Source organism: Rhodohalobacter sulfatireducens (assembly GCF_022012475.1).
GTDB classification, from domain to species: Bacteria; Bacteroidota; Rhodothermia; order Balneolales; family Balneolaceae; genus Rhodohalobacter; species Rhodohalobacter sulfatireducens.
The window spans coordinates 1-57,671 of sequence record NZ_JAKLWS010000001.1 but is presented as its reverse complement, the minus strand read 5'-3'; the positions used below and the strand labels follow the sequence as shown (position 1 = coordinate 57,671).

Here is a 57,671-nt window from a genome sequence, read left to right as displayed (position 1 = left end):
CATATCATAAATACCGGGACCTGTAAAAACATTACCCTCATTGTTAAAAGGCATTTTTTCCAGTGTACCCTCCGGCCAAACCGTATCAATATGTCCAAGCAGTAATTGATATACACTTCCATGATCAGCATCAGGCCGTGAAAGAATTTGTCCTCCGCTTTTCTTACTTGGATAGTGATTTGTTGTATAATCCAGGGATTCAAGTTCCTTCTGAATTCGATCAAAGAGCTTTTCATGTGATGATATATCTCCCGGTGGAGTTTCAATATTTACCAGCTCTTCGAGAAGCGTCAGGAACTCCTGTTCACGTGAGAGGCATTCATTTAGTATGGTTTCGGTTTCTGCTTTCGGAATCATGGGTCATTTCTTAAAGTCTTTCGGAAACGGAAATGCCTGTGTCTCGTCAATGACGGCATAACGGCCGGGGGCGATATAGGCCAGCTGCGGGTGGTTGTAAATTGTTTCATTATCAGAATGCGATGGATTTTTAATCACATCACTCCAGGCCCTGGCTGCAACAATTTCGGCAAGTATCAGGCTGTTTTCACCAAAGCCATCTACAAATTTCTTTAATTTGCATTCCAGGAAAACATACCCGTCTTCAATAAAATGGCCATCAATTTCAGAGGCCGGAAATGTTTTGATGGGTTTCAAATCGGGCTTGGTTCCGTCATCACAACGCGGGGATGCTGTTAAACTGGTGATGACAACCTGGTCGGGCTTTGGGTAGGTTACAGTAAACACCCCGGTTTCTTTGATGTTTTGATAGGTTTGATGTTTTGGGGTACAAACAAATCCAAAATAGTTTTTCCAGCCCAGCGGAAACGCCATATGTTTGGGGGCAAAATTCTGAGATGAATCCCTTCCAACCGTTCCAACGATGACCAAAGGATGAACCGTAAAGATCTGTTCCCAAACCGGGAAATCAAGGTTAAGTGAGGTTAAAATCGATTTGTTTTCTTCCATAGAATGCGGGGGTTAAGGTTCTACTATCTCGTCGAGTTCCCAAATTCTGTGAAGGCCAAGCGTTTGCAGAAGCTCAAAAAAGATTTTTGGAGGATTCTTCAAACGAACAACTACCCGGGGATTTCCTTGCATAAGTTTATGAAGAAAAATGATCGCCTTGCTATTCACGAATCTGGCATTTTTCAAATTGATGAAAAGTTCACTTCCATCACCGAGCAGGTCAGATATTTTTCTCACAGCTTTGAGATTAAAATCACCAGTCAGTTCTACTTCAAGCTTCTGACTGGTTTTTTTGTAGTTCATTGTATTCATCTTGAATCACTTTTTTTAGTTTCCCTGCTACTTCAGAATAAGTTTGAATCTCGTTGAAGTTTACATCTTTAAAAAAACGCTGCATCCGAAGGTAATCCTCCTCCTGGTGGAAAAAGGGTACAAGACCGGCGAGAATAAACCCATGATCTTTGAGCCAGGTAATCGCAGAATCTATATATGGATCATCCAAAGGAAGGTCTATATAGAGAGATGTCAGCGTTAATTCTTCTGTACTTTTCAGCATTCTCATACAGCTTCCCACGAAAGTGGAGCCATAAGTTTTAACTGTAATCAGTGCCGATTGACTTTCGTAATTAATTGACAAGTTCATATCTGTCTTCTCAGACTTACTGCCGGCGGGTTTTTGTTTCACAGAGCTTTCATCCTGTTCTTCAAACTGATTATATATTTCAGAGAAAAGTTCGGCGTAGTCTTTCGGCAAACAGGGAGGGCGCTGCCATTGCTTTGTCAGAGGCAAAAAGTCCAGGATTACACTTACCATGTCCAGATGACTCTTTTCCATTCCCTTTAAGGTCCTCTTGCCGGTTTTCGAGATGATCAGTGCTGTGCTCTTAAAACCGTACCTGCTGTTTACCTTTTGGCTAAATAGATGGTTGGTCATTGCCATGCCAAAGAGCCCCGACAAACCCCCCGAACGGCTCATTTCTATCAAATGAAGCATCATTTTTTTCATCAATCCGCGGTTACGATGTCGTGGTGAAACCACTGCCTCGGTTACTTCCCCGATCATTGAGTCGGTACTCTTTACGACGGCAAAATATCCGACAGGTCTTCCAGATTGAGTACGCACAATCGTACCATATTTGTACTCATTGTAAATGGCTGTTTCAAGGCGACGTGGAAAATAAAGATCTTCTTTTGGGTAGCTGTAGCTATATGACCGATAAATCAGTTTTGCAATATCTTCGGCATCCTCACTTGTAATCGGAGTGACTAGATAGTTGTGTTCAGACTCGGGATCTTCATCTTTTTCAAAATCATATTCGTTCGGAACAAGGTCTAGAATGTGTGGAAAACTATACTTTTGAACGAGCCTGTATTCTTTACCGTCTTTTCCACGGTTTAAGAAAAGAAAGTGATCTGTCATTTTTTGAACCGTTTCAAGGGATGCCCCCTTAAAGTCGCCTTCGATCAACGCTTTTTCTCTGTTGTAAGTATGTCTTTCCGGATCAAACGGCTCCCCTTTTTCCTGGATGATAATCTCTATTTCAGATGGTGTATATTGGTACCAGATTTCTACATACCCTTTTTCATCTTTAAATGCGTAGAGTACAATATCTGTCAGAATCTCATCCACAGATAGAGCCATTCTTGCAGCGCTGTGCTCATCAAATCCCATATTTACACACCATTTGTATGTAAAATCAGTTACTGTACCAATCATCTCCAATTTAGATTCCAGCAAGAGGTGTGCTTCCATCGTTAGAATCCCATTAATTCTTAAAATGGAATATTATACGTTTTCGGAAGAAAGAGCTATAGGAAAGAACCTGCGGCAGAAGTGGAGTTTATTCCTACAAGACAGAGCTTTGCAATGAATCAATTCTAAAGATTTGAGAAATTTTGCTTCCTATAATAAAGTTCAATTATCCAAATTTCTTATTGACTCGGTCGGGAATGGGAATTTTAATGATAATCTTTGTGCCTTCATTTAATTTTGAGTCAATCCACATTTTGCCATCCAGTTCTTTAACAAAAAAGTAGGCTTTTGTAAGTCCGAATCCGCCACCCATGGTACGCACATTATCTTTTACGTTACTTCCACGAACCCCAAATTCAACAACATTTGAAATTTCATCCTCCGGGATTCCATAACCATTATCTTCAACTACAAACTTAAAGGCCTGGTTTTTTTGCGAGATGCCGATGTTTATTTCACCGCCGGGAGGTGTGTATTTCCTGGCATTGGCAATCAGGTCTCGAATCACGTCTTTCAATATGAGCGGCAGATAGATCCTGTTATCTTTAGCGTCGCTGTTGACAGCAAAATGGACCAGATAGTCTGTCTCTTTTTGCTCAGCAATATTGTAGGTTATTTTATATCTGCCCTTACTGTTTTTCTCCATCGCGTAGAAAAACTTCTTAAAATCGCCGACAAAACTTTTTGAGTTAAAGGAATCCCAGGTCCCGGGACTCTCCCACCTGTGCAAAAGTTCCATCATTCTTACATCAAACACGTTAAAAATGTTGGTCAGGTTCTCTTTGTGTTCAGAAAAGGAGGGTCTACTATTATGTGGATAGTTTCGACTCTCCAACTCATCCAAAGCCGAAAATACTGCTTTTCTAAACTCCCTGAGTGATTCGAGTGTTAAACCCCGCTTGTCTTTTGATGAGCAAGAATCAGCAAGAGTATTACTCATATCAATTACAGGTTCAATCAAGTCCTGATTTTCTGTTTCCATCTGGATGAGTCGCAACTGCCCCGAAATTACGGATAGAATATTGATGACGGAGTGCATCTCGAGGCTGGCAATTTGCTCGGATGTAACTGATAGCTCGCTGGTAATTTCCAAAACGCCAATGGTAGTATGAAGGTTCTGATATTCTTAAAAATTAAGATTCGCCCACTCTAATTCCTAATTCAAATACGTTGGAATAGTCTATGTAAGTTGATTTATTCTGTCCAATAAACCTATACAGTTCACAGATAGAAGTTAGGTTAAAACTATTCACTAAATCTTATTTACTCTTCTTCAAGAATCGTGCATTAACCTCCACAAAAACTGTATTAAGTACTATTTGAATGGTACGGTTAAAGAACAAATTCCGGGTAATTATCCCTTGAAATAATTTCAAACTCGGCATTTTCGTACGTGTCTATGAATCCCCCAATTATTTTGAATTGAAGGATTTGTATTTCCTTAATTTGTACTAATTAGGGGAGTGAGGGTCTCTTGATTTACTTCTCCATCTTCAAAAACCGAGCATTTACTGCGACAATTACCGTACTTAACGACATCAACACGGCTCCCACGGCCGGACTCAAAATGATTCCCCAGCTATATAAAACACCGGCTGCAAGCGGAATCGTAATGACGTTATAACCGGTCGCCCAGGCCAGGTTTTGAATCATTTTGTTGTAGGTAGCTCCCGACAGTTTGATGAGGTTGACAACATCTTCAGGGTTGTCTTTAACCAATACTATATCTCCGGTTTCAACGGCTACATCTGAACCGGCACCTATGGCGATTCCAACATCAGCCTGAGCAAGGGCGGGGGCGTCATTCACACCGTCGCCCGTCATGGCAACACGTTTTCCCTGACCTTGAACTTCTTTTACTTTATCCGCTTTTTCATCGGGCAGGACTTCCGCGAACACCTGGTCGATATTCAGTTCTTTGGCAACATAATCGGCAGTTTGTTGGTTATCGCCGGTTAACATAACGCATTCAAGTCCCATTTCATGCAAGGTTTTGATCGCATTACGGGATGATTCCCGAATTTTATCTCCCAATGCCACAGCCCCGCAAAGTTTATCTTCAATAATCACAAATACTACTGTTTTGCCTTGTGACGATATTTCCTCAACTTTCTTTTTCGGATAGTCCATTTCAGCTTCGCGAATGTAACCCGGACTCACCACCTTCACATTTTTTCCATCTACAACGCCTTCAATCCCTTTTCCGGTGATGGAATTAAATTCATCCACATCCAACGTGTTTTCAGCTCTTTCTAAAATACCTTTGGCGATGGGATGCTCCGAATTGGTTTCGAGGGATGCGGCGTAGGTTAAGATCTCGTCATCAGAAAATTGATCGTTGAAATTGAGAACATCCGTAACTGAAAACGTGCCCTCGGTAAGCGTTCCGGTTTTATCAAAGATGACGGCCTGCAGATTTCGCGACTGTTCGAATGCGGCACGGTTCCGGATCAGGAATCCATTGGTTGCGGCCAAACTTGTGGAGACAGAAACGACCAGCGGAATAGCCAATCCAAGTGCGTGCGGACATGTAATCACCATCACCGTAACGGTTCGGTTCATGATAAAACTGATATCCTGTCCGGTAAAAAATGCCCATCCTGCAAAGGTTAATGCTCCGGCAGAAATCGCAATAATCGTCAGCCAGAAAGCGGCCTGATTCGCAAGATCCTGAGTTTTGGATTTACTTTCCTGGGCTTGCCTCACAAGATCAACCACCTGAGAGAGAAATGATTCATCACCGGTTTTCTTAATCTCAATCGTAAGCGAACCTTTACCATTGACCGACCCGCCGATTACTTCATCATCTTTAGATTTATTGACCGGTTTGGATTCACCCGTAAGCATCGCCTCATTCACGCTGGATTCACCTTTAACAACAGTTCCATCCGCAGGAATTTTTTCTCCCGGTTTAATGAGTACTTTGTCACCTTTTTTCAATTGTTCCAGGGGTACATCTTCGGTGGATCCATCCTCTTTCACACGATGTGCTTCCCCGGGCAAAAGTTCTGCCAACTCCTCAAGAGCAGCAGAAGCACTCAATACAGATCGCATCTCCACCCAATGTCCCAGCAGCATGATTCCAACCAGGGTAGACAGCTCCCAATAGAGCAGATGGCCATCAAACCCAAAGACCACAGCTGTACTATATACATAGGCTACCGTGATCGCCAGGCCGATGAGCGTCATCATACCGGGTTGTTTTTCCTTAAGCTCGTCAACAAGGCCTGTTAAGAACGGCCAGCCACCAAAGAAAAAGACTACAGTTGAAAGTGCGGCAAGAATCCAGGAATCATTGGTAAACCGCCAGTCAACTCCCATAAATTCCTGGATCATTGGGGAGAGGGCGAGAATGGGAATAGTTAGCGCCAGAACCCACCAAAACCGGAATTTAAAATCCTCCACCATCATTTTATGATGCTCACGATGTGAATGGCCTTCCTGGCCCCCGTGATTGTGGTTATGAGAACCGTCTGACCGCTTGGAGTGGTTTGACGGCTTACCATTGTTTTGGCTATGGTTGTGATGTTCATTATGATCTTGGTTCATGAGACTCCCCTTATTAAAGTTTTAGGATTTTTGTATTCCTTTCTCATTCGTTTTGAATACTCTTAGTATTAGGATGGTGAGCAATATGTGAAACAGCTTATTTAAAGTGAGTTTTTCGACTTCTCCGACGGTTTGGGCAGGCAGTTCAGACCAAAAGTGGTCGAAGATGCGCCTGTCTACCGACAAGTCAGGCTCGAACTGACGTAAGTTTACAACTCACGCTATTTAACTCCTTTAAACTCATAACCGGCTTTTTCAATCGCCTGTTTAAAATCATCATCTGAAACCGAATCCGAATCATAGGTTATTGAGGCCGTTTCATTTTCGAGATCGACTGCCGCTTTTGTAACACCTTCTTGATTTTCAAGAGCTTTTTGAACGGCGTTTGAACAACCGGAACATGCCATTCCGCCAATTTGTACGACTGTTTGTTTTGTTGATGATTGTTGTGTGCTCATAGTTTTATTTATTTGGTTCATAGTAATTTCAGAAAAAATCTAAGTGATTCAATCAAACTTTTTGTTACAGGATTTTTGGAGATTGTTATAAAGTTTTGGCATAGGGATTGAGTTAAAAGATTTACAGATCATCCAGCGGGTGTCGGTGCGCGTTTCTCAGGTTTTTGAACTGTGTGGGTGTTGAACCGGTCACACTTTTAAACTGATTGCTGAGGTGGGCGGTACTTGAATAGTTGAGTTGGAAGGCAATTTCACTCAATGTAAGTTCATTATAGAATAACAACTCCTTAACCCTTTCGATTTTTTGGAGGATGTAGTATTTCTCGATATTAATGCCTTCGACTTCAGAAAAAAGATTGCTCAGATGGCTGTAGTCTTTGTGGAGTTCGTTCACAAGGTAGTCGGATAAATTCATTTCAAGAGCATTGTTCTTATTATGAACCAGATCCGTAATCAGATTCTTCACTCTTTCAATTGTTTGAGTTCGTTTATCGTCGAGCAAATCAAAGCCTTGGCTTTGTAGTTTTTTTACAAGAGTGTCTTTCAAGGAAGAAATATCCTCTTCCTGCAACTTCACCTCGCCCAGCTCTACCTGAACAGGTTGAAGTCCCACTTCCTCAAGTGTTGTTCTAACAGCCTGTTTGCAACGGCCACATACCATATTTTTGATGTAAATTCGCATGGGTCATAATAGGTTTAAGTAATCACTGTTTTGTTATTATTATTATTACCTACCCTTAAGTAATTTCTAAATTTGCCATCATACCTGCATCTTCATGTTCTAAATTATGGCAGTGAAATACATACAATCCGCTCTGAGCATTGAATGTCATAATCACTCGAACTCGTTCTCCCGGCATAACCAGAACGGTATCCTTCCATCCGGATTCGGTTGGAATTAGGTCTCGATAACCGCTTCGGTTTAACACTTTAAATTGTACAGCATGTATATGCATAGGATGGGGAACAGCGGAGTTGTTTATGAATTCCCAAATTTCTGTATCTCCCTGGCTTATTTGTTCATCAACGCGTAGCATTTCAAAGAGCCGCCCGTTAATGGTGTGTCCGGTCATCATCTCCATGTTTAGCTCTATCTCTCGCTCTCGCACGACATCATTCCGGGAAGGAAAATTGATCTCAGAAAGCTGTTGGGGAAGATTGATCGAAGGCGATGAGTCCACATCATTGTTAATGCGGAATTTCATTAATGGAAATTCAATACCTTGTTCAGGCCCTCCCTGTCCCATCATTTGAGGCATGTTTCCCATCATTCCTCCATTTGAAGGCACTGAAAACTCTTTGCTGATTAACTCTGTTGAGTTTCCGGAAAATCCTTCTGAGAAATCAACCAGTAAATCTGCCCGTTCTCCGGGTGCTATCAGAAGTTCCGAAGTTTCAACAGGTTGAGGTAAAAGTCCCCCGTCTGAACCTATCACGGTAAAAGAATGTCCATTGCGAAAAGCAATATTATAGATTCTGGCATTGGAACCATTCAACAATCTCAGGCGGTAAGGTCTGGCCTGAACTTCATGATGTGGGTTGGGGACACCATTAATAAATATATGCTCGCCCAAATAGCCCGTCATCATACGTTCCGGCATGGAAGGGTTGTAGTATAAGTTACCAGAGTCGTCTATTTTTCGATCCTGAATGATCAGTGGTATTTCAAATTCTCCAGAGGGTAGGTTGAGTGCTTCTTCCTCTTCATCTGTAACAATAAAAAAACCTGCTAATCCGCGATACACTTGAGGTCCTGTAATTTGATGAGGATGCGGGTGATACCAATAGGTTCCGGCGCGTTGATTGATTTTGAAATCATACGAATAATTTCCCTCAGAAATTACGTCTTTTGGGTGCCCGTCCATTTCCGGAGGTACGATCATTCCGTGCCAGTGGATAATGCTTTCCTGCCCAATATCATTTTGAAATTGGATTTGAAATCGTTCTCCTCTTCTTTTACGAATTGTGGGACCAGGTAAACTTCCGTTAAACAAGAAAGCGTCTAAAGAATATTCTCCGGCAATAGTAAGGTTGCTGGGAGACGCTTTTAGTTCATCACGATCCAAACTTTCGGGAAACTGGAGTGGATATTGATAGAGTTCCGAACGGCTGGTACCATCAGTAACGCATGATGTTATAATGGAGGGAGCCAACAATAAACCTGCACTGGCTCCTGTATATTTTAAAAAGGTTTTTCGGTCCATATCCTGCTATTTAAGCAATTCCTTTTTTCGTTTGTTGAACTCCTCTTCATCAATTTCACCCTCAGCATATCTGCGTTTGAGTATATCCATGGGTGTCTCTTTTCTCTGTTTGTTTTGACTGGTATTCATGAAGGCCCGAATGAGAATAATTACCAGTGCGATAATTAAAAACCACCAGAAAAACATCATCCAGCCTCCTCCGAAAAATTGAAAATCATGCATAATTTTATTGCTTTATGTAAGATTTAGTGAAATAGTTCTTTACATCGATTATTTAGCGTCTATTCATAATGTTAACTGAAAAGTTCAGTAAATTACTTTTGCTCCCTTTTTACCATCACGAATTCTTACCATCTCCTCAATAGGCATAACAAAAATAATTCCATCGCCTTTCGATTCTGTTGAGGTAGTATTCCGGATAATTTTAATAATTGAGGGTACATCCTCATCCACAGCAGCAATTTCAACTTTTACAACATGTGAATGCATGGCCGGAAAATTTAGCGAACCGTGTGCGTGTTCCGGGTCTGTATACTGTCCTGCACCTTCTCCACGGAACACTGTGATACAACAGTGTCCTTCAGATCGTAGGGTTTTGTACATCTCTTCCAATAATATCGGACGGATGTAAGCTTTAACTAACTTCATAATTCCTCCTGATTAATGTTTGCTAAATCTGCTCTTGCAAAGATCCACAAGTGGACATCATCGAACCATAATATGGATTTTTAATCTCTTCGTTCTCACTGAGCCATCTTGCTCCATCGCCATTGTCAGCCATCGGGCAGAATTGAACATGGAGATTGGTTTTGATATTCTGATTTTTTACGGCTTTGATCAGCTCTGCAGAAATTTCATCGAATGAGTTGCGGAGTTGGTCAATATTTTCAGCATTGGATGCCGATTCAACCGCAGTAATCATAGTGCTGTGATGAGTTTCATGCATCAGACTGTGCTCGGGATGATGTTTCATCTCATTATTTGTAGTTATCTCTTGTGAAAAACTTTGAAGAGCGGATTTAGCCCCTTCAAAATTGTCATTCACCAAGGCACGTTTGATTTCCAGATATTCGGTTAAAAGTGTTTCAAGGTGTTCGCTGTGTTGATGATTTCCACTTTCTTGTGCTAAAATCGTTGAAGTGATTAAGAATACAAGAGCGATTAAAATGAATAACTTTTTCATGATTTTGATCTGTTTATGATTAGAAATATCGTTTTAAAGTGCTTCGATGGTTTCTCCGCAGTTGTGCATTTGATCCCCGTAGTATGGATTTGCAATCTCTTCGTTATCACTGATCCATTGACTTCCGCCTCCATACATTGGGCAAAACTGTTTATATAAAGTTCCTTCGTATCCAAACTCTTCCACGGCGGCAATCAGATCTTCAGACACCTGTTTAAAAGCGGCACGAAGCTCCTCGATATTGGTTGTGCGGATATCTGTGAATGAGCGAAATTGGGTATTCGCTTCAACATAATCGTCATTGGCAAGTGCTGCTCTTGTTGCAAGATAAGCCGGCATGATCGAATGAATATCTTGTTGAGATTTAATATTCAAACCCTGGGGCTCGTTAGGTTCCCTGGCTGACTCTATCTCAATCTGCTGATGTTGGGAGTGATCCTCATCGCCGTCCTGGTTCGTGTCCATTTCCTCGAACGATTCCAAAGGCATGGTATGCCCTTCATGTCCCGATCGGTTTGTACCGGTGCCGGGTTCCCTATTCATCATACTTAGTTTATCAGACAATTGAGCTGCACTGTCGATCTTGAAAGTTCCATTGGTGACAACCTGCTCACCTTCAGAAAGACCTGACTCAATCACGTAAAAACTGCCGGCTCGATTCCCCAGTACGACTTCTCTCGCTTCAAACGTTGGGGTTTCCATATTGGGAAGTTGTACATACACAATTGATCGTTTTCCCGTCCACATAACAGCAGATCGTGGAACCATTAACTGAGCTTCAGCTGAATTACCTGACTGTATTTCGGCTGTTGCAAGCATGCCGGGTTTCAATTGATTTCCACGATTCTCAACCCTCGCCCGTATGGTAGCTGTTCGGGATTGATTGTCCAGGAATGGATCCACATAAACCACGGTAGATTCAAATGTTTGCCCCGGAACAGCTTCAATTGTAAACCGGATATTATCTCCTTCCTCAATTGAGGAGATGTTAGACTCAAAAGCCTGGAAATCAACCCACACCGTTGAGAGATCTACGATGCGGTAGAGCATTTCGCCTTCCATGACATGGTCTTCCCGGGATATGGCCAGTTGGGAAACATATCCGCCGACCGGGGAATAGAAGTCCAGTTCCGTCATAATTTCTCTACTCTGCTCTATCTGGTTGATGGTGCTCTCCGGGAATTCCCAAAGAAGAAGCTTGCGCCTGGATGCTTCGTAGAGTCGGGGATTTTGATTTTTAAACTTTGCCGTTTCAAGTAATTCCTGCTGTGCTGCAATTAATTCAGGGGAATAGATGGACGCCAACCGTTGGCCTTTTCTTACATACGTGCCGGCATAGTCCACATACAAATCACGAATTCGACCGGGAAAATGTGCCGTCACATTCGAGACATTATTTTGATTCTCTGTGACTTTACCCGGCAACCTGAAGGTGCTCACTGCTCGGTCTCTCACAACTGCTGTCGTCTGTATTTCAGCCAGTTTCATCGATGCCGGGGTCATCGTCATTGTATATGGATTATCTGCCGCTTGATTGGATTCATCCTCGGCGGGAATCAGTTCCATCCCGCAAATTGGGCAGTTTCCCGGCTCATTCTGACGAACCTGCGGATGCATGCTGCATGTATATACAACATTTCCCTGTTCATCTGTATGTGCCTCTTCAATGTGCTCATCCATCGGTTGCTCTGAGCCGGATCCTCCAAAAAAGAGGTATCCGATAAACAGTCCAAGTATCAACAATCCGGCATAAAGAAGTATATTTTTTGTATTCATGATTTTTGAGTTTAGTAGTGAGTATCAAGTAGTAAGTATTGAGATGGTTCAGTTTTTCTTAATACTTGCTACTCAATACTGTTTATCTATTTAAATTTCGTTTGGATTGATATTGTTCTGTCCTGTCAAATACTCGACGTATGCGGCTGCCTTATACATATCAGCGAGAGCTTGAATTCGGTTGAGTTGGTAGTCAAGCAACTTCCGTTGCATACGGAGAATCTCTTCAAAATTGGAGCTGTCCGCTGAGTATGCTTGCATCATGATGGTGAGAGCCTGGTTCACTCGCTGGATCTGTGTTTGATCGTACAACTCAAACCGACGGTCTGCATCATAATAGTCTCTTAAAGATTCATCCAAGTCGGTTTCAAGAGAATTTTCTTTGGATGAAATCTGCATTTGCGCTGACTGAATATTTTGTTCTGCTTGTTGAACCTGCGCATTATACTTATTTCTGAACAACGGAATCCTAAAACTTGCACGTGCAATTAAGGCGTCTTTTCCATTGTCAGTCAACCCGGCCATATCTGTACGTTCACCTGTAAAGATGTAATCAGCACCAATCCCAAAAGATGGTTTGCCATCTTTAGCCGCTAACTCCTTCATCTCTTTGGAGGATTCCTCTTGATATCGCAGCCGGGACAGTATTGGATTTTCCTGAATCAATTGATTTCTCAGTGATTGAGAATCATCCAAAAGAAGATCCGCATGCAGAGTATCCGGAACGTGAATCTGAATATTTTCCGGATGGTTAAGCAGTTCACTGATTTTCTGTTCCAGGACAGTCCGGTTATCCCGAAGAAGTGCCAGTTGTGTCTTCAGGTCTTCCTGTTCAATCTGGGCTCGCAATACATCAACTTGTGTGGCTTGATTAGTTTCATATCGGCGAAGGCTGATCTCCACTAACGAGTTCAGGATCTCAAGATTCTCTTTCGCTATTTCGATACTTCGATCTAACTCGTAGAGATCCAGAAAGGCTTTTTCGGTTTGATAGAATACCCGATTTCGTGTTTCCCGAAATGTCTCGAAATGAGCTTTTGTTTGAATGGATGCTATTTCCCGTTTATCACCAAGAGTTCCAAACCAGGGAAACATCTGCGTGAGGGAAATGCGTGCCTGTTGGGGGCCGAGGCGAGTTTCAATCGGACTGATGAAATAAGCAAAGGCAATCTCAGGATCAGGCAAAACACCCATTTGATCCGGTTCTTCCAGGCTCGCAAGATATTGATGAAAAGCAGACCGTACTTCAGGATTATTCTCTGCTGCGATCTTTTGGTAATCTTCGATGGATTGCGCATTCAGCAAAAAGGGCATTGCCATAATGAGAGTAAAAAGAATCAACCGCAGGGTTCGCAGAGCGTTCGCTGAGTAAACTTCAGCATTCGATATTCTTTTGTTCATTATTCGATATTCTGTAGTGTTCATTTCATACTCCGTTTAAGTTGAAATTCTTTCCAGATGAAGTAGAGGACGGGAACCACAAAGAGGGTGATGACCTGCAGTAACATTCCTCCAACACTTGGAATAGCCATTGGAACCATGATGTCCGAACCGCGACCGGTGGATGTCAAGACCGGCAGCAGGGCCAGGATGGTTGTGGCGGTTGTCATCAGAGTCGGCCGGATTCTTTGTGAGCTCGCTTCAACAACTACTTCCCGCAGTTCTTGTAAACTTGAGGGCCGTTTTCGGTCATACAGCTGATCGAGATACGTAGCCATTACGACACCGCCGTCTGCCGCAATTCCAAACAGAGCGATAAACCCAACCCAAACCGCCACACTCAAATTGACAGTTCCCATCTGAAAGACCTCTCTGAGGTTTTGTCCGAAAAGGTCGATGTTTAAAAACCACCCCTGCCCATAGAGCCAAATGAGTAAAAAGCCACCGGCCCAGGCCACAAAAATACTGGTGAAGATCATGCCTGTTGTGGCTACGGACCTGAACTGGAAGTACATGATCAAGAAGATGATGACCAGGGCAATTGGCAGGATGATGCTGAGTCGTTTCTCAGCACGTACCTGGTTTTCGTAATTTCCGGCAAATTCAAAGTTGATACCGGCCGGGACAATTAACTCTCCTGAATCGATTCGATCCTGGATAACGGTTCTGGCATTCTCCACAAATTCTACTTCGGCGAAGGAGTCCCGCTTATCAAAAATCACATAGCCAACCAGGAATGTGTCTTCACTTTTGATCGCTTGGGGCCCCTGCCGGTAATTGATCTCGGCAAGTTGTCCCAATGGAATTTGCGTGCCGGTTTTTGTGGGCACCAAAAGTTCAGAAATTGATTCTGGATCACCTCTCAGTTCACGAGCAAAACGGACGCGAATATCATAGCGCTCCCGTCCCTCTACCGAAGTAGATACAGGCATTCCCCCGATTCCGGCCGTTACGAAATGTTGAACATCCTGCATGGAGAGCCCGTAACGTGCCAATTCATTTCGGTTCCAGTCGATCTCTAAATACGGTTTCCCGACGATGCGTTCTGCAAACACCGAGGATGCATTGACTCCCGGAACCTCCCGAAGAACATCCTCAAGTTGAAGTCCGAATGATTCGATCGTTTCAAGATTATCGCCTTTCACTTTAACTCCCATTGGTGCACGCATGCCCGACTGAAGCATCACGAGGCGTGTTTGGATAGGTTGAAGTTTTGGTGCAGAAGTTGTGCCCGGAATTCTGGATGCCTCAACAATTTCATTCCAGATATCATCAGGCGATTGAATTTCATCCCGCCACTGGCGATAGAATTCTCCGTCAGAATCAGGAATCAATGCACCATTTTCATCCCGGACGAATTCATCGTTGTCATCCACGCGATAGCGAATTCGTCGGCCGCTCTCATCCGTTTTGTATTCTGATTTATAAAGAATCACATTCTCAAACATGGAGATAGGGGCGGGATCGAGAGCGGAGTTCGTTCGCCCCATTTTTCCGACGACCGTTTCCACTTCCGGAATGGAGGCGACAGACATATCCAGCTTCTGCATCACGTCCATCGCTTCCTCGACACCCGCGTGTGGCATGGTTGTGGGCATTAATAGAAAGGCGCCTTCATCCAAAGTGGGCATAAACTCTTCGCCTAAACCGGGGAATGTACCTGTTGCAGATGACCAGAGTGAGGTCGTTCGAACGTTTACCCCCACAGCATCAAAACCGGTTGCTATAAATCCAAATACAGAGGCAAATCCCAGCCAGATCATCATCCCCAAAACAACAAACGTTGTAGGAAGGGCTAGAAATGTCTTTTTATAATCCAGGCACCAGGAGATCAACCGGTCATAGTATTTGATGATCAGCCAAAAACTGACCAGGATGACGGCAATCAGTATTACAATAAAAATCAGGTTTCCAAGGAATGAGACGGAGGGGCCGAATGGGAGCCAATATTTTGTGAGCAGCCAGGTGACGACTGCAACCGCCAAAACATTATTGAGCAGCGGAATTCGTTGCTGATAATTTTCATCAAGAAAAAATCCTGCACCGTTGATGAGGCCAAATCCTAAAATCAGGAGTCCGGCCCATCCTGAAACAGTAAATACAATAACGAATCCACTAATAACCAATAAGCCGTTCCATCCCAATTTGAGTTTTCGACTGTTTACTTTAAATCCAAAAAACCAGTGCGCAAACGGTGGAATCAAAGTGATGGCTATGATTATGGATGCTATCAGGGCAAAGGTTTTTGTGTAGGCAAGAGGTTTAAAGAGTTTCCCTTCGGCCGCAATCATCGTAAAGACCGGCAGGAAACTGACAATCGTCGTTGTTACAGCCGTTATCACAGCGGACGCAACTTCAACCGTGGCATTGTAAATTACTTCGAGAAGCGACTCATCTTCATCCATATCCTCCATATGGCGGAGCATGTTTTCAGACAGGATAACGCCCATATCCACAATGGTACCGATGGCAATTGCAATTCCGGACAGCGCCACGATATTAGCATCCACGCCAAAATATTTCATGCCGATAAAGCTCATCAGAACCGCAAGCGGCAGCATGGTTGAGATCAGGATGGAGGTCCGAAGATTAAGAACCATAATCACGATCACGATAATCGTAATCAGTATTTCGAGAGTGAGAGCTTCTTCAAGGGTGTAGAGAGTTTCTCCAATCAGTTCTGAGCGGTCATAAAACGGGATAATGGTTACTTTTGAGACGGTTCCATCGGAAAGAGTCTTGGATGGAAGTCCGGATGAGATCTCCTCAATTTTGGCTTTTACATTGTCAATCACCTGTTGGGGATTGGCATTTTGGCGGGCTACCACCACGCCGCCAACGGCTTCGGCTCCTGCTTTGTCGAGGGCGCCGCGCCGCTGTGCAGGACCCATCGTGACAAACGCCACATCCTGAATTCGAATGGGCGTGTTATCCACCACTTTTACAACGGCAGATTCCAGGTCGTCGATACTTTTGATATAACCAAGTCCGCGAACCAGGTATTCGGCATTGTTCATCTCAAGCGTTCGGGCACCGGTTTCCACATTGCTATTGCGAACCGCCTCAAAGACATCCGAAAGAGTAACATCGTAAACCATCATTTTGTTTGGGTCGACATCCACCTGGTATTCCCGAACAAATCCACCAATGGATGAGACTTCAGCCACACCCTGCGCTCCGGAAAGTCCGTATCCCACATAAAAATCCTGGATCGATCGAAGCTCTTGTGGATCCCAGCCGCCGGTCGGATCTCCGTTTTCGTCGCGCCCTTCAAGCGTGTACCAATACACCTGTCCCAAAGCCGTGGCATCGGGACCGAGTGCCGGTTGAACATTTCCGGGTAGGGTTCCGGCGGGCAACGCATTGAGTTTTTCAAGGATGCGCGAGCGACTCCAGTAGAATTCAATATCCTCTTCAAAAATCACGTAGATACTGGAGAGGCCGGTCATAGAGGTACTTCGAACGGTTCGAACTCCGGGTACCGTTAAAAGTTGGGTCGTGAGCGGATAAGTGATTTGATCTTCCACATCCTGTGGCGACTGACCCGGCCATTCGGTATAAACGATCTGTTGATTCTCACCGAGATTTGGTATGGCATCCACCGGAACCGGGTCGCGCGGGATGGAATCGATATTCCAGTCAAACGGCGCAGTGGCGATACCCCATCCGGTCAGTACCAGTAAAAGCAGTACTGCAACTAATTTATTTTCAAGAAAAAAGCGAATGATTTTGTTAGTCATGCTAAGTGAATTTCGAAGTCTCGACAGTTATGGAAGTCTTTAGTCATGCTGAGTGTTTCAGTCCCGATTTTTCGGGGAGTCGTTAGTTGCCGATGTATAATCGGTTTTTAGGTTTTTAGGTTTTTTTGATGGGTTTGAGTAGGAGAGAATTGAATTATTCCCCTCTCGAGAGGGGACAGATGGGAGAGCGTTTAGCGAACCATCAGGGGTGTGTTGAGCCTTGATCAAGCTTGTAAACTAAATTAAGCTTGGACTAAATAGCCCAACGAAAAACCCACCTCTGAGCATACGCTGAACGCTTTATGCTCTGTCTCCTCCATGGAGGAGAGACTCTCTTCCCTAAAAGAGAAATGCTAATTCAAAAATGTATCGTACTGGAGGTAGAGAGGGGGAGAATGTTCAAGGGCATCTGCAAAGTAATCTTCAAAGATAAACTCGTCAGGCGAGGTGACTATGAAGTTGAAGCCCGTTTGAGAGAGAATTGCTGCAGATGATTTAGCAGTGGGGACTCTAAATTGATTTTTTACCTGTGTGATATCTACAGTACAGGCACAGATTTGAGCCTCTTTGCAGTCGTGATGATTTTTATGAGTTGCTTCTTGCTTCGTTTGATCTGAAATACAGCAATCGTGTGAATCATCCATCATCTCATGATGACTCATCTCCATCATGCAAAAATCTACAAGCTGTTTGGCCTGTAAAACTGATGGCAGCAATAAACCTAAAACCAGCAGTAGTGCTGCAGATTTTGTAAAGATTTTATATGATTTAGATTTTTTCATCACAAACTTAATATTACAAAAATTTTAGAAAAAGTAATATTGGTACAGTCACAAGTAGTAAACTGATTTAGTTTTTTAATAATTCATCAATTATTGGCTGCATGGCCTCTGCCCAAAGCTGATACCCATATTCGTTGGGATGGAGCAAATCCGGCATAATCTCTTCAGATAAAACACCATTGTCATCCAAAAAGGTATCATTGATGTTCAGAAAGTGAACGCGTTCGCCATCTGCAAATTGCGCAATTCTTTCATTGATTTGACTATTCAGCTGACGCAACTCGCCATCGGGAGAAGACTCTCTCGGGAAAATCGCTAACATGAGGACTTCGGTATCTGGTAATCGTTGTTTCAATTCATCTAAAATCATCTCAATTCCCCTGGCGGTGCACTCGGGTGGATCCTGTCTATGACCGGTATTATTTGTGCCGATCATAAGAATTGCCAGCTCCGGATCGATTTCATCCAGTTCACCATTCTGAAATCTCCATAAAACATTCTCAGTTCGATCACCACCGAACCCGATATTGTAGCCACCGTAAGGAGCATAATATTCATTCCAAACTTCCTTTCCCGAATCTTCCCATCCGTGCGTGATTGAATTTCCAATGAAGAGTAGTTTTGCATCTTCACGACCCTCTTCTTCAAGTTTGGCTTCGTGGCGGGGCATCCACCATTCCACGGCCCATTCTTCCTGCAGAGTTGCGGGAGTTAATGCAGGAGCGTCGGCCGGACATGTTTGGGCTGTTACCTGAGCAGAGCTTAAAAAGAGTAGTAAAAATAAAAATGCCGGTAACCGATTTAAGAAATTCTCTTTCATGGTGAGTTTTATAAGGGATCGTTCATTCAACTGTTTCATTAACCTAAAATACTAAATTCCCTGTATCGGTCTACTCGAAAGTTGAACCTCAAATTTTTACCGGCATTCGTTGTATCATTTTGAGAATATTTCCAAACAAAAGCTTCGCAGATGAGTTGGTTCATAGTCAATTCGCTGACCATAACTTGAGTTGCATCCCCTTTAAGAACTTATCGCCCAACCCTGCGATAAAGTTTCGGTGGTGGTGCTTAATTTTCGCCTTGGGTTTTCAGGAGTTGACTTCTTGACCCAGGGTTGCATCCCGCTTTGCAGGATTGACCCTGGGCTGTTATATGCGACCCCATTCGGGGTCAAAGTCTCAATTGATAATAAATACGAAGTATCTAAAAAAGTAGTCGGATTAACAGTCATCCTAAGTTATCAGAGGGAATTCATAGAAATTAGTCTTCCTGGGCTTCCTGCAGTTCGGAGATATATTCATCACTCGCAAAGATAGCTACCTCTACGCGTCGGTTTTCCTGACGCCCTGCTTCAGTATCGTTTTCCGCAATTGGTTCGCTTTCTCCTCGTCCTTCAGTATCAACACGATTAGCGGCGATACCCTGCGAAATAATATAATCTGCGGCTGAGTCTGCGCGTCGTTCACTTAAATTCTGGTTGTAACTTTCCCGTCCAACAGAATCGGTGTGACCTACAATCAGGAGTTCGGTATTATCATCCTCTCCCATGATTTCTGCTAACTGCTTTAGATTTTCCATCGCTTCAGGTCTCAATTCAGCTGAGTCAAAATCATACAACAAACCGGTGTCGAAACTGACCGCAATTCCCTCTTCAACACGTTGGATTTCTGCTCCTTCAAGATTTTCTTCAAGTTCGGCTGCTTTCTTATCCATCTGGCGTCCGATGATAGCACCAACCGTGCCTCCAACGGCTGCACCGGCAATAGCGCCGGCTGCTGTATTTCCAAGTGTTTTACCTATAACCGCCCCCGCTGCTGCACCGGCACCACTCCCTATTACGCCTCCTTTAGCCGTTTTACTCCATTGAGAGCATCCGGACATCAGGATTGATAAAGCTAAAACTGTTGAGATGATAAATGATAATTTTGATGTTCTATACATTATAGTCTTCAATTGGTTAATTTCTGATTCGAACATTTAAACAGCCCTCCGTTCAGATTGTTTCTTCCATTCTGGATCTCAATCCCTCAAAAGCATCGCATATTGATGTGATTTTGCATTTTTGCAGAAACAAATCGGCAGCTAAACTGTAATCTGATCAATAATATGATTGATTTGAATAATGGGAATCGAATAGTATAGCCATGAAAATGACCCTGCTTAAACTGATTGCATTTATACTCTTTGGCACTTTGATGTCTGGATGTATGGTATCGGGTGGAATCCTTATTGAACCAGAACCTGTGGTTATCGGTGATCCGCCGCGAAAAGACGAACCGAGAAGAGAACATCACCGAATAGGAAGAAAGCATCATATAAAGATACCTCCCGGACATATGCCACCTCCAGGGAAATGCCGTGTTTGGTTAGACGACCGTCCTCCGGGACAACAGCCGCCCCCGGTATCATGCCATAGTATCAGGCATAGAATTCCGTATGGTGCGGTTGTGGTTCGTGGTTAAATAAGAGTTGATTAGGTAAACCATTTCCCAATTTCAATTCCGGCCCATACCGCGGCGATACCGGTAAAAACCTGGAAGCCCATGTAGACCAACCCTTTTTGAAGAGAAAGTTCAGCCACTTCAAATCCTTCAAGGCCGAATGAGGAAAATGTTGTAAAACCGCCCAGGAATCCCACAACCAAAAAAAGCTTCACTGTGTTTTCCATCATTCCCTTTTCCTGGAGAATGGTGGCAACGATGCCGATCAAGATGCAGCCAATAATATTTACAGCTGCAGTTCCTGAAATGAGCCAGTTCGGTCCGATTAACTTGATTGTCCACACCGAGGTCAGGTATCGAAGAACGGACCCAACGGCTCCGCCGGCTGCAATGAAAAGTAGGTTCCGAATCATGAATTAGAGTACCGGAAATTTCCAGGGATTTCTATAATCAGATTTCAGGAGCTCATTTGGTTGATTTACATTGGTGATTTTCCTGGCCTGATGGTCCCACTCAATTCGTTCTCCGGTTCGATAAGCAATATTACCGAGGTTAGCAACAACCGCTGTATTGCTGGCGTAAGCGATATCTGCATTGGGCCGTTCACGAGTTTTGATACAATCAACAAAGTTTTGCATGTGATTATACAGGTCTTCTCCGTTGCTTTGTGTGGTCTCTACCCCGGTAATAATATTTTGAGGATTCCCATCTGAATCCGTTTCCGTCTCTGAAATTACTTCCCAGCCACCACGGTCGATAACGAGAGTTCCGTTATTGCCAATAAAAGCTACACCGTGATTACGCCCATAAGGGCCGCCATCAATTCCGGCTGCATGTTCCCAAATCATCGAAAAGTCATCAAATTCGTAGATCGCTTGCTGCGTGTCGGGTGTTTCCATCGCGTCATCAGGATAACCGAATTTCCCGCCGGTTGACAGGACTGTATTTGGTGCATCTACATTCATACCGTAGAGAATGATGTCGATCAGGTGAACACCCCAATCTGTCATCAAGCCTCCGGCATAATCCCAATACCAACGGAAATTGAAATGAAAACGGTTCGGGTTAAAAGGTCGATCCGGTGCAGGGCCCAGCCAGGAATCGTAATCTACCCCTTCAGGTACGGGTTGATTCGGTTTTACAGGAATAGATTCCATCCAGCCTTGGTAAGCCCACGATTTGGTTACCCGGATGTTCCCCAAAGCGCCCGACTGTAGATACTGGATGGCATCATTCCAGTGTTTCCCACTTCTTTGCCACTGTCCCACTTGTACAACGCGATTGGTTTGACGGGCAGCCTTCACCATCACATCACACTCGTCGGTATTCTTTCCGAGCGGTTTTTCAACATACACATCTTTTCCGGCCTGGCAGGCATGTACAGTTTGCAGACAGTGCCAATGGTCGGGTGTGGCTATGATCACAGCGTCTATATCATCATCTTCCAGCATTCGCCTGTAATCATTGTATAGTACAGCTTTCTGTCCGGTCATTTCTTCAAAATCAGCAGCCCGCTGATCCAGTACATTTTGGTCTACATCACATAACGCTTTGCATTCTACATTTTCTACTCTCAACAGATTTTGCAGATTGCTCCAGCCCATCCCTTTACAGCCAATGAGTCCGATGACCAGTTTTTCGTTGGGTGAGCCGGATAATATTGAAAATGATGTGGCGGGAAGGATTGAAGATGCGCCAAGTCCCATAATTAATTTTCCCGAGTTTGAGAGAAACTGTCTTCGTGTTGCCATATTTCTGGATTGAGTTTTGAGATCAGTAACTGCCTGTAATATAATCTCAAAATCACCAATAGGAAATGAAATTAAAAAAAGCCACCTCAAACCGAGACGGCTTCTGAATCAATTTAGTGTGTCTATTTAGATTTCATCGCCAACCAATTTGTACCCGGCTGACCTCCAACCAGCGAGTCCTTCCTGGAAGTCTATCACATTTGTATAGCCCATATCTTCAAGTTTTTCTGCAAGCTCGGGAGAGGCTGTGCAGTCAGCATTCGCGCAATAGACAACGATTTCAGCGTCTTTATAGGGAATGATATTTTCAGCCATTTCCGCATTCTCTGTTGGAATGTTTATTGAGCCGGGAATGTGCTTGGCGATATAGGCATCTTTAGCCAAAGCATTGATTAAAATCGGCGGTTGAGTGCCTTTTAGTCGTTGATTAAGTGTTTCTGCGTCAATTCGTTGAAGTGTTTTTACATCGGTAGTCATAACCTAAAAATTTGATTCTACTTTCTACCTTCGGTTGCATAACAATAGAGATCTTTTTGACATTCAATAATAGATCCTGAAAACGATTTTATGATACATTACCATAGCTGTCCAAACGTATCTAAAACTGGTAATAATGTTGTCTTATCAAATGTATGGGTAAATTTTGAGCGGTGTTGAATATTCAGACTCAGACTTAAATGAACCAAGTCTCTTGCAGGCCTTGAGCTTGTGGTAATTGCCACAAGTCAAAGGCTGAAGGCCTGCAAGAGTCAATATATTTCTAACCTCAAAATCGTTTTGGACAATTATGAACCATCACTATAATTGTTGTATTTGAATCACACGAAAAGCATGGTATCATTTTGGCAGTTTGGTGAGTAACCGGTCGAATTTATATGAAGAACTTCCTGAATTTTTAGATTTCAGTTAGTTATCTGATGGTTTGCTTTATCAGCTTGCTCCCGGGGATTGGTGGATTATAGCCGGTGATATTCGCAATCATAAGAGGCGATTGAAAATGAAAAAACAGAATGTCGAGCATAGGTAGTTTTCAGATCATTGTATTCATTAGTACGTTTAATGTAATTGCTTATCTGAAAGAGGCAGGGCGGGGAGTCACTTTTTGTAATTTTAAAGAATAGTGTTTGGTTTTAGGGCTATCAGAAAGTATTTTTTTTACGTGAAAAGAAAAGCTGATCAAATAATAAAAAAAATAACGGTGGCACTGATCTGTGCCGGCTTCACTTTGTCTATCCTTTTTGGCCAGGGTACGCATCTTCATTCATTCTTTGATCACCTGTTTGATCACGGAGACATTCATATCTATGTTCATTCGCACAGCCACAGTCACACACCTGATCACGAGTATGATGGTTCCATTTTTGATCTTGAAGATTCCCATAATCATCCCACCTCCACGCTGAATCTTAAGAGTGTTCGAACCACTACACTCCAACAAAATGTATTTCAGTTATCACAATCTTTTGTAGGTCTGATTTCAATTGACTCTGGATCTGTCATGGATATATTGAATCCAACATATTTGGATCTTCCTCCACCTGATCGCATTTCAAACCTTTTTCATCGCTATTCCTTTTCTCTTCGAGCCCCTCCTGTAGGATAACTTTGTCTGCCCTCCATTGACAGAATACTCTGTTCAAGCTTTCTACATTTTTAAATTAAAATTAACACCATGAATAGAATCAATTGGTGGATGATCTTTTTGGCATTGATCTCTTTGCCCGTGATTGTCCAATCCCAATCAAACCCCATTTCTCTTGAGGATGCTGTAGAGATGTTTAACGAAAACAGCCTTCAGCAAGAGCTTGCCAAACTGGATGAACTCCGCAAAAAGGGAGAAGCCATTCAGTTCAGCACATACTTTAATCCTGAAGTGAGTGTATTCCGTGAGCAGTTAAATGCCGGGACGCTTGATTACCAGGAGACGACCTATCAAATATCACAGCCGATTGAATTTCTGGGTCAGCCGTTTCTTCGGAAGCGAAGCTCTGAAGAGAGTCAAAAAGCGGCAGAATTCGATTATGCTTACGACCGCCAACTACTGCTTCGGCGAGTGAAATCACTCTATTCGGAGGCGTGGTATTTAAAAAATAAGCTTGCCGTTTACGATGATGCACTTTCGATCATCAATAACGCGCTAGAATCGGCAAAAGCCCGCCAGAGTGAGGGTACATTTTCAGGTATCCAGGTGCAACGGTTTTCTATAGAACAGAATCGTTACCTGAAGAGTCGAAACGAGGTGGAACTGAGCCTCAGGGAAGTGACGAATGAGCTCGAAACAATGATTCTTCCCAAAGAGGCACCGGTTGGCAGCATTTCTATTCAGGACTCACTCGGAGTCATTCCACTGACGCTTGAAAAAAATCTGTTGACAGATGCAGCGTTGGAGAGCCGGGCGGATATCAAGGCGCTGGAATCGCGGGTAAATGCCTCTTCATTTCGTTTAAAAGTAGAAAAACGTGAACGTCTGCCGGATCTGAACGTGAACTTCGGGTATAAAAATCAGTCCGATGGATCGGAAGGATATGTGTTGGGAGCCTCCATAAAACTGCCGATTTTTAGTCAAAATAGTGGGCAAATCACAACAGCACGGGCATCGGCTCAAACTCTTGAAACGTCACTTTATTTGAAGGAAAAGACAATTCAAAACCAGGTGGATATTGCCTACAACCGAGTGATGAATATCTATCAGCAGTGGGAAACGATGCAGGAGCAATCCTTTTCTCAGGATATGCTGGAAACGGCGCAGGCTTCTTATCAAGAGGGACGATATTCACTGGTTGAACTGCTTGATGCAACCCAAGCCTATGCAGACGGCCAAAGCCTGATCTACGAAACCATTGCCGATTACAACCAGGCACTCTTCCAACTTGAAGCGATGACTTCAGACCAACTCTTTACAACTCAAAAATCTATAGAACAATGAAATATACGATCTCAATTTTAGCACTTAGCATAGGATTTTTTTTAACGGGATGCGGTTCCGACGATGAAGGCCATTCACACGGCGAAGGCGCCGATCACACTCATGAGCAACCGGCTGAACAATCTACAGATGATAGCGACGCCGTTCGTATTGGTGGTGGAGAGGACTCTGATGAAGAAGAATCCGATCACTCTCATGACGAAGACAGCGATCACAGCCACGAGGAAGAACACAGTCATGATGATGATTCAACACATACTCACGGGAATGAAGACCATAGTCACTAATTCCCAATTATCAATACCAAATTTTGAAGCAATGAAACAGCTAATAGCATTTATTATTCTGAGTATATCCCTTTTTCTGGCGGGTTGTGGCGGTGGCGATGATCAGGCCCATACTCATGGAGAAGAGAGCGATCACACTCATGAACAGCCTGCACAACAAGCACAGGAAGATGACGGAAACTCCCATGATGGGGATTCTGATCATCAGCATGATGAAGAAGACCCCAAATTGGAGGGGGCCGGGATGATTACGAAGTGGACAGACAAAACGGAACTGTTTATGGAGTATCCTGAGCTAATTGTTGGGCAGGAAGCTACCTTCGCTGTTCACCTGACCCGCCTTTCGGATTTCAGCCCTATATCTAATTCGGAAGTGGAGTTCGTGTTTAGCTCTGAAAGAGGCATCGAAGGTTCCCTCACTGAAACGGAAGTCCAGGTTCCCGGAATTTACGGTCCGGATGTCATCTTTGACCGGGCAGGACGCTACAACCTGACCATTATCATTCAGGGAATGGTGGATGACACACTCCATGTAGATGGCATTCCCGTTTACGCTTCCGCAGAAGAAGTTCCACAGGTGCACGAGGAGGAAGATCCAAACCTGATAACCTTCCTGAAGGAACAACAGTGGAAGATTCCATTCGGAACGCAACCCGTTAGTCGCCAAACACTTTCAGAAACAGTGGAGGCTCACGGCGAAATCCAGCCGGTAAACAACCAGGAGGCTGTGGTTTCTGCACCGTTTTCGGGAATTGTCCTGAACAGCATGAATCAGAATCTGCCTGTGGTGGGTCAGCGAATCTCAAAAGATGCCGTTCTGGTTCGGTTGAACCCGGCGCTTCAGTCTTCTGATGGTGAGAATTATGCTCAGCAGATTATCAATGCACAGACCCAGATGGAACTGGCTCAAAAGAGATATGAGCGTTCACAACGGTTATACGAACAGGAAGCAATTCCGGAAATTGAACTTGAAGAAGCTCGGATTCAGTACCGGCAGGCACGTACGCAGTTTCAATCCATACAGGAAGTGGCGCAAATTGATATGTCGGGAGCGGATGTTTCTGGCGATTCCGAGGAAACCTATCGGTTCGATCTGAAGTCCCCAATCAACGGAGTGATTGTTGAAACGTTCGTGACTCCCGGAATGCAGGTGAGTGCCGGAGAACCGCTTTACAGAGTTGCGGATCTATCGAAGATCTGGCTGAATGTTCATCTGCCGGCTTTCAAACGGGCCTCGATTCAATCACCGGGCTCTGCCGTGTTTCGTGTTCAGGGAAGTGACAAGCTCTACACTCTTGAAGAGGTAAACGGACACATAGTAAGCATGGGGAGCAGTATCGATCCGCAAACGCGAACATTACCGGTAATTTATGAAATCGATAATGCTGAAAGTCAATTACAATCCGGTCTTTACACAACTGTAGAAATAGATACTGAAAGCAGAGAAAACGCACTGGCTATCCCGGAATCCTCACTGATTGAAGAAGAGGGCAATTTTGTGGTCTTCGTTCATGTCTCCGGTGAGTCGTTTGAAAAACGTACGATTACAACCGGCATTCGAAACCGGGGCTGGGTTGAAGTAACCTCCGGATTGAGTGAAGGCGAGCATGTTGTCACCCAAAATGCATACCAGGTGAAGCTGGCATCCCTTTCAACAGAAGCACCCGCTCACGGACACTCCCATTAATCGATTTAAGGAAAAACGATCATGTTAGATGCAATTATACGAGGTTCATTAAAGTACCGATTGGTGGTGCTGGTCAGTTCCGTGGTGATTCTTGCCGCAGGTATTTATACCGTTCAGAGAATGCCGGTGGATGTATTTCCAGACCTGACCGCACCGACGGTTACCGTTATGACGGAAGCTCATGGTTTGGCAGCTGAAGAAGTAGAACGATTGGTGACGATTCCCATTGAAACATCCGTAAATGGGGCAACGGGAGTACGCCGGGTTCGATCATCTTCAGCAAAAGGCATATCCATTGTTTGGGTTGAATTCGACTGGGGAACCGACATTTTCAGAGCTCGCCAGATCGTCAACGAAAAACTACAATTGGTGGCAAATAACCTTCCTGAAGAAGTTCCGCCGCCGATTATGGCTCCGATCTCTTCGATTATGGGAGAGATTATGCTGGTCAGTGTGGAAAGCGATCGGCATTCTGAACTGGAAGTCCGCACGGCGGCTGATTGGGAAATTCGCCGGAGACTATTGGCGATCCCCGGGGTTGCCCAGGTGATACCCATTGGAGGAGGCCAAAAGCAGTACCAGGTTCGGGTAAATCCCGAAAGGCTCAAAGAATACAATGTTACGCTGGACCAGGTTCTGGAAGCGACCGAAAGCGCTAATCAAAACTTCTCCGGTGGTTTTTTTAGGGAGTATAGCCAGGAATATACTATTCGCGGAATTGGCCGGGCGTACAGTGTAGAGGATATAGAAAATTCAGTAGTCACAGAAAGAAATAGCATTCCAATTACCATTGGAGATGTTGCCGATGTTCAGATTGCAGCAGCTCAAAAAATCGGGGATGCTTCTGTGAATGCAGAACCGGCCGTGATCATATCGATCCAGAAACAGCCGGAAACGAATACGCTTGAGCTAACCGAGAGGGTGGATGAAACACTGGCCCAAATTGAGCAAAGTTTACCTGAAGGATTTTCGATCAACACACACCTGTTTCGGCAGGCTGATTTTATCGACTTGGCGATTGAGAATGTGATAGAAGCTCTGCGAGACGGCGCATTTCTGGTGATCATTATCCTGTTTCTGTTTCTTGCGAATTTCAGGACGACATTGATTTCACTGACAGCCATTCCGCTCGCGCTTATTTTTTCAGTTTTCGTACTCGAGTTTTTCGATATCACCATCAACACCATGACACTGGGCGGTATGGCCATTGCGATCGGTGTGATTGTGGATGATGCGATTATCGATGTGGAGAATGTATTCCGGCGTCTTCGCGAAAACTCAAAACTCCCCGAGAGTCAGCAGAAACCGGCCATTGATGTTGTGTTTGAAGGATCGAAAGAGATCCGTTCATCCATTATCAATGCCACGCTGATTATCATGATTGTGTTTATACCGCTTTTCTTTTTGAGCGGAATTGAGGGAAGAATGCTTCAGCCGCTCGGGTTGGCTTACATCATTTCGATAGGAGCATCGCTGATCATCGCCATGACTGTGACTCCGGCGCTATGTTACTATGTGTTGCCGAGCCAGGCTTCCAAAGGAAAACTGGAGGAGAGCTGGTTCACCAAAAAGTTAAAAGGCGGTTATGAAAAGGTTCTGGATTTCACGCTTCGGTTTAAGAAGATTATCATTGCCGGTACGCTCATACTTTTTATCGGCACGTTAATCGTAATTCCATTTTTAGGCCGCTCATTCCTGCCCGAGTTTAATGAGGGCACATTGGTGATTAGCGCGGTAACCATTCCGGGAACGTCACTGACGGAATCGAACCAAATGGGACGGAGAATTGAAGAGATCCTTTTGGAGCATCCCGGAATTTCATCCACGTCCCGAAGAACCGGCCGAGCTGAACTGGATGAGCATGCACAGGGAGTGAACGCTTCAGAAATTGACGCGAAGTTTACCGTTTCCGAAGGCTCATCAAAAGAGGAGATGTTGACGGAGTTACGGGAAGATTTGAGTGTTATTCCCGGAACGAATATCACAATTGGTCAACCGATTGGCCACCGGATCGATCACATGCTTTCGGGGACGAGGGCAAACATTGCCGTAAAAATATTTGGTTCTGATCTGTTCCGGCTTCGGGCACTTGCCGAGGAAGTTCGCGGTCAAATGGAAACCGTTGACGGCGTTGTGGATCTTGCTGTCGAACAGCAATCCAATGTTCCGCAGATTCAGATACGTCCAGACCGAAGAGCGATGGCACGCTATGGACTGACCATTCAAGATATATCAGAAATGGTGGATGTTGCCTTTGCCGGAGAAGTGGTATCCCAAATACTTGAAGGCGACAAAATGTTTGATCTGGTTGTTCGCTTTGATGAGGAGCACCGCGGGAGTATTGAATCGGTTCAAAATGCAACCTTCAATCTGAATGATGGAACCATTGTACCGCTGGCTGAGCTCGCATCCATTCAATCCAGGAGCGGACCGAACACTATCAGCCGTGAAAATGTGCAGCGAAAAATTGTAGTATCCGCAAATGTATCCGGCCGGGATCTGCGAAGTACGGTCGATGCGATTCGGGCGAATGTATCGGAGAATGTCAGTTTTCCACAGGGATATTTTGTGGAGTACGGCGGACAGTTTGAAAGCGAAGCTCAAGCTACACGGACCATCTCACTATTAAGCATCGTGGCAATCGCAGCGATCTATCTCCTACTGTATCTCGAATTCGGATCGCTAAAAACCGCATTATTAGTAATGGTAAATCTTCCTTTCGCACTAATCGGTGGGATCTACACTGTGCTCTTTACAAGTGGGATAATTTCTATAGCATCGCTGGTTGGGTTTATTACGCTATTTGGAATTGCCACAAGAAACGGAATTTTGATGGTATCTCACTATCAAAACTTGCGAAACCAGGGAAATGAGTTTATGCAGTCGATTCGTCAGGGGGCGATGGAACGGCTGAATCCAATTCTAATGACAGCACTAACGGCAGGTTTGGCGCTCATTCCTTTGGCATTAGCTGTGGGTGAGCCGGGAAATGAAATTCAGTCACCCATGGCACAGGTTATTTTGGGCGGATTGTTGAGTTCAACACTGTTGAACATGGTAGTGATTCCGGCGTTGCTGGCTCAGTTTGAAACCAGATCATAGGAAGCTGAAATCCTTATGCGATGTGCGATAAGAGGCACTACGAATCTTTATTCAAAACCATTAAACTTGTACTTTAATAGATTATAATTATCTAGCCATGCCAATAGTTAAGAAAAAATCCACGATTACCTGTCCTGAATGCGGGAATCTATCAGGAGAGGAGATGCCAACAGATTCCTGTCAATTTTTTTGGGAATGTCCGGAGTGCGGAGAAGTCTTGAAGCCCCAAAAAGGAGACTGCTGTGTCTTCTGTTCCTATGGTGATACACCTTGTCCTCCTATTCAAAAAGATCGAAGTTGTTGTTAATAGAATCAGAGAGAAAGTAAATCTTCAAATCAATTAAACAATAACTTTTAAAAATTTCGAATTCACCGTGAATGTTATTGGATCAGGTGGCACTTTGGCTGAGGGTCAACTTGAGACTGGTGATGTCAAAGTCACCTAACATTCAATTCCAGCAAAATATTTATAGCGAGGAGAGACAAACTTCCTCGCTATTTTTTAACCATTCTTTAAGAACGGATTACTCGGTCCGGATTTTAAAAACGATCGCTTTTTCGTCCGGCGTTTCTGATGGCATTTGAACAGAAAGTGATTCGTCGCTAAGGTCCCAGTCAATCTCTTCAGAGCTTCCTAAAATGGATATGTCAGAAATGGTTTTTCCATCTAAACTCTCAGTGTTGAGTTCATCAAATTGAAACTCTTGATTCGCTCGGGGCCAGCCGAGGATAATGGCATAGAGAGTATCTCCACGACGGGTGTATCGAACATCCTCTGCTGTAAATCCTTCTGCATCAGTCACGCCTCCAAATTGTCCCTCCTGTAGCTGTGTGGGCCCCTCACCATAGACTTTCCAGGGGCGGCTACCATAGATTGCCTCTCCGTTGATCTCCAGCCAATCTCCCATTTCAAGAAGCACCTGTTTCTGATTCTCAGGAATAGTTCCGTCTGCCATGGGTGAGATGTTTAACAACAGCTGACCATTTTTGCTTACAATATCGATCAGAGAGTGCAACACAATGGAGGTACTTTTTATCCCGAGGCCTTCCGTGTAGCACCAGCTGCCTTTGCTGATGGTATCATCTGTTAAAAATGGATGTTCATTGATTCCTTCAGCGCGGCCCTTTTCAAAATCCAGAATGCTTACACTGAGCGGCAGATCATTCTGTTTTCGGGTAACAACTACATCCTTGTCCCACTTCCCGGCCTTATTGAAATAGTAAGCTAGATAATCTGTCTGAACGCTGTCAGGGATCTCATGCAGCCATGAATCAAACCACATCATATCCGGCTGATATTTATCGATCACTTCTTTCAGTTTATCGCTCCACATTTCCAGAAATTTCTCCCGTGACATATATCCATATAGAATGGCTCGTTCCGGATCATCTAAAAGAGACGGAAAATGTTCTTTTACATATGAATAATGACCCGTCCACTCTTCTCCCTCGGGTTTCCATAAATTATTTCGAGCATGATGAAAACTGGTGATAAATTTCATTCCGTGTCCGCGAATTGCTTCAGCTAATTCCCCGGTGATATCCCGTTTGGGTCCCATATCAGACGCATTCCAGGGAGTGATTTCGCTATCCCACATCGAAAAACCATCATGGTGTTCCGCTACAGGACCGGCAAATTGTGCTCCTGCTTCTTTAAAGAGTGAGGCCCATTCCTGGGGATCAAAATTTTCGGCTGTAAACATCGGAATGAAATCCGGATAGCTGAATTCAGAAGGGGATCCATATTTATCTGTATGAAATCCATATACATCTTGTCCCCAGGTTTCCTCTCCCCGCTCTTCTAAGTCAGGCGCATACATGTGGCGGGGATACCACTCATTATTAAAAGCAGGAACCGAATAAACTCCCCAGTGAAAATAGATCCCAAACTTGGCATCTCGAAACCAGCCCGGAGCTTCATCATGTTCCGCAAGAGATTCCCAGGTAGGCTCATACTTCTTTTCATCATCTGAAGCTTGTGCAAACACACTTGTAGAAATGAAAAGAAGGGTAAGGGTGATTTGAACGATTTTTTTCATAAATACAAAGGTACTTTACGGATGGCAGAATCAAACAGTTCAAATAGATTAAAATTCGATACTCTCAAAATCAATATATCATTCAATAAAAGGGAAATAGTTCGTACGTTTATATGGTTGGTTATATGAATCGATCATTAATTCCGTTATATACCGGCAATCGGATCAATAAGAACCATTTTATCGCATGATTAAAAAGGTAATTTGTACAGGGCTTTTCATTTTAATACTGGCATCACCCATTTTTGTCTTTGCTCAGAACGATGATGGATTTAAAATTGCAAGAGTCCAATATAGGGGAGGGGGTGACTGGTATAATGTACCTTCCTCGCTTACCAATTTGATTGAGTTTACTCAAGACCGGGTTCCCATCAATATCAACCCGGAATATGATGATGTACAACTTGGCAGCCGCGATATTTTCAATTATCCCTTCCTGTTTATGACAGGCCATGGTAACATTGCTGTGAATGATGCGGAGATGGAAAATCTTCGTACCTACCTCGAAAACGGTGGTTTTCTTTATGTGGACGATGATTACGGAATGGATCAATATGTAAGAGAGATCCTGCAAAACATCTTTCCCGATGAACGTTTTTTTGAATTGCCGGCCAACCACCCTCTCTACAGCAATGTGTACAACTTCCCGGAGGGACGGCCGCCCAAAGTACATGAGCACGATGGCGAACCTCCCCAGGCATTTGCGGTGTATCGAAACGGACGCATGGTTATTCTCTATACCTATGAATCCAACCCCTCAGATGGGTGGGCCTTTGACGAGTTCGACAATCCACAGGAAGTAACAGATGCCGCTCTGCAGTTTGGTGTGAATTTGTTGGTTTATGCGTTGACGAGTCCTTGATGAGTCGAGAACCTGACAGAGCGCGAACGCAGTGAGTTCCTGTCAGAGTTCGAGGTCTTTCTGCCATCAATCAATACAACTGCCAGGTTGTTTGGCATTAAAGAAAAATCATTGCCAATGGGTGGTACTACACGGCTCAGGCGAGCCGTGTTACGTAGATCGATTCGCGCCGAAGGCATCCCGTTGGGGCCTGAGCAGATCATCTTTATTCTCAAAACTCTTCAACTTTTGTTGATACTCTAAAAACAGCTTCTCGCTCATTTTCATCAGAATAAAAGGAAATTGAACCGTTTTCAGTCGACCAGCTAACCGGATTTTCTGAATGCGGCTCATCAAAGTCAGACTGCATATCAAATAAAAGTTGCCTGATGTCTGTGCCCATTTTCAGAGTTTGTCGATAATAATGTATTGAATCAGCATACATGGCACTGTCGGGAGAAGACTGCAGGCTATCTAAAAGATTTCTCCCGGATGAAGTGAGAATTCTCCATCGGCCGGAGATGGAATCTATCCGATTGGCGGCGTTGGTAGAGAAGGCGAGCTCGTCAATTGGAATAACCTGCCGAGTCGGTGTGCCTGAACCCAACAGGTATAATCCTACCTCATTGCAATTCATTGTAAACGTTTCTTCAGCCTCGTTATAAGTAACGGATTCTGCCGTTTCAGTGACCTGAAGGCTATCTCCCAGAACATAAGTTTGACCACAAATTTGTACACCGGACGAATAGATAAATTCATCCAGCGGATCACCACAGCCGGTAACCAATAACATGAGTAGAGGGAGAAGAAGTACTTTTTTCATTATGTAATTGATTAAAATTCAAACTTCACGGCTCAGGCGAGCCGTGTTACGTAGATTGGCTAGCGCCGAATACATCCCGTTGGGGTCTGAGCCGATCTGGATGTCAAACAAAAAGCACAACCATTAGTGCATAGCTGATCACAGCCAAAAGCCCCGCTGTTATAGCAAGTGGAAATTGAGTGGTTACATGGTCCATCAGGTCACAGCCCGTGGCTAATGAACTGAGAATTGTGGTGTCTGATATCGGTGAACACTGATCCCCAAAAACGGCACCACCAATTACGGCCGAGAAGCAGAGCGTCAGGAAAAACGGATCGGGTACAACCGCCCAGGCCAGTGGAACAGCAACCGGGAACACTACTGCATATGTACCCCAGGAAGTTCCGGTTGAAAAAGCGATAATCATACAGAGAACCATCAGAACACCGGGCAGAAAAGCGGGTAATACAAGGTCACCCAAAATAGATACGACGTAACCGGCAGTACCAACAGCATCGGCAACTTCTTTCAGGGAAACCGCAAGTGCAAGTATGATGGCACCAATGGTTACTCCTTTACACCCGTCGATAAATCCTTCAATAGCTTCCTGGAGTTTCATTCCTTTAGCCATGGCAATACCTAATCCTACAAGTACAGCCAGAACGAAAGCTTCGGCAATCAGAAGGGTTGGATCTTCTTTTTGACCCATAAAAAAGTATGTGACAATAAAAGGAATAATCGCAACCCCTAAAAGAGCACCAATGGGTCCAAAGAAATCAATCAACCCAGGTTTATAATCTTCAGGAACTTTCTTTTGAGTAAGCTCATCGGCAGCCATCGGTGTGGCGTTGGCGTGATCTAACGGGCCACCTTCTCGTGCTCGTTTAATTGCGGCTCGCATCTTTTTGCCCGGTATCCAGGGTAATTTCTCCCAGGCAAACAACAGGGTAATGAGGATGGCAAAAATAGCATAAAAATTATATTTAACGGCGTCAATAAAGAAGAAAACACCATCCATTGGAGTGGAAAACATAGGAAGCGTACCTACAATCAAACCGCTCACATAAAAGGGCCATACATTGAACGGAATTAGTGTAGCTGCAGGTGAGGCTGTTGAATCTACCATGTAGGCAAGTTCTTCATGAGATACTTTATGTTTGTCGGCAACCGGCCGGACTGTTGCCCCAGTTAAAACCGTACTGATGGTTCCTCCCTGGTGGAAAATCAATCCCATAATCCAGGTGAAAAATTTGGCTGTTTTGGGTCCTCTTACCATCAGATTGCTTGCCCATGTTGCAAACTCTTCGGCCCCGCCGGTGCGGGTCCAGATGCCAATCAAACCACCCAGTGCCCAGAGATACACCAACAAGATGAGCGCAAAACTTTCGGTACCGATGGAGGGAATCAGGAAGCTTTGAACGATGTTGGCCTCACCGGCGATGACTCCGCCCAGGCAAACACCGATAAAAAGTGCGCTTACAACTTCCCGGGTCCAAAAAGCCAAAACAATTGCAACAAGCGGAGGCATAATCGACCAAAACCCGTAGTGCCCATCCTGCTCTGGGAAGGCATCTGTAAGGGCGAGGTAAAACCCTGCAATGATCAATGCAATAAAAAAGCCGGTTATGATACGCCGACGATTCTTTGGGTTCCCAAATCTGCTTTGAATATAATTTTCGGTCTGGGTCATAGAAAGATAATCTGTATGTTTAGGCTCTATATTGACCCCGCTATCAATTGAGCGTGTTCAAAATAGTTATCATCGGTCAGTTTTCAGAATACAAATTGAACAACTGCGGTTGAATCAATCCATAAGAATCATTTAAAAAAATTGATGGATTAAAAAGATTTTTACCCTGAGTTTCAAAGGGAAATGATTATTATTGAGGATATGTTTTTAATCGTTAATCCAAGCTTGTAAACCATTTTTTGATGAGTGACTTACGACGGGAATTGGGATTTTGGGATGCCCTCACCATCGGTGCAGGTACAATGATCGGTGCAGGTATTTTTTTACTTGCCGGTATCGCACTCGAAATGTCGGGTCCTGCGGCTATTTTTGCATATTTGGCTGCGGGTATTGTTTGTATGATTACCGCATCCAGCGCAGCTGAACTGGCAACGGGAATGCCTACATCCGGCGGTGATTATTTCTTTGTGTCGCGATCTTTGGGTCCGGCATTTGGAGCGATATCCGGAGTTGGAATTTGGCTGAGTTTAACATTTGCCATCGCCTTTTATCTTTTTGGTTTGGGTGAATACCTATCGCAATTTTTGCCTTTGACAGCTTTTTGGGGGGCTGTAATCGGTGGTGTACTACTTGTAGCTTTGAATGTAATTGGTGCGAAGGAGTCCGGCAGGACACAGGTTATTGTGGTACTCACTCTTTTCGCTATCCTGGGAGGTTTCAGCGTTTTTGGGGTTTTCAATATTAACGTTGATAATTTCACCCCTTTTATGCCTTTTGGATTTGAATCTATTTCGGCAACAACGGCACTTGTATTTGTATCATTTTTAGGCTTTGTAAAAATTGCGGCAGTGGCAGAGGAGATCAAAGAACCGTCGAAAAACCTCCCGCGTGCACTTATCGGTTCTGTGGCTATTGTTACACTCTTATATGTTATCATTCTGCTGGTGATTGCGGGCATGTTCACCCAAGAAACGATTATTGACGTGCGGGATCCCCTCACCACTGCAGCCCGTACAATGCTTGGCGGACCGGGGGCTGTAGCAATAATAATTGCCGGACTTTTGGCCACACTTTCTTCCGCCAATGCCAGTATCATGGCCTCTTCAAGAATTAATCTCGCGATGGCGCGCGACCGGATGGTGCCCAATTGGCTGAGCGCTATCCATGATAAACTGCTGACTCCGTACCGGGCCATTCTGTTAACGGGAGTATTAGCATTGGCTTTCTTATTCCTGGAAAGTTTGGAGGATCTTGCAAAAATTGCAAGTGTCTTGCAGTTATACAGCTACGCGGCCCTAAATATTGGGTGCGTAATATTAAGAGCATCAAGCCCGGAATGGTATAAGCCAACCTATCGTACTCCCGGAACTCCCTATTTACAGATTTTTGCAGCATTAGGTTGTCTTGCCATCATCATTTATTCCGGTACATTTGCACAGGTAGCCGTGGTAATTTTAATTGTTGTTAGCCTTGCCTGGTATGCAATTTGGGGCAGAAATAGGGTAGAGTTTGAACACGCTGTGCCAGAATTTAAAGAGAAGTGGAAAGAGCATGGACTCGGTGTCTTTTCATTGCCAATGGAGCAGCATGTGGATGAGTCCGAAGAGTGGGTTCCGACCATTCGGCCGCTTAGTTCTACATCCCCAAGAAATGTGGTAGCCGCTTTGGCAAACCCTGAAACAGAAGGCGATCTTCTGAAACTGGGTCAATTGATAGCAACCGGTACGAAACAGGGAGGAACCGTTACCGGGCTTGGAATGGTTCGCGTTCCACTGCAAACTCCTATTGAAACCATCCGTAGAAAACTGGGTGAGAAGACAACCGTACGTGAGAGTATTGAAAAAATTGCTGAAGAATCCCGAGGAGAAAAAGAAACCAATGGTAAAGAGGCGGCCAGGATGCTGGCTAAAACAAAATTTGAATCTGTTTCGGAAGCCGCTTACGACATATTCCAGGGATTGATTAATGAGACAGAGGAAAGACGTGCCGACCTGATGCTGATGGGCTGGCAGGGTGGATTCAGCGTTGGCCGCATCTATAATACACCGGTTCAGCGCGTTCTGAAAAATTTACGAGCAGATCTCGCAATACTAAAAGATCGGGGGTTAAAGGATATAGATTCTATTGTGCTGCCGTGGGGTGGCGGACTCCATGCCTGGCTGGGACTTGAAATCGGTATTCGAATTGCACGATTTTTGGATGCTGAACTCAAAGTGCTGCGGTTGGTCAAGTCCGGTGTTGACGAGGCAGACGAGAGAAGAGAGTTGGAGAAATCGATCAGTGAGCTGACAGACGGTTTTGACAGGGTGAAGATAGAAATCAGAGAATCGGAAGATGTATCAAGCGGAATTCTTGCTGAGCTTGATGTGCATGACCACGACCTTGTGATTATTGGTGCATCGCACGAGTGGAAGATCCGTAACGTATTGTTTGGCACCATCCCCGATGTAATTGCTGATCGTGCACCATGTTCCGTGCTAATGGTTCGTCGTTTTGTAACCGAAGACTGGAAACTGAAAGCCAGTGAGGGAATCAAACGGATGAAAGAACAACTTGGGTTGAGCACCTCACCGGATACAAGCGGAGAGAATTAAATAAAGAATAGCACAAGCGTCCTTGGTTAGCGTAGTTTGCTCGCTTGTGCATCTTTACCCACGCTTATAATCAAGATCCGCAACAGATTATCCGTTACGTCGTACCAGGAATCATGAATAACGTGAGTAAAAAAGATGTCGATTGGCTGCTCAACCTTCACCAAAAAAAGCCAAATCAAACAAAGCAGGATAAAACCCATTCAGGCCTAAAGAGGAGATTCCTGTGGGCGCTCATCATCTTGTTTGGGGTGATTGGTTTGATGATCCTGCCCTTTTATCTGTTGGTTCGCACATCGGTTTATTTGAACCTGGCTTACAGTACCCCGGCATGGATCGCATTGGGTGTTGGAATATCTATCACGATTCTTTTGATTCTGATCTATATGTTATTGTTACTGAGCAGAATTAAGAATCGAAAATTACGATTTCAGGTAAGTGCAGGAAGCGCAGGGTTGATGGTATTCGGGTTTTGCTTGTTTTCACTTTTTTATCTGTCGGGTGTGAACGCAAAAACAGAGGAAGTAAGAGATGTGTATCGTTCCATGCATCCCATTTTAAGGGTAGCCATTTCAACAGTTACACTTGCCGATGGTGGCCTTGTTATTACAGACATCGAACGTGTTTCGGATGATTATGAAGCTATGGGGTTAACGGTCAATCCCCATTCACTGCATTACCGGCAGGAGAACGGATACGTTCATGCAGTGGATTTGCGGACACGGGGTCATGGCTTGATTCGCAATACCTTGTTGCAGTATTCACTTGAAATAATGGGTTTTGAAACACTTCGACACGTGGGTACAGCCGATCATCTGCATGTGGAGTTGGCGGTGAATTGATCTCTGATTCAAGATCGAACAGTCGTCGTACCTTTTTGGTGATCTGACAGACGAAAAAAGCCATTCTATTGGTATAAACCGTTGTATTCCAAGAATCGGAAGACATCGGATGAGTTTTTTTTGCTGATAAATTTGATGAATTGCTTTTTCACTCATCCGATGTCTTATAACGACTTCCAATTCACCTTGATTTGCCATTTTTTCGAAGCTGCTCTGTCAAAATTGAAAACCAATTGTAAAAAATGACAGTTTCTGAAATCCGATTTTGTCATTTTTTAATTCTCAAAGTTAGTTGGTATCCGTTTTGCATTTAGAGAAGTAGGTTGTTGACAATCAACAAATCACCATGAATTAATCTTGTTAATTTTAACCAATTAGGGAGGTTATAACTATGCTGATGAAAAGAGAAACACGACCCACACTTACAAGACAAAGATTAAACTCACCACTCAGTCTTTCAAACTGGTTAGACGACATTTTTGAAGATGCCTTTAACTGGACAGAAGGGACGTTTGTACCCGACATGAATGTATATGAAACGGCCAAACAATTTGAAGTAACAGTTGAGCTCCCGGGTATGGATAAGAACGATTTCGATATCAGCCTGAATGATAATGTTCTTACCATCAGTGGGGAGCGAAGAATAAAAGACCAAGGCAAAGAAAACGGCCGAAAATACCACAGAGTGGAAAGCAGATTTGGTAAATTCAGCCGGTCGCTGCCATTACCGAATGTAGCTGATACAGATAAGATTGAAGCGGCCTACGAAAACGGAGTTTTAGCGATTACTATACCGAAGCTAAAAGAGAAGACAGGCCGTAAAATTAAGATCAAATAATTAAAAATAACAAAAGTACTGAGAAGCCATCCGGTTATTGCCGGGTGGCTTTTTTGTTGTGTTACCTACAGACATGGTATTTTTCTTGCCGAATAAATGCACTGTTTTGGATTCCACTTTTTTATCGGCTAAAAAATATATTGCCACTTCTTAAAAATACCATGTCTAAAGTAAATACCATGTCTAAAAAGGAGGCCTAAACCGCCTCACATCTCACAAACAAAAAATTCCACCATCGATATCCCCAGGTATCCTCATCAACGACGTCGAATTCATGATCCGCTAGAAGTGATTTTAGTTCGGGTAGAGTCCGGCTGTTGATATTTTCAGGTGAAAGCCAGTCGATAAATTTGTTGGCTATTTTGAAAGAACCGGTACGGTTCCAGTCGAGCATCCAGAGCGTTCCACCCGGTTTTAGAATACGGCTGAAATTCTTCAGAACACGATCTTGATCTGTGTAGTAATGAAATGAGTTCAGGCAGATAATTTGCGTAAAGGTTTCATTTTCAAACGGCAACTCCTCTGTAAAGTGACTGGTAAACTCAACGTCTTTTGCATAGCGCAGGCGATATTTAGCCCGTTCCTGCATGTTTGGGGCCGGATCATTCAGAACCAATCGTTTGAAGGATCCGAATTTTTCCATAATCTCGTGGGCAAGAAGCCCGGTACCGGCGCTGCAATCCAAAACCTCATCCTCGGGTGACAGCTCAATCTTATCAAGGAGTTTTTCGTGGGTATGGTTTAAGTAGGTTTGGTACTGTTTATCATACCGGTTGGCGAGTTTGTCGTAGTACCGGACCGTATTTTTTGCAGCAGAGTTCATAAACCCCTGATTATTTGAATTTTGCAAGGTGTAACGGCCGGTAGCCGCTTTTCTTTTACAGAAAAACTGTCTTAATGTTCAAATAGTTTCAAAAGGTCTGATGCAGCTTTAAACGAACTAATAGAACCGGTGGCCACTTTTTTTTCAAGTATTGGCAGTTCCTTTTTTATGTTAGGATGCTGAAAAAATCGATCTTTCAGCTGATCCTCAATCGCCTCGTTCATCCAATAAACGGCCTGTTTTTTTCGGTTCGATTCGAAATACCCATTCTCTTTTGTAAGGCTAAAGTATTTCTCAATCTGCTCCCACAACTCATTCAAACCTATTTGTTCAAGTGCAGAACAAGTTAGCACCGGTGGTTCCCATCCCGATTCATGAGCCGGGAAAAGAGAAAGGGCATTTTTGAACTCTTGCCGGGCTTGGTTTGCCTTTTTAATATTTTTTTGATCTGCTTTGTTGATAGCTATCATATCAGCCATCTCCATAATACCCCGTTTAATCCCCTGCAATTCGTCACCGGCACCGGCCAGCATCAACAATAGAAAGAAGTCCACCATCGATTGTACTTTAATTTCAGATTGCCCAACGCCAACCGTTTCCACAAAGATGGTATCGAATCCTGCGGCCTCACAGAGCAGGATAGTCTCCCGGGTTTTTCGGGCTACACCGCCCAATGTTCCGCCGGTGGGGGAAGGCCGGACATACGCATTCTCATGAGCTGAGAGAGCCGGCATCCGGGTTTTATCGCCCAAAATACTTCCTTTCGACCGGCTGCTGCTGGGATCGATCGTAAGAACCGCCAACTTTTTTCCATCCTCGAGAAGTTGCTTTCCAAGGCTTTCAATAAAGGTGCTTTTGCCTACACCCGGCACCCCGGTGATGCCTATTCGAATCGACTTCCCGGTTTGGTCAAGGCAATCCTCAAGAATTTCCTGACCCAATTCGCGATACTCAGACCGGGTGCTCTCAATAAGTGTAATGGCCTGGGAGAGTATTGTTCTGCTGCCTGATTTAATACCATCCACAAACTCCCTCCGGCTTTTCAGTGCAGAACGTTTTGTTTTAAAGTTCGGGTTGATGGAATTTGCAGGCTTGGATTTTTCTTTTTTGTTTGATTTTGGCATATATGCTATGGAATTCTTGAAGTTTTTCACTTCAGAGGAGTTACCTTATTGGAGGAATGTGTGTGAAGAATCAAGGTTTCGGTAAACATCCCTCAATTAAAATTCACTGGATGCTACTGTTTAAAATACAATCTTAAAATTTCATTTTTGAGATTTTGTGTTTTCGTGACGATTCTTATTAAGAGTTAAATAAAAGGATATTATGATTTTTAAAAGTTCTGAAATCAGGTGGTGGTCAACGGATAAAGATATTCTATGGGAGTTTTATGAAAAACTACCGGAAAAAGGAGAGGGCAACAGGGAGCCCGATCGTACGGATTATTATTTAGAATCCGACACCATCAACACGGGAATAAAGATCAGGGAAGGAAATCACGAACTAAAGGTCAAACGAGCAAAAGACGAGGAGCTTGATTTCGGGATCATGGAGCATTGGATCAAATGGAGTACTTCCGAAGAGAGGAATATTCTAAATACGGTTGATAATCAACTGCTGGATGACTGGATATCTGTGAAAAAGGAACGTTTTAAGAAAACGTATAAGATTATCAATCAAAACGAAATTGAATACATAAAAGAGGGGTTTCCTGCTGAGGGTTGTGGAGCTGAATTCACTGTAATTCAAGTTCAAGAATCAAAAAAAACGATTTACACTGTCGGCCTTGAGGCTTTCAGTTCATCAAATCGGGAGCGGGAAAATTTATTGAATTTGATTGAACAACTGGGTCTTGATTTTTCAAGTTTCAGAAATAAAGATTCTTATGGGTATCCTGAATTTTTGCAAAGGCATGATTAGAAATCAGTATAGGTGCTTGATATTTGGGACATGCTGAAAGATTTAATCATAAAAACAGAGAAGAGATATGATAAGGTTAAGTACCGGTTAAAGAGCAAGCTGAACCTGTTTAATGATGTCATCCTGTTTCCATATCGGGGATTTGGTAATCAAAATGAAGCATTTCTGCGAGGACGTGTACTTGAGAAAGAAGAGATCATACATGGCGATGTAGTGGTTCCAAATTCGCTCTATTACAACCTGAAAAAAACCTGGAAACGGTATGCCAGTGATGAGATCCCGGGCGTGGGCGTTAAGGGAATACTGAATGGCGTGGAGGCGGATTCCATCAGTGATCATGAAGGTTATTTCGATCTTCACTTCAAAGATCTTCATCTAACTGAACTCAAAAATGGGTGGCATGATGTTGAGCTGGAAATCACCCACATGCCGTTTGATCTGAGCTACATAGAAATGGCGATGGGTGAAGTTTTGATCTCAAGTCAACAGAGCTCGTACGGTATTATCTCAGATATCGACGATACGATTATCCACACTGATATCATCAATAAAATTCAGATGGTTTTGAATACCATTCGGTACGACTCTGAAAACAGAGTGGCGTTTGAGGGTGTGGCTGAACTCTACAAAGTTCTAACCGGTGAGAATCAAAATCCCCTGCTCTTTGTATCCGGGAGCTCATATAATTTGTATGAGATGCTGGATACATTTTGCCAGCTAAATGATATTTCAAAGGCACCCTTTTTACTGCGTGATTTGGGAATCGGCCCAAGCCAGTGGATTAAAGAAGATTCTCACTCTTTTAAAACGCGTAATATCGAGAAGATCCTGGATGTTTACGATCAGCTTCCATTCATACTGATTGGCGACAGCGGCGAGGAAGATCCGGAAATATACCTCAATATTTATGAAAAGTATCCCAACCGTGTGATGGCTATCTACATTCGTCATGTTCACTCCGATGCAAGGAAGCGGGAGATAGAAGAGATGACAACAGGCCTGGATATTCCTTTCCTGTTGATGGAGGACTCACATGAAGCGCTTGAGCATGCGAAAAGTATGGGATGGGTATCGTGAAAGACATTGTAGGTAAGGAGACATGGTATTTTTAGTGCTGGCACGACACTACTCAAAGATTAATTACTCTTAGAATTTTCCAGGTGAAGTTGCCTTAAGAAAAAATACCATGACTGATAGATAAACTTACTCAACCGACTCCTCCTCAAACCGCTTCCTCAATTTAACCGGCTCGTCAGCATCTTTGTTTTTACGTATGCGCATGTTGACCAACTCAACCAGCAGCGAGAAGAAAACCGCAAAGTAGATGTATCCCTTCGGAACGTGGAATTCAAAAGCTTCGATCATCAGCATGAAGCCGATTAAAATAAGGAAAGAGAGAGCGAGAACCTCCAAAGTGGGATGTTTTTTGATGAACTCACTGATTTTCGTGGTAAAGGCGATCATTACCCCGATAGCAATGGTGATGGCGATAATCATCAGCAGGACTTCCTCGGTTAAACCGATTGCTGTGAGAATACTATCGAATGAAAAGATGACGTCTAGTGCAACAATTTGAAAAATTACCTCGCCAAATGTGGCAAGCTCTTTTTTGCCTTTTTCGTCGTGCTGACCTTCCATCTTATGATGAATTTCAATGGTACTTTTGAAGATCAGAAAGATACCCCCGACAAATAGGATAAGGTCCCGAATGCTAAAATCCATCTCAAAAAGAGAAAAGAGTGGTTCCGTAAATCCAATAATCCAGCTAATAGTGAGAAGCATTAGGATTCTGAAAACAAGGGCGAGAAACAGACCGATGGTCCGAGCTTTTTTCTGCTGGTGAACCGGTAGTTTATTTGAGACGATAGAGATGAAGATGATGTTATCGACTCCAAGAACAATTTCAAGAAAGGTTAGGGTGAGAAGGGCGATCCAGGCTTCGGGGCTCAGAAAAATTTCCATAATGAATTTATGATCTTAAATTCCTGTATCTCATTACGATTGAGAAAGATACAGATTGAGATCAACTTTCTCATGGATAAAGAAATAGGGGTAATGACATGAAAAGACATGGTATTTTTCGTGCAGGTATGACACTATCTAAAGATTAATCATTCTAACTCTTTGCGAAATGAAGTAGTCATAAGAAAAAATACCATGTCTGTAATTAGCTTAGCCGTAAGTTCATTTAGGATAGCATATAAGTTCTCCCCTTGAGAGGAGTACGCCTTCAGGCAGGAGGGGTGTTTAGTGCAGGTGTCCAGAATTACACAACACCCCTCAAATAACTCCGCTGGACGCTCCGTTATTATCTCCCCTCGAGGGGAGATCAAGTGTTCAGTTCAATCCAATTTTCAATTGTGCTAATAACTTCCTCCATGTTCTTTCTGACTTCCATTTCGTCAAATCCAAGAAAAAGAATTCCGCGTTACTCCAATTCTTTTTGTCTTTCTAAATCCTCTTTGGAAGTTTGGGAGTGATCATGGGTACTTCCGTCAACTTCAATGGCCAATTGAAGTTCATGACAGAAAAAATCTACTATGTAGTTGAGTATTGGAATTTGTCGGTGAAATTGATATCCAAGTTTTCGCCCTCTAATTTTTTGCCAAAGAAGGACTTCGCTCAATGTCATATTTTTCCTCAGCTTTCTTGCCAGTTTCTTCAGCTTTGGATTGTAAGGATGGATTTTGTTAGGCATAGGTTGTTGATTTTAACGTGCCAGATCTCCCCTTGAGGGGAGTCCGCCTTTAGGCGGGAGGGGTGTCCTGATGCATTCAGTATTCCCGAACACCCCTCTTATAGACTCGCTAAACGCTCGCCAATCTGTCTCCCCTCAAGGGGAGACAACACTCTCTTTATCCAGCAAAATATGCAAAATCTTCTTCGCTGCCTCTGGAATAACCGTCCCGGGGCCGAACACAGCAGCCACACCTCTATCATACAGATATTGGTAATCCTGGTTAGGGATCACTCCGCCAACGATGACCATAATATCTTCACGTCCATATTTTTTTAGTTCTTCAATAACTTGAGGGACCAGTGTTTTATGGCCTGCGGCAAGACTGGAGACACCAAGAATATGAACATCGTTCTCTACGGCTTGCTTTGCGGCTTCTTCGGGAGTTTGGAAAAGCGGACCAATATCTACGTCAAATCCAAGATCGGCAAAGCTGGTTGAGATCACTTTTGCTCCCCGGTCGTGACCATCCTGACCCATTTTGGCTACCATGATTCGCGGACGCCGTCCTTCTTGCTCTTCGAATTTGTCGGCAAGTTTTTGGGCTTCCTCAAACTCTTTGTTTTTCTTCATTTCAGATGAATATACTCCTGATATTGATTTAATGGTTGCCTGGTAACGGCCGAACTCTTTCTCCATCGCCATGGAAATTTCTCCGAGGGATGCACGATTTCGGGCCGCATCCACAGCTAGGCTCAAAAGGTTACCTTCACCGGTTTCTGCACATTTGGTAATGGCATCCAACGAGCGCTGAACCTCTTCCTCATCTCTCTCAGACCGTAACTTTTCAAGCCGTTCGATTTGAGAATGACGCACTTTCTCATTATCCACTTCAAGAATATCAATCGGTTCCTCTTTTTCCAACCGGTATTTGTTCACGCCAACAATGGTTTCTTTGCCACTGTCAATTCGTGCCTGTTTCTTGGCAGACGCTTCTTCGATGCGCATTTTTGGGATCCCGGTTTGAATCGCTTTGGCCATACCGCCGAGCTCTTCAACTTCTTCAATCAGCTCGAGTGCACGTCTTGCAATCTGGTCCGTCAAATATTCCACGTAATAAGAACCGGCCCACGGATCAATTGATTTCGTAATGGCGGTTTCCTCCTGCAGTATGAGTTGTGTATTCCTGGCAATCCGGGCTGAAAAGTCCGATGGAAGTGCAATCGCTTCGTCTAATGCATTGGTGTGGAGTGATTGAGTATGTCCCAACGTTGCAGCCATTGCCTCAATAGCTGTTCTGGCAACGTTGTTAAACGGATCTTGTTCGGTAAGGCTGTAACCCGATGTTTGACTGTGAGTCCGCAGAGATAGTGATTTTAGATTTTTGGGATTGAACTGTTTCATCAATTGGGCCCAGAGCATTCTGCCGGCGCGAAGCTTAGCAATCTCCATGAAATGGTTCATGCCGATCGCCCAGAAGAATGATATTCGTGGTGCAAAATCGTCGATATCTAATCCGGCTTTAATCCCCCGACGCACGTACTCCAGGCCGTCTGCCAATGTATAAGCCAATTCAATATCGGCCGTAGCTCCGGCTTCGTGCATGTGGTAACCACTTACACTGATGGAATTAAAACGCGGCATATTCTGGGATGTATACTCAAAAATATCCCCGATAATTCGCATGGAGGGTTCGGGCGGATAGATGTACGTATTCCGAACCATAAACTCCTTGAGAATATCATTTTGGATGGTGCCACTCAGTTTCTCAGTGGGTACACCCTGTTCCTCTGCGGCAACAATGTAAAATGCCATAATCGGGATTACGGCACCGTTCATGGTCATGGAAACAGACATCTCGTCCAATGGAATCTGATCGAACAGGATTTTCATATCCAGGATTGAATCGATAGCAACACCGGCTTTTCCAACATCACCGCTGACCCGCGGGTGATCGGAATCGTAACCGCGGTGTGTCGCCAAATCAAAAGCAACAGATAACCCTTTCTGACCGGCTGCCAGGTTTCGCCGATAAAATGCGTTAGACTCCTCCGCCGTTGAAAAACCGGCATATTGACGAATTGTCCATGGCCGGCCGGTGTACATGGTTGAGTAGGGCCCACGCAAATAGGGCGGTATACCGGCAGCATAGTCGAGGTGTTCAACGGATTCAATATCTTCCGCAGTAAACCTCTGTTTCACCGGTATCTTTTCCGGAGTCTGCCAAATATTTTCCTTAGTTGTTGAAGAAGTACTCTCTTTTATCCCGTTTGGATTGAAGGGGATCTTTGAAAAATCAGGTCGTTTCATGGTCTTTCTCTATTTTAAACAAGTCATTTTGAATATTGAGCAGCAAAGCAGGGATGTCCATGCCTTTGTGTATGAACAGATCCATTCCCGCTGCTCGATAACTCTCTTCATTATCTCCAGGATGGCCCGCAAGGATGCAGATTCCTTTATCAGAAAAAGCATCACAGAAAGGTTCAACAAACTCTTCGTACTCTTTGTCTGAACTGCATAGAACGAATAGATCAGCTTCGCCGAACTCAATTTTTTCTGCAGCTTCATCGATTGAATCATATCCGGTCGGATGATCAATTTTAAACCCTCCGCATCCCAGGGTGTTGTGTGAGAATGTAGCCCGGGCGTTTCGCCATTTTACATCCCCAACCGGTACAAGGTGAACAACCGGTTCAATTTCTGTTTCTTCAGAAAGAGATTTTGTTCGAAGGCGAATCTCATCAAAGACAGATCCTAATCTCGTTTCCTCTACAACCTGGTAGAGCACCTTTTCAGGTTTCAGCATGGCCTCTATCACGTCGCCAACCGTTGCTTCATTTTTAAAAGCATTTTGGAGTGATTGGATCAGATCTTCGGATGAATCATCATGCTCGAAATCAGTTAGTTCGAGTGAATCTGCAAATGATTCTGCATCGATTGTATCGGGAAGCTCTTCCTCAGCGTTTGCATAATAGTTCGTGCCAACCAACACTTTTTTACCTTGGTTTACAGCTTTTTCTCTTTCTGCTTTGGAGCGATTAATAACTTCCTGGATCGATCCGTTTTTGAGTGATTGCAGAACTCCGCCTTCATTTTCAATCGTTTGAAAATACTCCCAGGCCTCTTTGGCGATGGTTGAGGTGAGGTTTTCGATGTAATAGGAACCGGCAGATGGATCGGCTACTTTATCAAAATGAGATTCATCCCGAAGGATGTACTGAATATTTCGGGCAATCCGTCTTGAGAAGTTTCCGGGCGTTGATTCTAATGTGTTATAAGGATGAACCATCAGTTGATTCACTCCACCCAAAACGGCCGACATCGATTCGGTGATGGTTCGTATCAGGTTGTTGTGGGGATCGGTAATGGTTTTGTTGGTTTTTGAGGTCTCCGCGATAACGGTCAACTTCGGCGGGTTTTCGAAACCGTATGCCTCCATCAGTTGATCCCAAAGAAGTCGTATCACACGTAATTTGGCTATTTCCGGGAAATAGAGTGGTCCGGCAGCAAGCCGTACAAAAATTTCATCTGCAGCGCTTTCCTTTTTTTCTTCATCAATTAAAGACAGGTACTCACTCGCTGTAGCGAGGGCCAGTGCCAACTCCTGAACAATAGTTGCGCCCGTTCGATGATAAAATAACCCATCGGCACACAGCGTTTTATAGTTTTTTTGATCAACAAGCTGATTAACGATCTCTTTTAATTTTTTTTCATCGAACGGCAGTCGTCCCCGTTCTGCTATGTAGGTAAAGGGATCAAAAACAAATTTTGGATTGTTGAACTTTTCCGGATGATTATTCATCATCGCCACAAGTGCGGGTGTGGTCATTCCGGAGTCGAAAGTAAACTCCACGGATTCAGTATCAATACCGTCCATCAGCCGGTCTAAATCAGCTTGTTTCTGGATTTGTGTTCCGTACATATCCCCGCCAAGCATGCCCGATTTCCAGGAAGATTTTGACCGGATTTGAAAAGATGCGGAATCTTTCTCAATGGCTGTTTTCATAGCCTCATTTGCATCACCCGGCGCTGTCTCATAGATAGGTTCGCAGCATGTCCACCCGGTTCTATCAATTATCGTTTTTTTTGCATTATGCTCAAGGTTTTGCAGGTCTTCTTGGGTGTAGAAAGGCGCGGCAGTAAAACCTTCATGAGAATTCCAAAAGAGCTTGCTTTTATAATCAGCCCCCTTCAGATCTTGGTTTATTTTTTCTTCCCACTTGATTTTAGATACCGGCTCAAAATCCCACAACCTTTTTTTCTGTCCATTCTTATTGGTTGTCATGGTCACTCTTTAGTTTTATGAACCTTTTATTTAAGATAATCAGACCCGTTGTTTTTCGCTAAAAAATTACTTGATTTACGTGCGATAAACCGATCTGAATTACATATATTCAAACAAAATTTTGGTTGCTAAAATCAGCATCCATCACATTTTGAAACAATGCTGAACGGCTTAGCATTTACGGAAATCAACAAGAGGATATGGCTGTTGCAAGAGTAAATACAAAAATTGAATATATGAGATAGCCAACAAATCAAAATCAAATGGATATGGCAGAGTCAAAAGAAAAAACGCATCCACTGACCCATTTAACGGAAGATGAACAGATGCTGAAAGATGCCGCGGCAGAATTTGCTGATACGGTCATTCAGCCCAAAGTCCGGGAGATGGAGGAGAACGCAAAACTCGATCCGGAATTGATCCAACTGTTTTTTGATATGGGTTTCATGGGGATCGAAATCCCCGAGAAATATGATGGCGGAGGGGGAACATTTTTTATGGGTATTGTGGCTATCGAACAGATTTCGCGAGTGGATGCATCTGTAGGTGTTTTTATGGATGTGCAAAATACCCTCGTTAACAACGCTTTTCTAAGGTGGGGATCTGATGAAGTTAAAGAAAGATTTTTGCCTCCGTTAGCAACTGAAAAAGTAGGTGCCTACTGTTTGTCTGAAGCCGGTTCGGGAAGTGATGCTTTTGCTCTGAAGTGCTCAGCTAAGGAAGACGGCGATTCATACATTTTGAATGGCACTAAACTTTGGATTACTAATGCAGCTGAAGCGGATATTTTCCTTGTGTTTGCAAATATCGATCCTGATAAAGGATATAAAGGAATCACCTGTTTTATAGTGGAGCGGGGAATGGATGGTTTTTCTATCTCAAAAAAAGAGAACAAGTTGGGAATACGGGCTAGTTCTACCTGTGAATTGACATTTGAAGATGTGAAGGTTCCAAAGGAAAATATTCTTGGAGAAGTTGGAAAGGGTTATAAAGTAGCCATAGAGACTCTGAATGAGGGAAGAATTGGTATAGGAGCCCAGATGATTGGCATTGCACAGGGCGCATACGATGAAGCCATTCGATATACAAAAGAACGTAAGCAGTTTGGAAAATCTATCTCTGAGTTCCAGGGTGTCCAATTTCAATTGGCAAAAATGGCAACCGAACTGGAGATGGCACGCCTGTTGGTATACAATGCTGCCCGAAAGAAAGAAGCGGGGCAGTCGTTCCTGAAAGAAGCAGCCATGGCTAAATATTACAGTTCGGAAGTAGCAGAAAAAGTAAGCTCAATGGCGGTGGATCTGTTTGGGGGCTACGGTTATGTAAAAGAGTACCCTGTGGAAAAGTTCTACCGTGATTCTAAAATTGGGAAGATTTACGAAGGTACTTCGAACATGCAACTACAAACTATTGCCAAGATTATTTTAAAGGAATGAAGAAATAAATCAACAGTTTTTCAATCATTGTGTGAGTAATAAGGGCTAATAATCAACTTTCAAATAGTTCAAACATTCGATGATTACAGAAGCATTGTTTAACTTTTTCAACTAAATTGGATTTTTTCGGAATGATTTCTAAACGAAAGTGTGTTTCAAACATGTTTATAAAGTATAATATGGGCGAAATATTGGGAAACCAGCCTCTCAGACAATAAATCGGAGTTTTTTAGTAACACAATCACGCGAAAATTATGGCAAATATTCAAGAATTTTTAAAATCATGTAGCAAAGACGAAGAATCCTACAGAAAGCTAATTGAATTTGTTCAGGATATCGTTGACGAAAGAGAGGAAGCCAAAAAACAATTAAATTTATTAGAGAGTGCTATTCGAAGTGATTATGACTCAATTGTAATTACGACACTTGACCTGGAAAAACCGGGCCCAAAAATAGTCTACGTAAATGATGGATTTACCCGGATGACCGGTTATTCAAAAGAGGAAGCAATTGGAAATACACCGCGAATCCTTCAAGGTCCCAAAACAGATCGGAAAGTGTTGGATACTCTGAAGAAACGACTCAAAGAGGGGCAGGCCTTTTTTGGTCATACTGTGAATTATCGAAAAGATGGCAGTGAATTTATAAATCAGTGGGATATTCACCCGCTTACAAACGAGGATGGTGAGATTACTCATTGGGTTTCTTACCAACACGATATCACCGAAAGAAAACGGTCTGAAAAGAAAGTTGTGGATTCCAAGATTGAATTCGATAGTCTTGCCGAGGAATCTAAAAAAACATTGGTTGATATCGACGAGCAAGGCAATATCATCACATCAAACAAAGCATTCAGAGATCTCATTGGATTTGATGATGAGGAGTTGAAGAAGTTTAAAATCTGGGAACTATTGACTGATGAACAGATTGAAAATTTCAAGCACCGGTTTGATAAATTTAAGCCCAGTGATTTTGATGGTTCATCTTATGAGCTGAAAATCAAAAATAGTAAAGGAAATTTCATAGAAGTTAAAATGAAAACACGCTTGCTGGAGATAGATGATCAAAAAGTTGTTCGCGCTTCTTTCGAAAATAAGTCTCTCCAAAAACGAATTATGGCGATGCTAAACAAGCGAAATGAATCGTATCGAAATTTGTTTGACACCATGCGTGAATTTCGCTACAAGCTGGTTCAAAACGATGATCAGAATTTTGTTTTTGAATATGTTTCAGAAACCTTTCCGAATATTACAGGAATATCCACAGATGAAGCAGAGGGTATGCTTCTGAAAAATTTAGTACATAAAGATGATTTCCAAAAAGTTGAAAACCATCTTAGAAATGTGCAGGAAGGCAAACCGAGTACGGAGCAATTCCGAATCGTTATGAAAGATGGCAGTTATTCAGAAGTAATTGATTACGCTAAACCGGTCTGGGATGCCGAAAATGCATCTGTTGTAGGAATTAAGGGGTCAACTTCTACTGAGATTTCATCTGCCAAAGAATCTACTAAAACCTAATCTTTTACGTTAACAATTCGACACCCGTTCATAGAATTCTTACCTTAGAAATATGACTATTGAAGAAAAACAGGATCGAATTGCACGACAATTTGAATTGCTGGGCGATTGGCCCGAGCGATATAAGTACATCATAAAACTGGGGCAGAAACTGGAACCGCTTGATGAAGAACTTAAAGTGGAGGAAAACCTGGTTCGCGGATGTCAATCGCAGGTATGGCTGGTTACCGAGCAAGATGATGATAAAATAATTTTTAAGGCTGATAGTGATGCTGCCATCACGAAAGGATTGGTGGCTATGCTTGTGAATTTCTATTCGGGCGAAAATCCGGAAACAATACTTCAAACCGATCCGGAATTTATCGAAGAGATCGGGATGCAGCAGCACCTTTCACCCACACGATCGAATGGACTGGCGTCTATGGTGAAGCAGATGAAGATTTATGCGATGGCCTACAAAAGTAAAATGGGACAATCCGTACAGTAATTCACTACAATTTTCAGTAAACTTTAGCTGCCTCTACCGGAGGGCCTGAATAAATAAAATTAGAAGTTATCTATTATGAATAAGAAAGTAATACAGTCAGTTGCATTTATTGCCTTTATCGGGGTTGCCATTACAGCCTTGTATTATGGAGGTGTTTTTGGAAATTCATCCACTCAAACGCAGGAAAATGCTCCGCGCCAAGCACAGGAAGTTAGAATTTTAAAATACAGTGATTACCAGTGCCCGGCCTGTAAGGTTTATATTCCCCTGGAAGAACAGCTGAAAGCTGAGTATGGTGATATGATTGAGATTGAGTACCGCCATTTTCCATTGAGAGGACATCAATTTGCTGACCTTGCTGCGAGAGCGACAGAGGCAGCACGCGAACAGGGTAAATTTGAACAGATGCACGACTTGGTATTTGAGTACCAGGAAGAGTGGTCTCAAGGTGGAGCCCGGGAGTATTTTTTTGATTTTGCTGAGCAGATCGGGTTGAATATGGATCAATTTGAAAACGATATTGAGTCTGAACAGATCCGGCAAAGAGTGAACAGTCAGCTTCAAGAGGGATTGAGACGAACAGTAAATTCAACGCCAACTTATTTTATGAACGGCCAGAAACTTCGACAGAATCCCCAAAGTTACGAGCAGTTTAAAGCGATTGTTGAACTTTATATGTACCGCTCTGAATAATATCAAGTTGAACGGGCAGCTTGCTCGTTCACCAATCAACTTTACATTTTATAGTTCTGTCACGGCACTTAAGCACATTAAATTTTTGAAAAGCCGGACAAGCTGTCCGGCGTACTTGTATGATCTACGAATTTTTAAATAAATCTCCACAGTTTGATGATAGTGTGTTTGTGGCACCCAGTGCAGATATCATCGGGGATGTGACCATTGGCAGTGAGAGTTCCGTTTGGTTTAATGTGACGATCAGGGGAGATGTAAATTGGATCGAGATTGGTGAAAAAAGCAATATCCAGGATAACAGTTGTATCCACGTAACCAACCAAACCAATCCAACCAAGTTGGGAAACCAGGTTACTATCGGCCATAATGCCACAATTCACGGGTGTACCATCCACGACAGAGTTTTAGTGGGTATCCAGGCAACAATTTTGGATGATGTGGTGATAGAACCGGATGTTATGATAGCGGCCGGGAGCCTTGTGCCGCCCGGGAAAAAACTGGAATCCGGATTTTTATATATGGGTACGCCGGCAAAAAAAGTGAGAGAACTTACCGAGGAAGAGATTCAGCATATCGCTCAGAATGCAGAAAATTACGTGAAATACCAGCGCACATATCTCCAGGTAGACAAATATGATGAAAATCCTTTCTATAAAGCTAAAGAGTGAGAGAAACCCAGGAAGGTTTGTTTTTTAAAGTTCATCTCATTTGGAATAATTACTTATGCTGAAAAGAAACTTCGAGGGTTTAAGAATCATCAATCTGAAAAATGTCCGGAATCTATATCCACATACCATTCTGCAAACAAGCATGCAGTTACTGTGATTTCTATTTTCTTACGCGAGACAAACTTCGTCAACCCTTTGTAGAGGCTCTTTTATCTGAAATCAATTCATACGGTGATACTAAATTTTCTAAGGAGATAGTCCGTACAATCTACCTGGGTGGAGGAACCCCCTCACTTCTAAATAACAAGCAGCTTGAGAGCATTTTTGGAGCACTGCACTCGGTATTTGATATCGATGCTGAAGAAATTACGATGGAGCTGAACCCGGATGATGTTACCCGGGATTATCTATCTATGATCCAGGATTTAGGAGTAAACCGGGCAAGCATGGGTGTTCAGTCATTTGATAAGAAACTGCTGGAGTTTATGCACCGGGCACATAACCCGGAAGAAGCTTTTTCTGCACTTGAAGCCTTACAAAAAACAGGTTTTCCAACCTTTACAGCCGATCTTATTTACGGAAACCCCGGCCAATCAGTAGAAACTCTGGAGCAAGATATTGACAAACTTCTCAGTTTTGATCCACCTCATATTTCCGCTTATTCTTTGACTGTAGAACCCAAAACCAGGCTTGGAAAACAGGTAGAACTTGGACGAATTGATCCGCCGGATGATGACCGCGTGTCGGAGCAATTTGATGTGGTTCGTACTCAACTAGCCGCAGCCGGAATAGAGCAATACGAGGTAAGCAATTTTTCCAAGCCCGGTAAGGAGGCTGTTCATAACAGTAATTACTGGAAACATGAAAATTATATCGGGTTCGGGCCGTCTGCTCACTCTTTTTGGTGGGATGAATCGGGAGCAAACCGCTGGCAGAATGAAGCCAATCTAAAAAAGTATCTGAATGAAGCCCCGGAGGATTATCGAGAGGAAGAAGAAACGTTATCAAAAAATACACTCGCAGAAGAGCGATTAATGCTGGGTCTTCGAACAAAATGGGGAGTTTCTGAAATAGATCTTAAACAGAGTTATGGATACAGTTTCACTGATTCACAGTGGCAATGGATTGAAGATCAGGTTGAGAAGGGATTCATGGTAACAGAAAACAGTACATTAAAAATGACTTCGGATGGCTTAAAGATATCCGATCACTTGATTGTTGAATTACTCTCTTGATTGATAATATATTCAGCTGAGCTATTTCACCAATACCATTTTTCGAGTTACGGCAGTTTGGTTAGTTACAATCCTGTAGAAATATACTCCTGATGCCAAACCGGTTCCATCGAACCGAACGGTATGAAACCCCCGGCCGAGCTGCTCGTCAACCAGCGTTGAAATTTTTCGGCCGATCCGATCATACACCTCAACAACCACATCCTTTCGTTCGGTGAGAGCAAATTCGATGGTGGTGACGGGGTTAAAGGGATTTGGATAGTTTTGAGTAATCGTATCTTCTTCCGGAATTGTAGAGCTGACAGTTAGATGATATGTACCGCTGCTTTCTCTGTGAGTATTAACAACCGCAATTCGCATATCAATCAGATCATCCCAGGACCATGTGGTTTGAAGCGATTGTGAGCTGGAATTTGGATTCGCCATAAACTCTATATCGATCTCCCCGTTTTTAAAAAAACCAACCACTCCAATCCCGATACCATTGATGTCGGATTCCAAGAATATGGATGGCTGCCCGGGTGTAATGTTTGATGGAACGACCTCCAGGTAATCTGCGGCATGAGAGCGTAAATACCGATTTGTAACGCTGTCCGGCGGCTGTGTGAGTGTTTTAGAGAAATTTGCTGTTGGATACTCTGCACTCTCATCAAATCCAAAACCGGGTGTCATAAAATTGGGTCCGGCCACCATATGCCACATATGATTCATCAGGTGCTCATGCGGGAAATTTGTTTCATACAATTCCAATGCCTGGCTCACGGCGTCGACAAACGGAATCAGGTTTTCGCTTTTATCCGTATTCAGGTAATCGGTTCGGATGATATTCCAGACATCTACCCAGAACGTTGCACCAAAGGTTTCAAAAAAATAGAGCATCCAGCTTACGTGATTGTACGATCCTGGGATAGGACTGTCCGGGTTTCCGAAAATAGATGATGGCCTGGCTTTTCCATGATCCCAATCATTTTGTTGATCATCATACTGCATTATGTAATTGTAGTAGTCGTTCACGTCATCAAATACGATCTCCTCCATCAGGGTAGCGTCCATTTCAGACCAGGCCGTATTCCCTGACTCACCCTTCCAACGGTTATTTGCGTACTGGATGGCATGTTTTATTTCATGAGCCATGGTTGCATACAAGGCTCCAATTTGATTTCCCTCCGGATGAGTATTTTCGGGGAATCCTTCAAAATTGCTGTGGATATTAATAGAGGTTGTTGAACCTGATGATCGTGTGGTACCATAAAATCCAAAATCTAAAAAATAGATCTCGTAAGGATCGGATTTTAAAAAATCCATAAAACCTATGTTTTCAACCTCGTGCCGGTAGGATGAATCGGCGGCAAATGCGGCTTTTTCAATGTAGTCGGGAATACCGGAGTTATCTGCATCTTCAAGAGGAACTGAATCCTCACCTTCAACTTCGTAATGAAGAATAAAATTACCGGATGGTGAGATATGCGATAGCATATCAAAAGAAGATCCTGGGGAGGTTATCAATTCAATTTCTTTTACGATGGCAGGATTCAAATCATTTCGTAATCTTTCAAACTCCATCAAAACGGGAGTCAAGCAGCGGATTGGAGGGTTCTCTCTACTCTCAGTTTGATACTTTACATTTAACCGTTCAGGTGCAAACCCCGCATAAATTGATTGCAGTATTGCCTCACCCCTTGAAATATTCCCCGACTGAACTTCCTGGTTGATGGCAGAAAGGACCGGATGATTCAATCCATTGACATGTTGATGACTTTGAGCTTGCAGCAGAGGGGAGAGCTCTGTAAGCAAGATCACACAAAGGAGTGTAATGAAACCGATCTGTTTGAAAATATAACTCATGGTTTCCAAACGGAGAGAGAGTTTAAAACTTGTTTGAAATCATCGTAAATTATGAATTCGCGAAGGGTTTAACGAATACTATTTACAACTGTCTGAATTATTTATGAAATACGAAGTTATTCTTTACTACAATTTTGAGCCGATAGAAGATCCTGAAACATTTTGCAATGAGCACAAGCAAAAGATGAAAGATCTTGGTGTAAAGGGACGAGTGTATATCGGGCAAGAGGGAATTAACGGGACATTGGGCGGTACACCCGAACAAATTCAGAACTATAAAGAGTTCTTGTGGAGTATCGAGGGTTTTGAAGATACACAGTTTAAAACCGACGAGGATGACACTGTTCCATTCGCAAAACTGATCTGCAAAGTGCGCGATGAACTTGTGGCTATT

The 57,671-nt window shown here is 43.4% G+C and carries 50 protein-coding genes and 1 pseudogene (1 of these 51 running past the window's edge); 20 read left to right on the top strand and 31 right to left on the bottom strand.

Annotation, left to right across the window (positions count from 1 at the left end):
* From L6773_RS00250 to L6773_RS00165, 18 genes are all read right to left on the bottom strand, one after another.
* On the bottom strand, positions 1-357 hold the start of the coding sequence (locus L6773_RS00250) for a M20/M25/M40 family metallo-hydrolase (protein WP_237851824.1). It extends 804 nt beyond the left edge of the window; only the first 357 of its 1,161 coding nucleotides appear in the window; the start codon lies at positions 355-357; its stop codon lies off the left edge, out of view.
* Positions 358-360: 3 nt separating this feature from the next.
* Positions 361-966 (bottom strand): flavin reductase, encoded by a 606-nt coding sequence (locus tag L6773_RS00245; protein WP_237851823.1) that lies wholly within the window; start codon positions 964-966, stop codon positions 361-363.
* A gap of 12 nt (positions 967-978) precedes the next feature.
* The gene (locus L6773_RS00240) at positions 979-1,269 is read right to left on the bottom strand and encodes a hypothetical protein (protein WP_237851822.1); all 291 of its coding nucleotides are present in this window, start codon (positions 1,267-1,269) and stop codon (positions 979-981) included.
* A complete protein-coding gene (locus L6773_RS00235) occupies positions 1,238-2,719 on the bottom strand; it encodes a GNAT family N-acetyltransferase (protein ID WP_237851821.1) in 1,482 nt (493 codons plus the stop codon). Before L6773_RS00235 ends, L6773_RS00240 begins: the two co-directional genes overlap by 32 nt.
* A 166-nt stretch (positions 2,720-2,885) precedes the next feature.
* Positions 2,886-3,812, bottom strand: a complete 927-nt coding sequence (locus L6773_RS00230) for a sensor histidine kinase (protein ID WP_237851820.1) — start codon at positions 3,810-3,812, stop codon at positions 2,886-2,888.
* 386 nt (positions 3,813-4,198) lie between these two features.
* Complete coding sequence (locus L6773_RS00225) at positions 4,199-6,268, bottom strand: copper-translocating P-type ATPase (RefSeq protein WP_237851819.1); 2,070 nt, start codon at positions 6,266-6,268, stop codon at positions 4,199-4,201.
* Positions 6,269-6,489: 221 nt separating this feature from the next.
* Complete coding sequence (locus tag L6773_RS00220) at positions 6,490-6,726, bottom strand: heavy-metal-associated domain-containing protein (protein WP_237851818.1); 237 nt, start codon at positions 6,724-6,726, stop codon at positions 6,490-6,492.
* Between the two features lie 121 nt (positions 6,727-6,847).
* Positions 6,848-7,408 carry an AraC family transcriptional regulator gene (locus tag L6773_RS00215; RefSeq protein WP_237851817.1) on the bottom strand — a complete coding sequence of 187 codons (561 nt, stop codon included), beginning with the start codon at positions 7,406-7,408 and terminating at the stop codon, positions 6,848-6,850.
* A gap of 55 nt (positions 7,409-7,463) precedes the next feature.
* A complete protein-coding gene (locus L6773_RS00210; protein WP_237851816.1) occupies positions 7,464-8,930 on the bottom strand; it encodes a multicopper oxidase family protein in 1,467 nt (488 codons plus the stop codon).
* Between the two features lie 6 nt (positions 8,931-8,936).
* Positions 8,937-9,152, bottom strand: a complete 216-nt coding sequence (locus tag L6773_RS00205; RefSeq protein ID WP_237851815.1) for an SHOCT domain-containing protein — start codon at positions 9,150-9,152, stop codon at positions 8,937-8,939.
* A gap of 84 nt (positions 9,153-9,236) precedes the next feature.
* Complete coding sequence (locus tag L6773_RS00200) at positions 9,237-9,578, bottom strand: P-II family nitrogen regulator (protein ID WP_237851814.1); 342 nt, start codon at positions 9,576-9,578, stop codon at positions 9,237-9,239.
* Between the two features lie 22 nt (positions 9,579-9,600).
* Positions 9,601-10,113, bottom strand: coding sequence for a DUF3347 domain-containing protein (locus L6773_RS00195; protein WP_237851813.1), 513 nt, complete (start codon positions 10,111-10,113; stop codon positions 9,601-9,603).
* A 33-nt stretch (positions 10,114-10,146) separates the two neighbouring features.
* Complete coding sequence (locus L6773_RS00190) at positions 10,147-11,889, bottom strand: efflux RND transporter periplasmic adaptor subunit (protein ID WP_237851812.1); 1,743 nt, start codon at positions 11,887-11,889, stop codon at positions 10,147-10,149.
* Between the two features lie 90 nt (positions 11,890-11,979).
* Positions 11,980-13,314, bottom strand: a complete 1,335-nt coding sequence (locus L6773_RS00185; RefSeq protein WP_237851811.1) for a TolC family protein — start codon at positions 13,312-13,314, stop codon at positions 11,980-11,982.
* Positions 13,311-17,069: an efflux RND transporter permease subunit gene (locus L6773_RS00180; protein ID WP_237851810.1), complete on the bottom strand. Its 3,759-nt coding sequence runs from the start codon at positions 17,067-17,069 to the stop codon at positions 13,311-13,313. The genes L6773_RS00185 and L6773_RS00180 overlap by 4 nt, the downstream gene beginning before the upstream one ends.
* Positions 17,070-17,422: 353 nt before the next feature.
* Positions 17,423-17,851: a hypothetical protein gene (locus tag L6773_RS00175; RefSeq protein ID WP_237851809.1), complete on the bottom strand. Its 429-nt coding sequence runs from the start codon at positions 17,849-17,851 to the stop codon at positions 17,423-17,425.
* Positions 17,852-17,918: 67 nt separating this feature from the next.
* Entirely contained in the window at positions 17,919-18,701 is a 783-nt protein-coding gene (locus L6773_RS00170) for a platelet-activating factor acetylhydrolase IB subunit (RefSeq protein ID WP_237851808.1), read from the bottom strand.
* 410 nt (positions 18,702-19,111) lie between these two features.
* A complete protein-coding gene (locus tag L6773_RS00165) occupies positions 19,112-19,792 on the bottom strand; it encodes a YiaD family glycine zipper/OmpA-like lipoprotein (RefSeq protein ID WP_237851807.1) in 681 nt (226 codons plus the stop codon).
* A gap of 203 nt (positions 19,793-19,995) precedes the next feature.
* On the opposite strand from L6773_RS00165, the gene L6773_RS00160 reads away from it, so the two are divergent.
* Entirely contained in the window at positions 19,996-20,313 is a 318-nt protein-coding gene (locus L6773_RS00160; RefSeq protein WP_237851806.1) for a hypothetical protein, read from the top strand.
* Between the two features lie 11 nt (positions 20,314-20,324).
* Here L6773_RS00160 and L6773_RS00155 read toward each other — a convergent pair whose 3' ends face one another.
* From L6773_RS00155 to L6773_RS00145, 3 genes are all read right to left on the bottom strand, one after another.
* A complete protein-coding gene (locus L6773_RS00155) occupies positions 20,325-20,705 on the bottom strand; it encodes a fluoride efflux transporter FluC (protein WP_237851805.1) in 381 nt (126 codons plus the stop codon).
* Positions 20,706-20,708: 3 nt separating this feature from the next.
* Positions 20,709-22,043, bottom strand: coding sequence for a Gfo/Idh/MocA family protein (locus L6773_RS00150; protein WP_237851804.1), 1,335 nt, complete (start codon positions 22,041-22,043; stop codon positions 20,709-20,711).
* Positions 22,044-22,169: 126 nt separating this feature from the next.
* Complete coding sequence (locus L6773_RS00145; protein WP_237851803.1) at positions 22,170-22,520, bottom strand: rhodanese-like domain-containing protein; 351 nt, start codon at positions 22,518-22,520, stop codon at positions 22,170-22,172.
* 721 nt (positions 22,521-23,241) lie between these two features.
* Here L6773_RS00145 and L6773_RS00140 point away from each other — a divergent pair.
* The 6 genes from L6773_RS00140 (at position 23,242) to L6773_RS21585 (ending at position 30,352) form a co-directional block, all read left to right on the top strand.
* Complete coding sequence (locus L6773_RS00140) at positions 23,242-23,646, top strand: hypothetical protein (protein WP_237851802.1); 405 nt, start codon at positions 23,242-23,244, stop codon at positions 23,644-23,646.
* Positions 23,647-23,715: 69 nt separating this feature from the next.
* Positions 23,716-24,969 (top strand): TolC family protein, encoded by a 1,254-nt coding sequence (locus tag L6773_RS00135; RefSeq protein ID WP_237851801.1) that lies wholly within the window; start codon positions 23,716-23,718, stop codon positions 24,967-24,969.
* Positions 24,966-25,256 carry a hypothetical protein gene (locus tag L6773_RS00130; protein WP_237851800.1) on the top strand — a complete coding sequence of 97 codons (291 nt, stop codon included), beginning with the start codon at positions 24,966-24,968 and terminating at the stop codon, positions 25,254-25,256. The genes L6773_RS00135 and L6773_RS00130 overlap by 4 nt, the downstream gene beginning before the upstream one ends.
* Before the next feature lie 31 nt (positions 25,257-25,287).
* On the top strand, positions 25,288-26,943 hold the full coding sequence (locus L6773_RS00125; protein ID WP_237851799.1) for an efflux RND transporter periplasmic adaptor subunit: 1,656 nt from the start codon (positions 25,288-25,290) through the stop codon (positions 26,941-26,943).
* Between the two features lie 21 nt (positions 26,944-26,964).
* Complete coding sequence (locus tag L6773_RS00120; protein WP_237851798.1) at positions 26,965-30,045, top strand: efflux RND transporter permease subunit; 3,081 nt, start codon at positions 26,965-26,967, stop codon at positions 30,043-30,045.
* Positions 30,046-30,142: 97 nt separating this feature from the next.
* The gene (locus L6773_RS21585; RefSeq protein ID WP_304622102.1) at positions 30,143-30,352 is read left to right on the top strand and encodes a GDCCVxC domain-containing (seleno)protein; all 210 of its coding nucleotides are present in this window, start codon (positions 30,143-30,145) and stop codon (positions 30,350-30,352) included.
* 217 nt (positions 30,353-30,569) lie between these two features.
* Here L6773_RS21585 and L6773_RS00115 read toward each other — a convergent pair whose 3' ends face one another.
* Positions 30,570-32,084, bottom strand: a complete 1,515-nt coding sequence (locus L6773_RS00115; protein ID WP_237851797.1) for an alpha-L-fucosidase — start codon at positions 32,082-32,084, stop codon at positions 30,570-30,572.
* 187 nt (positions 32,085-32,271) lie between these two features.
* Between L6773_RS00115 and L6773_RS00110 the strand changes: the two genes are divergently transcribed.
* Complete coding sequence (locus L6773_RS00110) at positions 32,272-32,946, top strand: DUF4159 domain-containing protein (protein WP_237851796.1); 675 nt, start codon at positions 32,272-32,274, stop codon at positions 32,944-32,946.
* 211 nt (positions 32,947-33,157) lie between these two features.
* On the opposite strand, the gene L6773_RS00105 is transcribed toward L6773_RS00110, so the two are convergent.
* Both L6773_RS00105 and L6773_RS00100 read right to left on the bottom strand, forming a co-directional pair.
* Entirely contained in the window at positions 33,158-33,748 is a 591-nt protein-coding gene (locus L6773_RS00105) for a hypothetical protein (RefSeq protein WP_237851795.1), read from the bottom strand.
* A 103-nt stretch (positions 33,749-33,851) separates the two neighbouring features.
* Positions 33,852-35,417, bottom strand: a complete 1,566-nt coding sequence (locus tag L6773_RS00100; RefSeq protein WP_237851794.1) for a Na+/H+ antiporter NhaC family protein — start codon at positions 35,415-35,417, stop codon at positions 33,852-33,854.
* A 242-nt stretch (positions 35,418-35,659) separates the two neighbouring features.
* On the opposite strand from L6773_RS00100, the gene L6773_RS00095 reads away from it, so the two are divergent.
* The 3 genes from L6773_RS00095 (at position 35,660) to L6773_RS00085 (ending at position 39,688) form a co-directional block, all read left to right on the top strand.
* On the top strand, positions 35,660-38,011 hold the full coding sequence (locus L6773_RS00095) for an amino acid permease (RefSeq protein ID WP_237851793.1): 2,352 nt from the start codon (positions 35,660-35,662) through the stop codon (positions 38,009-38,011).
* 113 nt (positions 38,012-38,124) lie between these two features.
* Positions 38,125-38,850, top strand: coding sequence for a hypothetical protein (locus L6773_RS00090; protein ID WP_237851792.1), 726 nt, complete (start codon positions 38,125-38,127; stop codon positions 38,848-38,850).
* Between the two features lie 397 nt (positions 38,851-39,247).
* On the top strand, positions 39,248-39,688 hold the full coding sequence (locus L6773_RS00085) for an Hsp20/alpha crystallin family protein (RefSeq protein ID WP_237851791.1): 441 nt from the start codon (positions 39,248-39,250) through the stop codon (positions 39,686-39,688).
* A 196-nt stretch (positions 39,689-39,884) separates the two neighbouring features.
* Here L6773_RS00085 and L6773_RS00080 read toward each other — a convergent pair whose 3' ends face one another.
* The gene (locus tag L6773_RS00080) at positions 39,885-40,511 is read right to left on the bottom strand and encodes a class I SAM-dependent methyltransferase (RefSeq protein WP_237851790.1); all 627 of its coding nucleotides are present in this window, start codon (positions 40,509-40,511) and stop codon (positions 39,885-39,887) included.
* Positions 40,512-40,582: 71 nt separating this feature from the next.
* On the bottom strand, positions 40,583-41,635 hold the full coding sequence (gene meaB / locus L6773_RS00075) for a methylmalonyl Co-A mutase-associated GTPase MeaB (protein ID WP_237851789.1): 1,053 nt from the start codon (positions 41,633-41,635) through the stop codon (positions 40,583-40,585).
* Between the two features lie 202 nt (positions 41,636-41,837).
* On the opposite strand from meaB, the gene L6773_RS00070 reads away from it, so the two are divergent.
* Together L6773_RS00070 and L6773_RS21620 are read left to right on the top strand one after the other, a co-directional pair.
* On the top strand, positions 41,838-42,431 hold the full coding sequence (locus tag L6773_RS00070; RefSeq protein WP_237851788.1) for a hypothetical protein: 594 nt from the start codon (positions 41,838-41,840) through the stop codon (positions 42,429-42,431).
* Positions 42,432-42,443: 12 nt separating this feature from the next.
* Entirely contained in the window at positions 42,444-43,508 is a 1,065-nt protein-coding gene (locus tag L6773_RS21620) for a phosphatase domain-containing protein (RefSeq protein ID WP_237851787.1), read from the top strand.
* A 126-nt stretch (positions 43,509-43,634) separates the two neighbouring features.
* Here L6773_RS21620 and L6773_RS00060 read toward each other — a convergent pair whose 3' ends face one another.
* From L6773_RS00060 to L6773_RS00045, 4 genes are all read right to left on the bottom strand, one after another.
* Positions 43,635-44,393 (bottom strand): TerC family protein, encoded by a 759-nt coding sequence (locus L6773_RS00060; RefSeq protein WP_237851786.1) that lies wholly within the window; start codon positions 44,391-44,393, stop codon positions 43,635-43,637.
* A 466-nt stretch (positions 44,394-44,859) separates the two neighbouring features.
* Positions 44,860-45,129 carry an endonuclease domain-containing protein gene (locus L6773_RS00055; RefSeq protein WP_237851785.1) on the bottom strand — a complete coding sequence of 90 codons (270 nt, stop codon included), beginning with the start codon at positions 45,127-45,129 and terminating at the stop codon, positions 44,860-44,862.
* A gap of 135 nt (positions 45,130-45,264) precedes the next feature.
* Positions 45,265-47,418 (bottom strand): methylmalonyl-CoA mutase, encoded by a 2,154-nt coding sequence (scpA, locus tag L6773_RS00050; RefSeq protein WP_237851784.1) that lies wholly within the window; start codon positions 47,416-47,418, stop codon positions 45,265-45,267.
* On the bottom strand, positions 47,405-49,393 hold the full coding sequence (locus L6773_RS00045) for a methylmalonyl-CoA mutase family protein (RefSeq protein WP_237851783.1): 1,989 nt from the start codon (positions 49,391-49,393) through the stop codon (positions 47,405-47,407). The genes scpA and L6773_RS00045 overlap by 14 nt, the downstream gene beginning before the upstream one ends.
* A 269-nt stretch (positions 49,394-49,662) precedes the next feature.
* Between L6773_RS00045 and L6773_RS00040 the strand changes: the two genes are divergently transcribed.
* From L6773_RS00040 to hemW, 6 genes are all read left to right on the top strand, one after another.
* Entirely contained in the window at positions 49,663-50,829 is a 1,167-nt protein-coding gene (locus L6773_RS00040) for an acyl-CoA dehydrogenase (protein WP_237851782.1), read from the top strand.
* 254 nt (positions 50,830-51,083) lie between these two features.
* Positions 51,084-52,349, top strand: coding sequence for a PAS domain-containing protein (locus L6773_RS00035; RefSeq protein ID WP_237851781.1), 1,266 nt, complete (start codon positions 51,084-51,086; stop codon positions 52,347-52,349).
* Between the two features lie 52 nt (positions 52,350-52,401).
* Positions 52,402-52,836, top strand: a complete 435-nt coding sequence (locus tag L6773_RS00030; protein WP_237851780.1) for a SufE family protein — start codon at positions 52,402-52,404, stop codon at positions 52,834-52,836.
* Between the two features lie 75 nt (positions 52,837-52,911).
* The gene (locus L6773_RS00025) at positions 52,912-53,529 is read left to right on the top strand and encodes a DsbA family protein (RefSeq protein WP_237851779.1); all 618 of its coding nucleotides are present in this window, start codon (positions 52,912-52,914) and stop codon (positions 53,527-53,529) included.
* 119 nt (positions 53,530-53,648) lie between these two features.
* The gene (locus tag L6773_RS00020; RefSeq protein WP_237851778.1) at positions 53,649-54,197 is read left to right on the top strand and encodes a gamma carbonic anhydrase family protein; all 549 of its coding nucleotides are present in this window, start codon (positions 53,649-53,651) and stop codon (positions 54,195-54,197) included.
* A gap of 101 nt (positions 54,198-54,298) precedes the next feature.
* Complete coding sequence (gene hemW / locus L6773_RS00015; protein ID WP_237851777.1) at positions 54,299-55,432, top strand: radical SAM family heme chaperone HemW; 1,134 nt, start codon at positions 54,299-54,301, stop codon at positions 55,430-55,432.
* A gap of 21 nt (positions 55,433-55,453) precedes the next feature.
* On the opposite strand, the gene L6773_RS00010 is transcribed toward hemW, so the two are convergent.
* Complete coding sequence (locus L6773_RS00010) at positions 55,454-57,277, bottom strand: MXAN_6640 family putative metalloprotease (protein WP_237851776.1); 1,824 nt, start codon at positions 57,275-57,277, stop codon at positions 55,454-55,456.
* Between the two features lie 103 nt (positions 57,278-57,380).
* Between L6773_RS00010 and L6773_RS00005 the strand changes: the two are divergent.
* Positions 57,381-57,671: pseudogene (locus L6773_RS00005) on the top strand (rhodanese-related sulfurtransferase); the annotation flags it as partial.

Coding starts and splice junctions, on each gene's coding strand:
- L6773_RS00245 (WP_237851823.1), bottom strand. CDS start 966: ATGGAAGAAAACAAATCGATTTTAACCTCACTTAACCTTGATTTCCCG.
- L6773_RS00240 (WP_237851822.1), bottom strand. CDS start 1,269: ATGAACTACAAAAAAACCAGTCAGAAGCTTGAAGTAGAACTGACTGGT.
- L6773_RS00235 (WP_237851821.1), bottom strand. CDS start 2,719: ATGGAAGCACACCTCTTGCTGGAATCTAAATTGGAGATGATTGGTACA.
- L6773_RS00225 (WP_237851819.1), bottom strand. CDS start 6,268: ATGAACCAAGATCATAATGAACATCACAACCATAGCCAAAACAATGGT.
- L6773_RS00220 (WP_237851818.1), bottom strand. CDS start 6,726: ATGAGCACACAACAATCATCAACAAAACAAACAGTCGTACAAATTGGC.
- L6773_RS00215 (WP_237851817.1), bottom strand. CDS start 7,408: ATGCGAATTTACATCAAAAATATGGTATGTGGCCGTTGCAAACAGGCT.
- L6773_RS00210 (WP_237851816.1), bottom strand. CDS start 8,930: ATGGACCGAAAAACCTTTTTAAAATATACAGGAGCCAGTGCAGGTTTA.
- L6773_RS00205 (WP_237851815.1), bottom strand. CDS start 9,152: ATGCATGATTTTCAATTTTTCGGAGGAGGCTGGATGATGTTTTTCTGG.
- L6773_RS00200 (WP_237851814.1), bottom strand. CDS start 9,578: ATGAAGTTAGTTAAAGCTTACATCCGTCCGATATTATTGGAAGAGATG.
- L6773_RS00195 (WP_237851813.1), bottom strand. CDS start 10,113: ATGAAAAAGTTATTCATTTTAATCGCTCTTGTATTCTTAATCACTTCA.
- L6773_RS00190 (WP_237851812.1), bottom strand. CDS start 11,889: ATGAATACAAAAAATATACTTCTTTATGCCGGATTGTTGATACTTGGA.
- L6773_RS00185 (WP_237851811.1), bottom strand. CDS start 13,314: ATGAACACTACAGAATATCGAATAATGAACAAAAGAATATCGAATGCT.
- L6773_RS00180 (WP_237851810.1), bottom strand. CDS start 17,069: ATGACTAACAAAATCATTCGCTTTTTTCTTGAAAATAAATTAGTTGCA.
- L6773_RS00175 (WP_237851809.1), bottom strand. CDS start 17,851: ATGAAAAAATCTAAATCATATAAAATCTTTACAAAATCTGCAGCACTA.
- L6773_RS00165 (WP_237851807.1), bottom strand. CDS start 19,792: ATGTATAGAACATCAAAATTATCATTTATCATCTCAACAGTTTTAGCT.
- L6773_RS00160 (WP_237851806.1), top strand. CDS start 19,996: ATGAAAATGACCCTGCTTAAACTGATTGCATTTATACTCTTTGGCACT.
- L6773_RS00155 (WP_237851805.1), bottom strand. CDS start 20,705: ATGATTCGGAACCTACTTTTCATTGCAGCCGGCGGAGCCGTTGGGTCC.
- L6773_RS00150 (WP_237851804.1), bottom strand. CDS start 22,043: ATGGCAACACGAAGACAGTTTCTCTCAAACTCGGGAAAATTAATTATG.
- L6773_RS00145 (WP_237851803.1), bottom strand. CDS start 22,520: ATGACTACCGATGTAAAAACACTTCAACGAATTGACGCAGAAACACTT.
- L6773_RS00135 (WP_237851801.1), top strand. CDS start 23,716: ATGAATAGAATCAATTGGTGGATGATCTTTTTGGCATTGATCTCTTTG.
- L6773_RS00130 (WP_237851800.1), top strand. CDS start 24,966: ATGAAATATACGATCTCAATTTTAGCACTTAGCATAGGATTTTTTTTA.
- L6773_RS00125 (WP_237851799.1), top strand. CDS start 25,288: ATGAAACAGCTAATAGCATTTATTATTCTGAGTATATCCCTTTTTCTG.
- L6773_RS00120 (WP_237851798.1), top strand. CDS start 26,965: ATGTTAGATGCAATTATACGAGGTTCATTAAAGTACCGATTGGTGGTG.
- L6773_RS21585 (WP_304622102.1), top strand. CDS start 30,143: ATGCCAATAGTTAAGAAAAAATCCACGATTACCTGTCCTGAATGCGGG.
- L6773_RS00115 (WP_237851797.1), bottom strand. CDS start 32,084: ATGAAAAAAATCGTTCAAATCACCCTTACCCTTCTTTTCATTTCTACA.
- L6773_RS00110 (WP_237851796.1), top strand. CDS start 32,272: ATGATTAAAAAGGTAATTTGTACAGGGCTTTTCATTTTAATACTGGCA.
- L6773_RS00105 (WP_237851795.1), bottom strand. CDS start 33,748: ATGAAAAAAGTACTTCTTCTCCCTCTACTCATGTTATTGGTTACCGGC.
- L6773_RS00100 (WP_237851794.1), bottom strand. CDS start 35,417: ATGACCCAGACCGAAAATTATATTCAAAGCAGATTTGGGAACCCAAAG.
- L6773_RS00095 (WP_237851793.1), top strand. CDS start 35,660: ATGAGTGACTTACGACGGGAATTGGGATTTTGGGATGCCCTCACCATC.
- L6773_RS00090 (WP_237851792.1), top strand. CDS start 38,125: ATGAATAACGTGAGTAAAAAAGATGTCGATTGGCTGCTCAACCTTCAC.
- L6773_RS00085 (WP_237851791.1), top strand. CDS start 39,248: ATGAAAAGAGAAACACGACCCACACTTACAAGACAAAGATTAAACTCA.
- L6773_RS00080 (WP_237851790.1), bottom strand. CDS start 40,511: ATGAACTCTGCTGCAAAAAATACGGTCCGGTACTACGACAAACTCGCC.
- meaB (WP_237851789.1), bottom strand. CDS start 41,635: ATGCCAAAATCAAACAAAAAAGAAAAATCCAAGCCTGCAAATTCCATC.
- L6773_RS00070 (WP_237851788.1), top strand. CDS start 41,838: ATGATTTTTAAAAGTTCTGAAATCAGGTGGTGGTCAACGGATAAAGAT.
- L6773_RS00060 (WP_237851786.1), bottom strand. CDS start 44,393: ATGGAAATTTTTCTGAGCCCCGAAGCCTGGATCGCCCTTCTCACCCTA.
- L6773_RS00055 (WP_237851785.1), bottom strand. CDS start 45,129: ATGCCTAACAAAATCCATCCTTACAATCCAAAGCTGAAGAAACTGGCA.
- scpA (WP_237851784.1), bottom strand. CDS start 47,418: ATGAAACGACCTGATTTTTCAAAGATCCCCTTCAATCCAAACGGGATA.
- L6773_RS00045 (WP_237851783.1), bottom strand. CDS start 49,393: ATGACAACCAATAAGAATGGACAGAAAAAAAGGTTGTGGGATTTTGAG.
- L6773_RS00040 (WP_237851782.1), top strand. CDS start 49,663: ATGGCAGAGTCAAAAGAAAAAACGCATCCACTGACCCATTTAACGGAA.
- L6773_RS00035 (WP_237851781.1), top strand. CDS start 51,084: ATGGCAAATATTCAAGAATTTTTAAAATCATGTAGCAAAGACGAAGAA.
- L6773_RS00030 (WP_237851780.1), top strand. CDS start 52,402: ATGACTATTGAAGAAAAACAGGATCGAATTGCACGACAATTTGAATTG.
- L6773_RS00025 (WP_237851779.1), top strand. CDS start 52,912: ATGAATAAGAAAGTAATACAGTCAGTTGCATTTATTGCCTTTATCGGG.
- L6773_RS00020 (WP_237851778.1), top strand. CDS start 53,649: ATGATCTACGAATTTTTAAATAAATCTCCACAGTTTGATGATAGTGTG.
- hemW (WP_237851777.1), top strand. CDS start 54,299: ATGTCCGGAATCTATATCCACATACCATTCTGCAAACAAGCATGCAGT.
- L6773_RS00010 (WP_237851776.1), bottom strand. CDS start 57,277: ATGAGTTATATTTTCAAACAGATCGGTTTCATTACACTCCTTTGTGTG.